This is a genomic window from Streptomyces sp. O3 (assembly GCF_054788135.1).
The window spans coordinates 1-54,915 of sequence record NZ_JBTVYK010000038.1 but is presented as its reverse complement, the minus strand read 5'-3'; the positions used below and the strand labels follow the sequence as shown (position 1 = coordinate 54,915).

The window sequence follows — 54,915 nt, the reverse complement described above, 5'->3', positions numbered from 1 at the left end:
GCAAGATCGAATGCCGCGGCATTGGTGAGGCCCATGGTCGTCGCGACTTGAGGCGCCGTGGCAGGGCACGTTCTGTCGGGTGTGGTAGTGGCTACGATCACAAGATCACAGTCGGCGCGGCCTGCGGATTCCAGGGCGGCACGTCCCGCCGCGGCAGCCAGCTCTGCTGTTGAAGTGTCAGCTGTGGCGATTCTGCGCCGCTCGATGCCAGTGCGTTCGAGGATCCATTCGTGCGATGTGTCGAGGTGCTCTGCGAGATCTTCATTCGTGACGACGCGTGATGGAAGGCAGGTGCCCAGGCCGACCATGACAGCACGGTTACCGGAGAGGTCGGGGTAGTTCATCAGAGTCCTTGGAGGTCGGCACTGACAGGTACGAGACGCGTCCCCGTGCGTCTGGCCAGCCGGGGTTACCGGGCCGCGGCAGGGCTTGATCGGCCCCCTCTCGCGCGTAGATCTGCGTGAGGATCTCGGGAATGGTCATGAAGACGAAGTCGGTGGTGATCAGTGGGCTGGGGAGGGGCGCGGTTGCGTTGGTGCCCATGGATCGATTGCCAAACGTCGCAAGTGGTCGCAGTGGCCGTGTGCCAGCATTGTGGGGGACGCAAAGTCGGCACACGGGATCACTACAGAGGTGGGGAGCGTGGTCACACGCCCAGCACGAGTACGCAGTTGGCGCCGCCAAAGCCCAGGGAGTTGCTTACGGCAACCTCAGGGTTCAAGGTCTCTTCCTTGTCGACGATCAGGTTGAGTCCGTTCAGCTGCGGATCCACTGCCGGGGTGTGCGCGGTCGGCGGGACCACTCCGGTGGCGAGGGTGCGGAGTGTGAGAACAGCTTCGATCGCCCCAGCTGCTCCCAGCGAATGTCCCAGTACGCCCTTGTTCGAGGTGACGGACGGTTGGTGGGGAAACATTCTCCGAATCAACTGTCCCTCGATGCGGTCGTTGTACGGAGTGGACGTTCCGTGAGCGTTGATGTGATCCACATTGGCAGGCACGAGGCGCGCGTCCTTGAGTGCCTCGAGCACGGCCGCCTCGGCGCCGGCACCGTCCGGGTGCGGTTGCACCGCGTGGTGGGCGTCGGTGGTGCATGCGTAGCCGAGGATGGAGCCCAGACTGGCCGCTCCGCGCTCGTCAGCTTCTTCCTTCCGCTCCATCACGACGGCTGCGGCTCCCTCGGAGAGCACGAAGCCCGATCGGTCTGCCGCGAAAGGGCGTGAGGCATCTACGGCGTGGCTGTCCGTCAGGGCCCCCATGGAGGCGAATCCCGCGGCAACCACGGGCACGACACCCGCGTCGGTTCCACAGGCGATGGCCACGTCGCACGTACCTGCACGTAGCAGGTCGCGGGCGACGCCGATTGCCACAGCTCCCGACGCGCAGGCCGCGACCACGGTGTGGCTGGGGCCCAGGATGTGGTGTCGGATCGCGATGGTTCCCGCAGCCATGTTGATGAGCGATCGCGGATGGAGATAGGGCGATACCGCATCGGGGCCGCGCTCCGACAAGCGGGTCTGCGCCGTGCTCATCGTCGTGGCGCCGCCCAGTCCGCATCCGACGACGACGCCGACACGGCGACCGTCCCAGGCTTGGGTGTCATGCCCCGACTCGGCTATCGCATGGTCGACGGCGACCAGTGCATAGCGCACGAAGGGGTCGAGGTTCGCGGTTCCCTTGCCCGGCAAAACGTCGTAGCCGAAGGCCGGCACCGACAGGTAGTGGCGCTCCGGTATGTCAGCAGACCTGGTCTTGGACGCAGTGAGGGACCGGCCTTCTCGGATGGCCTTCCAGGTTTCGTCGACGCCAGCACCGGCTGGGGTGACCATGCCGGTGCCAGTGACGACGACTTCGTCGAGCGCGGTCATGCCGGGTGCTTTTCACCCTGGACGGCGACGAGGTCGGTCAGACCAGAGACGGTCAAGCTTCCCATGCTGGCCTCTTCATCGCTGAGGTCCACGCCCGTCTCTTCCTTGACTCGCACGATGAGTTCCGCTACGGCCAGGGAGTCCAGATCGAGAGCGGCCAGGGTGGCGTCGTTGGCCACCTGGTCCGGGTCGGCCTCGAGGTCGTCGACAAGGATGCTGCTCAGGGTTGCGTGCAGGCTTTCGCTCATGCCAAAGGGTCCTTCCTGTGAGGGGTTATGGGGCTGCTGATGCCAGCCACGTGCTGCGCGATCGGCGGGGCTCACGCCGCGATCGGCTGAGCGTCGTCCGTAACACCCGTTGCGACGACGGGCTGGTGTATGCGCCCTTCAAGGAATTCACCGTTGAGGGGGCGCAGGTCCGTGACAGCGAAGGAGCGTCGCAGCCACCGGTCGGCACCGTCGTACTGCGGGGTGAATCCGGTGCGGCCGTGCACGGCCTGCCTGTTGTCCACGATGATGAGGTCGCCGGCCTGCAGAACCAGCCCCTTGAGCGACTGCATCATGGCCTGCTCAAGCCGGTCCAGCGCCCCCTGCGCACGAGGCGTCGTTGCCACCGTGCCGTGGAAGTCCACGCGCAGCTCCGGCGATTCCTCAGAGCCGGTGAGCACCGGGCCGGGGTCGGTCAGGACCTCGATCGAGCCGTCGTGGACGAACGAGGTGCTGAAGCGGGTCCGGAATTCCGGCTCCCGCAGGGTCGCGATCGTTTCTGCATCCAGGAGCGGCAGAGCGTCTCGGATTCCGCAGGTGACGGTGGCCGCGACGCCTTCGTGGTCTCCGCGGAGGCACGTCAGGCTCAGGAAATGCGGCGGGTTGGGGTGGAAGCCGTCTTCAGTGTGCAGCTCCAGCAGGACGGATCCGCTGTTCTCCTGCCGGTTCTCGGCGCCCTTCTTCGGGCACACGTCCTGAACCAGGTGGCCGCTCTTCTCATCGCTGTAGGAGAAGGAACGGCCCAGCACCGACATCACCATAAGTTGTGTGAGCGTAGCCACGGGGACGTCTGACCAGACCGGCTCGTCCTCCACCCGATCGGGTGTGGCCGGCAGGGATCCCACGGGAAGCCCACGCAGCAAAAGGGATCCGCTGGAGTTGCCGCTGTCGCGGAAGGAAATCAGCTCCTTGCGGACAGGGGTGGGAAGAGCCGCCGCGGCCAACTCCACGGCGCGCAGCAGATCGGTGTCGTGCAGCGAGCGTCTGGTGTACTCGGCAGCGAGGTGCAAGGCTGCCTGCTCAAGGTGCTCGGACTCCTCGGGGTTGAGCAGGATGCCCGCCGAACGTATGTCTGCGTAGCGGAAATCCTCCGTCATGCCTCTTTGCCTTTCAGTCTCTGCAAGCTGCCGCGGGTGAGCCTGCGGTAGGTGCGGTAGATCGGCGCGGGAGCGAAGCCGTTCCAGGCTTGCTCGGCAGGCAGGTAGGTCAGGAACCGGGCCCGCTCCACCTGACGGCTCAAGTCGTCGATCAGCCGGCGGACGCGCGGCATCGCAACGTGGTGGACGTCCACGGCTACCGTGCTGGGGAGCTTGCCGCCGTCCACAAGAACGTTCACCATATGGACGGCCAGGGCGCCGAACTGCGTGGCGGCTTCGGCCAGCTGAGGGACGCTGTAGTCGGGTGTGCTCAGACCGCGCCGCAGCTCGCGGTACATCTCCGCTGAGATGTACGACCGCGGTGCGATCCGGAAAATGACCTCCCACGTGCTCAGGTGCTTCTCGTCGCCTGGCACGAGTTGCCTGTTGAAGATGTGGCGGATCACCCGGTAGTCGAAGACCTGCGCGGCGAGCATGCCGGCCATGTCCCAGGCGGTTACCAAGGGCTTCCTCTGGCGGCACGCCTCCCCGTGCAGTGCGACCTTCGCTGCCAGACCGGATGCTGTGGTGACGTCGACGCCGTCGACGATGACATCGGCCTGCGCCACGAGCGTCTTCGCGTTCGCCGTGGTCACACCCTCGGCCTCGACCTCGACTTCGATGTGCGGGTTGATGGAGCGCAGTGCGCCGGCTGCGACTTCCGCCTTGTTGCGGCCCAGGTCGTCGACGGTGGCGTTCTGCCGGTTCAGGTTGTTGAGTTCGTACGTACCGACGTCGGCCAGTACGAAGTGCTGGTAGCCCATGCGTCCCAGCGGCCGGATGGTGGCTCCGCCGATGGATCCGCAGCCGGCTACAAGTAGACGGGCGTTTCGGATCTTGTCCTGGAGGTGCGCGGAGATCAGGCCGCAGTTGCGCTGAGTCAGGTTCCTGTAGAACGCATCAGGGTCCAGTTCCCGGGCCTGCTCGGGGGTACCGATATCCATGACAGTCATGTCGTGGTCTCCCTGAGCGACGTAAGCGATGCTCGGATCGAGCCAGCGTCATCCGAGGCCAGCACGTTCGACAGATACTCAAGAGTGGGGTGCAGCTCGCCGCTGTCCGTGAGGATGAACGGATACGAACGCTCGCGTTGGTTCCACATGGGCGCAAACAGATCGTCCGGGTCGGGCGCCAGGGCAGGAACGTCGAGGGTTCGTGTGTGGAACCCCAGCAGCTGCAGCTGGTGGACCGCGCCGTTCTTCTTTCCGTCGCCGACGATCGCTCCGCCAGGATGCTCGAGTATCTGAAGGCATGCGTGGGCCCAGCCCAGGTAGACCCACCACGGCACCGACGCTGCCGCTTGTGACCGGGACATGGCCCAGTCCCGCACCAGCCGCTTACCTTCGCCTACCGCTGCAGCCGGTGTCTTTGGCCCCAGGTAGTCGGCCAGGCGAAGGCCGTAGTCCCGTTCCACCACGAACGGACGGTGGTCGACGGCGCTGAGGAGGGTTCCGTCAGCGTCTCGTGTCACGGCCAGGGTTCCGTAGCCGCGAAGCCGACCAGACTCCCGCTCCACGACAAGGGTGTGGAAGTCATGAAGGGCCTGCTGGTCGTAGGGTTCGTGGTTCAGCCCCCTGGCTGCCACCGCTGCGGCGTCGGCCCATCCCCGGTGGAGGTACTGCAGAAGGCGGAACCGGTAGACGGCCTGCAGCAGTTCCTCCGGCAGCTGTGCTCCCCGCAATGTGAGGGTAAGCAGCCCTTGTGGGCTGACAGCGTGGAAGATCGGGTCTCCAGAGACCTTGGCTTCCAAGTTGGGCAGCCGGATCTCTGGATCACGCTGATCGGCAAAAGAGCTGTCCTGATCGGTCGCTGGAACCGTCATCGGATACCCGGGACGTCGAACAGCTCGTCGGTAATGACCAGGGCCAGGGCTTCGGGGGTGCCCTCGTAGATCCGGGGGCCGTAGGCGTCGCGCAGCACCCTGTCCATGCCATCGCCTCGCTGGAACGCCTGGGCGCCGATCAGTGCCATGGCGGCATCGGCATTGTCGATGGCGGCACGGTCCGCGACCATCTTGGCGACCGCCGGTTCATAGGCCGGGGTGGGAAGGATCGTGTCGGCCTTGGCGGCTGCGTCCAGGTACAGCGCCCGGGAGGCAGAAACGCGCGCGGTCATGTCGGCGAGCTTGCGTGCACTCATCTGGTGCTCGTAGAGCAGTCGGCCACCCTGCTTGCGCTCCCCACACCAGGCGACCGCCCGGTCAAGGGCGTGCCGGGCGATACCGGTGGCGACCGCAGCGCAGGTAACGCGTGTCAGGTTGCCGATAGCGACGTTGAGATCCCAGCCGCCGTGTTCGTCGCCGATCACGTTCTCCACAGGGACGCGGGCGTCGTTGAAGATCAGCTCACCTGCGGGTGCGGTGCGGTATCCGACCTTGTCGTGGATCTCCCCGCGGGTCACACCGTCCTGCTCGAGCTCGGTGACGAAGCAGGTCATGCCGGTAGAGCCGACCGATCCTTCGAGATTGGCCATGACGGTGGCGTAGGTGGCGACGGGGGCGTTGGTGATGTACCGCTTGGTGCCGTTGAGCAGGTACTCGCTGCCCGATCGGCGTGCACTCGTCATGTTCTGCGCACACGGGGCCTGCTGAGGAAGTACCAGGTCGGTGCCGTTGCGCTCCTCGGCTACGGCGTTGCATCCGAGGACGACTTCCTCTCCCAGGAAGGGGGTGAGGTAGCGGGCCTGCAGGTCGGGGTTTCCGCAGACCAACAGAGGGGTCTGGAAGAGTCCGGTGGCACCGAATATCAGTGCCATGCCGGGGTCTGCAGCGGCAAGCTCTTCCAGGACGAGGGCAAGTCCGAGCTGGCTGAGACCGAGGCCCCCCATCTCCCGCGGCAAGGGCATACGGGTGAGGCCGAGGGCCGCGCCCTTCATGACAGTTGCCCAGTCCACAGTGCCCTTCTCGATGCCGTCGCGCTGGGCGGCGCCGGGCGCGATCTCATCCCTGGCGAAGGCGACAACCTTGCGCAGCGCTTCAGCTTCGTGGCTCGCGAGCAACGGGTGGTCGGCAGGTGAGTGCTTGTAGGTCATGAATCTTCCTCGTCAGTGCTCGAGCTCGAAGGTGGCCAGGGCCTGCCCGAAGGCGAGGGTCTGCATGACGGGGCCGTGGCAGGAGAAGCGTCGGCCGGTGAGGGAACGCAGGAAGCTGCGGCGTCCCTGAGCGATGTCCAGCAGTTCTGGCCAGGCCATGCGAAGTACATGGGTGGGCTGTTGGTCCGTTTCCTCGCCCTGGGGGTCGAGTACGAACTCGACACTCGGTTCGGAGAGGACGAAGCGGACGGTCGCGCCGGCGTCGCTCCAGGCGGGTGCGACGCGGGCTGCTGCAGATAGAGCAGTTTTCACCTGTGTCGACGAAGTCGCCATGCCGATCCCTTCGATAGATGTTGTGAGCGAGATCGGTTTTATCTGACGAGACTTGTGAACTTCATCGTGACGAAGTTACGTTAGAATCAGCTGATTACCTCGAGGTAACCGACTACCGGGGGAAGTTGATGGATAGTCAGACCTGCCCTGCCCGCCTGATATTGAGCCGCGTCGGCGAGAGGTGGACGATGGCAGCGTGTCGACATATCGCGCTCGGCGTGGTCAAGTTCACAGACTTGAAGGCTTCACTGCCAGGCGTTTCGGCGAAGGTCCTCTCCGAGACACTGGTGCGACTCGAGCGCGACGGCCTCATCACCCGCATGATCGTCAGCGGTCGACCCCCGAGCGTGACCTATTCCCTAACCCCGCTGGGCAAGAGCCTGTTGGAGGCTGTGGGAACCATCGTCGACTGGTCGGCGGAGCATGCGGCGCTGATCGAGGATGCGCGGCGCGCCTACGACGAGCGACGTTTGGAAACCGACCCGGCCCGCCGCTCGATACTTACTGTGGCGCACTGACCGGCTTGTGCCACGGAAGACACATCGGGAGTGGATTTAGAGATTGTTTACTTTTATTGCGACCCCCTTACCCGTTTTTGAGGGAGATTTAACTTTTGATGCGCGCGTCGGGGCTTGGCGGAATCTTCTGCCAGGCCCCGACGCTTCCATTCTGATGAATGTCGAGGATTCAGTTCGGGTGCTGTCGGCTGGATGTGTACCGCGGAGGCAGTCCACCTCTTATGGGGAGGGCGACATCGCACGGAACATCGCGCAGCACTGAGGTGAGTTGCTGTGCAACCTGTCCCGCCGCCGCCAGCGCCTGGCGGTCTTCGGCGGTGAGGGTCTTCATCTGACTGAGCGTCATTTCTTCTTCTCCGTGGTGGAACCTCTAGCGGCCGGGGCGCTGCACGTGGTGCTCGGTAAGGCGTTGGTAGGCGCTTGCCAGGCTGATGACGCGCTCTTCGCCCCAGTAAGGGCCCACGATCGACATGGACAGGGGGAGGCCGTCCTGAGTGAACCCGATCGGCACCACTGCTACAGGGTGGCCGGTGACGCTCCAGGCTGTGGTGTGCATGGATCCCAAGTAGGTTGAGGGATCCAGCGGATGCATCTTGTCGAGCGCCGGGGCGCCGAGATGGCACGTGGGGGTCACCAGGAGGTCGACATGGTCGAAGACAGCTTCGACCTGGCGGGAGAGGGCGTCGCGAACGCGCTGGGCTCGCAGATAGTCCCGCGCGGAGATGGACTCGCCGGCAGAGAACACCCAGCGTGCACCGCGACCGTAGTGCTCCCATTGCTGCACCAGGGTGTCGTGGTGGATCTCATGGGCCTCCGTGAGCATAAGCACGTTGCCCACCACGTTGAGCAGCGGGTAGCCGGGAACTTGCACGGCAGACTGCTGCATTCCCAAGGTGCTGAGGTCCTTCAGCGCCTGAGCAAAGACGGCCGGCTGGGCGGGGTCGATGCCGGCGTCGGCGTAGTCGACCAGAGCGTCGGTGCCGATACGGAGCCCAGCCACGTCTGCATCCAGCGCCGCGACGTAGTCATCGACTGGTGCCTGTGCCGCGTAGGGATCCGTTGCATCCGGGCCCGCCATGACTTGGAGCAGGCGGACGCACAGGTCGATGGATCCGGCGATCGGCCCGACGGAGTCCAGGGAGGAGGCCAGCGGGTAAGTTCCGGTGGTCGGTACGCGTCCGCGGGTGGCCTTGAGCCCGGTCGTTCCGGTGTAGGCGGCGGGGATGCGCAGGCTTCCGGTGGTGTCCGTGGCGATCGCGGCGTCGAAGCAGCCGGCTATGACGCCGCTGCCGGAGCCTGAACTCGATCCGCCGGCCCACCTGTCCAGGGACCACGGGTTGCGGCTGATGGGTCCTGGGCCGGAGCCGTCTTGGACTCCGAGCGCGTACTCCATCGTGGCTGTCTTGCCGACCACCACGGCTCCCGCCTGCTTGAGGCGGGAAACCACCGTGGCTTCGGGCTGCTGGTGCGGCCACGGGGAAAGCGCCACGTCACTCTGCGCGGTGGTGGGAGCGGAGGATTCAAAGATGATGTCCTTCACGCCCAGGGTCACTCCGGTGAGAGGGCCGGTCTTGGGCTCCTCGCGGTGAGCACGAAGAGCTTGCTCGTGCAGGGGGGTGGTGAAGATGCCAAACTTCTCGTCTGCCTGGTTGGTTGCGTGCTGTGAGCGCGCGATGGCTTCTTCGACAGGGTCGAGCATGGGGGCGGTGTCGGTAGCAGAGGTCACGAGGGCTGCCTCTCAAGAGCTTGTGGCAGGCTGGGGGGTCCGGGTCAGGTGGCGCAGTCGCAGCGCGACGAGGAAGGCAAGTGCTGCACAGATCGTGAGGGCCAGGAAGCCGTGCCCGATGCCGGTGGAGGTCGCGTCCGCGGCAGATGCTCCCGCGCTGAGCTGGTTGTGGGTCGTGGTGGCCAGGATCGTGCCGACAGCGGCGATCCCCAGTGCCGCGCCCGTCTGGTTGAAGGTGTTCAGGAGCCCCGACCCAACGCCCGACTCCTGCAGGCGGACGTGGGACGAGCCGATCCCGTAGAGCGGCACGAAGCAGCTGGGCAGACCAGCGCCGATGACGGCCAGGGCAAGGACGGTCGCGGTGATGCTGGACGGCGCTGTGGCGAGCAGGCCGGCCCCGAGCAGTTGAGCGATGGTGCCCGCGATGTAGAGACCGGCCAGGCCGAGTGCACCCACCAGCTTGGGCACGACCAGGGCAACAAGCAGCGAGGCCAGCCCCATCGGGAGCAGGGCAAGGCCGGCCGTAAGGGCGCTCAGGTCATGGACTTGCTGGAAGTAGATGCTGGCCAGGTACGAGCTGCTGATCATCACAGCGGCTGCGAGCAGGAGTCCGATGCTGGACAGCCAGTACGTGGGCATGCGCAGCAAGCGCAGGGGCAGCAGGGGGTCGTCCTCGGACAGTTCCAGCTTGGTCAGCACAGCGAGCAGGACGACGGCCGCAACGATGCTGATCCATGCAGCACCCGTGGACACGCCGTCCTGGAGACGGACCAGCCCGTACGACAGACTGGCCAGACCTGCGGTGGCCAGGGCTGCGGTGGGCACGCGCAGAGGGCGTGCGTGCGTCGCGGACAGGGCCGGCAGGCTGCGCAGGGCACCGATGAACGCGGCCGCTCCGATCGGAATGTTGATCAGGAATGCCCAGCGCCAGTCGATGGCCGTCACCATGAGACCGCCCAGTACGACACCGATCGTCGCGCCCAGGACACCCAGACCGCTCCAGGCAGTCAGTGCAATCTTGCGCTGCTGCGGGAGCTGGTACACCGCCAACACGATCGACAGCGCGGCTGCCGACAGCAGCGCTGCACCCAGTCCCTGCAACACGCGTCCTGTCACCAGAAGTTCCTGGTTGCCGGCCAGGCCACACAGCACTGACGCGATGGTGAAGATCGTCAGCCCAGAGAGGAACGAGCGCCTCCTGCCCATGACGTCGGCGACGCGTCCACCAAACAGCAGCAGGCTGCCGTACATCAGCACATAGGCGCTGATCGTCCACTGCAGCGCCGAGGGGCTGGCGGGCAGCCGTGCCCCGATGGTGGGCAGCGCCACATTCACGACCGTCGAGTCCAGCATGACCATGAGCTGGGCCACGCCTACAACGGCCATCGGCGTCCAGGGGGCGGGCGCCCGAGTCTGTTCCGTCTCGTTCTCCGAGACCGTTTCAGTCATCAGTTCCTCCTTCGACAGAGGAAACTACATTCATGCGAATGAATAGACAACCGGGGGGTGCGCTCCTAGACTCAAGGGCGTGGAGAACTCCCTAAGCGGTCAGTGGCTGTCGTGGTTGCGCATCAGCGCGCGCATAAACCAAGCGCTCGAACGCGTCCTCTCCGACAAGTACGGGCTCTGCGTCAGCGCCTACGAGGTCATGGACGTGATGTGGCACGAACACGGATGGATCCGCTCGGGTGAGCTGAGCTCCCGCTCGTCGCGCAGCCAGCCGCAGGTCTCACGACTTCTGACGCAGATGGTCAACGCCGGGTACGTGGAACGTAAACCCTCCCCCGGCGATGGCCGCGGCTCCCAGGTCCAGCTCACAGCCTCCGGACGCGACCTGTTCCGCGAGGCCGGCGCCACAGTGGAGCAGATCCTGCGCGAGCTGACCGACGAGGACACCGAGGCACGCACGATCCTGGCCTCGCACCGCCTTGAACACGGCTGACAAGCCCCGTTACCGGGGTCAGGTCCTACCTGAAGCTTCCCCGTGATCTTGGACACTCGATCTTCATGCTGCGAGGTCGTGTTGGTGCCGCTGTCGGGCCTCGGCTGGGGTGAGGTAGCCGAAGACGCTGTGCTTGCGCAGTCGGCAGCGGTTGCAGAACGTCTCGATGAAGCCGAAGACCTCAGCTCGGGCGGTGGCCCGGTCGGGCCAGACGCGGGTGCCGATCTCTTCTTCGAGCAGGGCCCAGAAGCTCTCCGCAGCGGCATTGTCGAAGCAAGATCCGGTGCGCCCGCAGCTTTGCCGGAGGCCCAACTCGCTTATGCGGTGGCGGAAGCGGCTGCTGTGTATTCGCTGCCGCGGTCCGAATGCGCGATGCAGCCGAGCTGGAGACGACCGCGTCCGGCCGCCATCGTCAGCGCGTCGATGACGAGCCCGCGGCGTTCCGCGATCTCCCGGCAGATGCGCTCCTGGCGGTCGCCACCGGTCTGGTCGTCATCGTCGGCCTGGGATATGCGGCAGTAGATCGCCGCCGGCTCACCGGCGACGCTGGTGCTGGAGTTGCCCCTGGTGGGCTTGTTGCGCGACACGCGAATGAGCGTACGAACAAGGAGTCGGCTGGGTGACGGCCGCGCCCGAGCTGGTCACGGCGGTCCGCACCGCCAAGCAGTACCTGACGTTCGTCTCGGCGGGCCCGTTCCAGTACGCGGTCGCCGAGGCACTGCGCCTGCCGGAGAGCTACTTCACAGACGCCCGCGACACCCTGCGCGCCAAACGCGACATGCTCGCCGACGGCCTCACGGCAGCGGGCTTCGAGGTCTTCCGCCCTCAGGGCACCTACTTCATCACCACCGACATCACCGCACTCGGCGAAAAGGACGGCCTGACCTTCTGCCGCGCACTCCCCGAGCGGTGCGGCGTAGTCGCCGTACCCAACGCCGTCTTCTATGACGACCCCGAGGCGGGCCGCACCCAGGTCCGCTTCGCCTTCTGCAAGCGCGAGGACGTCCTGCGCGAGGCGGCGGCCCGCCTGCGGGGGCGGTGAGCGACGCCGCTGCTCAGTGTGTCAGCGAGGCGGCCAGCTGCAGTCTGGTCTTCAGCTGCTCTTTGGCCAGCGCCAGTACTTCCGCGTGCTTCTCTATCAGCTGCCGCTGATAGGCCGTCGTCACCGCGTAGTGCGTGCCGACCAGGTTGACCTGCTGTTTGCACCGTACGTCGGCCTTGGCCGCCGTGATCGCCCTGGGGCTGGAGAGTTCTGACCCGGCTATGCCCAGTTCCTTGGCCGCCTTCATGGGATCGGCGACCGTGTAACCCGCCTTCGCCATACATGCCGACCAGCGCTTGTTGACCGCGCGGACCCGAGAGTCTTCCCGCGTCTTCGACTCGGCCTCGCTCTTGAGGTTGAAGACGAAGAGGATGTCGACCTCGTTCGCCTTGCGCGCGTAGAGCTTGAGGAAGGACTCGCGGACACAGCCGCCCACCGGCACTCGCTCGCCGTTGAACGTCCGCTCGCTTCCCCCGCCCTTCTCCGCCTCCTCCTGGGTAGGGGGCAGGTCGGCCGGCTTCAGGTCCTTCTCGCCGCCGAGGGCCAGTTCCTCCGCCTGGCTCTGCGGCTTGGCCGGGGGCGCTTGCGCCGGAGCCTTCGCCACTGCGGGGTTCAGATAGCCGTACTGCGCGGCGACGTCAGGGTCCACCAGACCGAAAACACGCGCGTTCGCCCCACTCGTGGGCACGGGAGGCTGCTCGGGCGCCCGGTAGTCGAAGCCGAGCCGTGCCATGCACCGGCTGGTGAGGATGTTCTGGGCCTGAGTGAGCGTGTTCTGCTGCTCAGGCGTGGCCTCGTAGGCTTCCAGAGGGAAGCTCACGCCGGTGGTCTTGACCATGGTCGGCGTCGAGTCGATCTGCGGTTCGGCGCTCGCGTCGGCGCCGTCCTGGTCCGTGGCGGAGCAACCCGCCAGGGTCAGGACAGCGGCGACAGCGCATACGTGGCGTCGGTTCACTAGAAGATGACGAAGGAACTCGACGAGATCTTGTTCTTGAAGGTGGAGGACGCGTCACCGCTGTAGCCGGCCGGCAGTGATCCCCGAGTACCCTCTTGGTAGTGATCGGTCCAGTTGTAGTAGAGACCGAACTCGCCGGACTCAAGCTTGCCGTCAGCTGCCGCCGCTGCCGACCCCGCAGCGCCCAGGACGAAGCCGCCCAGCGCGATCGCCGTCACCGCGAGCGCCGAGGCGCGTCTCCCCGTTCGGCTGCCCTTCATGTCCCACCCCTTCGTTTGCATTCCGTAAAGATCTTGAGGTGGCGTACCTCATCATGTGGAAAACCCAAGGTCAACTGCCCCTGAGGACAGTTGACGTATCCGCCCCGGCGGCCCTACCGTCAGCCGCTCCAGCTGGCAGGCGCACACCCGACCTCTCTGCGGCGGGATCGGCCGGAGGGGGCGGAGCTTCGCGTCGCGTCTGGCTCGCCCCCCTCACGCACTTCGGAGTCTCCATGCCTGTTCGTCCTGCCGCGCCCGGATTCGCGGCGGTGGCGCTGCTCGCTTCCGTGCTCGTCACCGGCTGTTCCGGTGGCGGTTCCTCCGAGGCGAAGGAGGGGAAGTCCCCTCCCCCGAGTGCCGAGGACCAGGCCTTTTACAAGTGCATGGAGAAGAACGGCATCATCCTGGAGGAGCGCGACGACGTGCTCCGCGTGGACAAGGACAAGAACGACGCTGCCTCGCAGGCCGCCGCACAGGCGAAGTGCACGCACCTGAGCGCCGATCGCGATGCCGCTTCGGTCGCTCCGGCTCCCGAGGCCTTCGTGGCCGAGATGAAGAAGTTCAGTGCCTGTATACGCGAGAACGGCTTCCCCGACTATCCGGATCCTGATCCGAAAACAGCCGAGGTCGACTTGGGGGACGACGCGGACGAGTTGTACAAGTCGCCCGAGTTCATGGCCGCCGCCCAGAAGTGCTCTCCTTCCGATCCGGGCGGCGACATCGTCGGCGGCTGAACCACGTACGCCGCGATGCGACCAAGGACAGCGATGACGAAGACGCAGGACACCGGTGCCGGCAAGGATAGGGACGGGAACGGGAACGGGAACGGGAACCAGCTGAGCGTCCCGGAGTCAGCGAGTCCCGAGCCGGGGCCGAGCGGGATATCCGGCCGCCGCCGATGGGTGGCCTTCGTCGCCCTGGGCGCGGTGCTCGCCACCCTCGGGGGCCTGGGGGCGGCGCTGCTGGTGAAGTCGCCCGCGCAGGTGGCCGCGGAGGCCTCGGCGCCCCCGCCGGACGTACTCACCGCACCTGTAGAACACCGGGTGCTCCGGTCGTCGGTCATCACCCGCGGAGAAGTGGTGGCGGATCAGACGGTCGAGGTCGTTCCCCAAGCGCCCGCCGGTGAGGGCGCGGCACGACCGGTGATCACGAAGATCCCCGTGCGGCCCAGGGACACGGTGAAGGCCGGGCAGGTCCTGATGGAGGTGTCCGGGCGCCCCCTCCTCACCCTGAAGGGCGGCCTGCCCGTCTACCGCGACCTGCGTCCGGGCACCACGGGCGACGACGTGCGGCAGCTCCAGCGCGCGTTGCGGGACCTCGGTCACAAGACGGCGCCCGACGCGGCAGGCCGATTCGGTTCCGGCACGAAAGCCGCGCTCAACGCGTTCTACGAGTCCGTGGGTTACGAACCCGTGTCCGCGCACAACGGCGAGGGCGATCCGGTCGCGGACGCCCGGCGCCAGGTGACCGCCGCCGAACGCGCCCTGGAGGACGCCCAGGACGCACTCCCGTCGTCGGCCGAGCGGACTGCCACTGAGTCGTCGGCCACCGATCCGACCGCCACCGATCCGACCGCCACCGAGTCGGCCGCCACCGAGTCGGCCGACGACGGCGGAAGCCTGCGGAAGGCTGTGCGCCGGGCGCGAGACGACCTGGGCACCGCGCGGAAGAAGCTCACCGCCGCCGAGGCGGCGGCAGGGCCGATGCTGCCCGCGGCCGAGGTGGTGTTCTTGAAGAGTTTCCCGGCCCGAGTGCACTCGGTGGCCGCGAAGGTCGGCGGCGAGGCGACCGGCGCCGCGATGACACTGTCCGCCGGCGAGCTCGTCGTACGGGCGTACGTCCCCGAGCACCAGAAGAACCTCATCCAGCCGGGACGCGCGGCCGAGATCTACTCCGAGGTCACCGGAAAGTCCGCGAAGGGGAAGGTCACGTTCGTCTCCGACACGCGTTCCTCGCCCGGCACGCCGGCCGGGCAGGGGCAGGGGCAGGGCGGAGGGGCCGGTCAGGAAGCGACCGGCTGGCTCGTGGAGATCACCCCCGGCACACCGCTGGCGGCCGATCTGACGGGCCAGGACGTACGCGTCACCGTCATCGCGGCGTCGACGGACGGGAAGGTGCTGGTCGTGCCGATCACGGCGATCAGTTCCGGAACGGACGGACGGACCACCGTGACCGTGGTCCAGGCGGACGGCGACCGGCGCCGGGTGGAGATACGGCCGGGCACGGCGGGGGACGGCTTCGTGGCCGTCGCGCCGGTGGCGGGCGACGCGCTCACCAAGGGCGACCAGGTGATCACGGGCGTGTCCCGCGAGAGGAATTCCCCGTGACGGGAACTGTCGCCCATCAGACGACGCCCAAGCCGGTCATCGAGTTCCGCGGGACGGGACTGACCTACCCCGGACCGCCTCCCGTGGCCGCCCTGAAACCCTGTGACCTGGCCATCGCACAAGGCGAGTTCGTCGCGGTCGTCGGCCCGTCGGGGTCGGGGAAGTCCACGTTCCTCAACATCGCCGGCCTGTTGGACGCACCCACCGGCGGAACCTATCTGCTGGACGGCATCGACACCGGTACGCTCCGGGACGCCGACCGCACCGCGCTGCGCGGACGGCGCATCGGGTTCGTGTTCCAGTCCTTCCATCTGCTGCCCCAGCGCAGCGCGTTGGAGAACGTCACGCTCGCCCTGGTCTACAACGGCGCCCCCCGCCGGGAGCGGGCTGCCCGCGCACGTCAGGCGCTGAAGCAGGTGGGCCTCGGCCATCGCGTCGACGCCCTTCCCACCCGGCTGTCCGGCGGCGAGCGGCAGCGGGTGGCCATCGCACGGGCGCTGGTGACCCGGCCCTCCCTGCTGCTGTGCGACGAACCGACCGGAAACCTCGACACGGCGAACGCCGACTCGGTGCTGGCCCTGCTGGAGGAGCTGCACACGGGTGGCATGACAGTCCTGGTGATCACCCATGACCCGCTGGTCGCGGCCCGCGCCAAACGCACGGTGACGATCCGGGACGGAGTGCTCAGCGTGTCGGAGACAGTGACGACCGCGAAGGCGACAACGACGACGGCTGCGGCGACGGCAGAGGTGACCAGGTGAGGCGCGGGCGGCGTACGGGCTGTGTCCGGCCTTCCGTGTTCGCTTGGCGGGACGTGCTCTCCGAGTCCCTCGCCGGAATGCTCCAGCGTCCTGGGCGCTCCGCTCTGACCGCCCTCGGTACGGTCCTCGGCGTGGGCACGTTCGTGGCGATCCTCGGGCTGACAGCCACCACCTCGTCACAGATCGACACCCGGTTCAACGCCCTGAGCGCGACCGAGGTGACCGTCGAGGACGTCGCCCACGAGCAGGACGAGTTCGCCGGGCTCGCCTTTCCCGCAGACGCCGACGCGACGATCGAACGGCTGAACGGCGTCGAGTACGCGGGGGTGTACTGGCCGGTGAGGCTGGCGCCGGACGAGCCGGTACGCTCCTCCGCCATCGCCGGAAACGACGGTACTCAGGCCGCTGTCGACGTCGTGGCCGCCTCGCCCGGCGTGCTCGCCGCCGCGGGCGCCCGGCTGGCCGAGGGAAGGATCTACGACGTCTACGCCTCGGACCAGGCGGCGCCGGTGGCCGTCATCGGCGCGGGAGTCGCCGACCGGCTCGGCATCACCACCCTGGAAGCCCACCCGGCGATCTTCATTGGCAGCCAGCCGTTCACCGTCACCGGCATCGTCGCGGACACAGACCGGAAGTCCGACCTGCTGCTGTCGGTCGTCGTACCGCGCACCACGGCGGAACGGATCTGGGGCCAACCCACGGCCGGCGGCGCGAAGATGTTGGTCACGACCAAGCTTGGCGCGGCCCAGCAGATCGCCCACGAGGCCGCGACGGCGCTGCGCCCCGACCACCCTGAGTACTTCAAGGTCGTTCCACCGCCGGACCCGAAAATGCTGCGGGGCCAGGTCAGCGACGACCTGAACCGCCTGTTCCTCCTCCTGGCCGCCATCTGCCTCGTGATCGGCGCCGTGGGCATCGCCAACACCACCCTGGTCGCGGTCCTGGAGCGCACGGGAGAGATCGGCCTACGGCGGGCCCTGGGTGCGCGCGGACGCCACATCACCGTGCAGTTCCTCGCGGAATCCGGCGCACTCGGCACACTGGGCGGCCTCGTGGGCGCGTCCCTGGGCGTCCTGACCGTGGTGGCAGTCGCCGTAGTCCGCGACTGGACGCCGGTGATCCATCCAGTGACAGCGGCCGCGGCCCCGACCATCGGACTGCTCACGGGCCTCGTCGCGGGGCTCTACCCCGCCTGGCGCGCGGCACGGATCCAGCCAGCGGAAGCGTTGCGCCGCTGAGCCACGAGGGGAGATCAGGACACCGTCCAGCGATGTGACCAGCGCTTGAGGCTACTCGGTGTCAGGTCGGCGTCGCCTAGTGGACGGAGTGCTTCGCTGAGCTGGTCAGGGTCGGCGTTGATGCGGGCGGCCGCCCGCCAGTGGCGCCCCGGCCAGGGAAATGAGCGCATGAGCAGGGGGTCGGCTGGGTGACCGCCGCGCCCGAGCTGGTCACGGCGGGCCGCGCCCAAGTCCGCTTCGCGTTCTGCAAGCGGACCGATGCGGTGGGCGAAGCGATCAGCAGGCTGTCCAAGCTACGGAACCAGACCCACCGCCACCGCCCCTGAGAAGCCCGAAGGGCCCGAGAAAGCCCGAGAGGCCGAGAAGCCCTAGAGGCCGAGAAGCCCTAGAGGCCGAGAAGCCCTAGAGGCCCGCGGCGACGCCACCGTGCAGGGGGTCCGTACACGGTGGCGTCGTGCCCGTCTGTGCGCTCAGTTCCCGGCGGCCGGGAGGCGGTCGCGGACGCGGCGGGCGGCGGTCACCAGGTTCTCCAGCGAGGTCCGCACCTCGGGCCAGCCGCGGGTCTTCAGGCCGCAATCCGGGTTGACCCACAGGCGTTCGGCGGGGATGGCTTCAAGTCCCTTGTTCAGCAGGGTTGTCGCTTCCTCTATGTCGGGGACGCGCGGGGAGTGGATGTCGTAGACGCCGGGGCCTGCCTCGCGGGAGTAGCCGAAGGCGGCGAGTTCCCCGGCGACCTGCATATGGGAGCGTGCGGCCTCCAGGCTGATGACGTCGGCGTCGAGGTCGTCGATGGCCTGGACGATGTCGCCGAACTCGGCGTAGCACATGTGGGTGTGGATCTGGGTGTCCGGGCGCACGCCGCCGGTGGACAGCCGGAACGCCTCGGTGGCCCAGGCCAGATAGGCGGGGCGGTCGGCGGCGCGCAGCGGCAGGGTCTCGCGCAGCGCGGGCTCGTCGACCTGGATGACGGAGGCGCCCGACGCTTCGAGGCCGCTCACTTCGTCGCGCAGGGCGAGGGCGACCTGGCGGGCGGTGTCGGCGAGCGGCTGGTCGTCGCGGACGAAGGACCAGGCGAGCATGGTGACCGGCCCGGTGAGCATGCCCTTGACCGGGCGGTCGGTGAGGGACTGGGCGTACGTGGTCCAGCGCACCGTCATCGGCTCGGGCCGGGAGACATCGCCGGCGAGGATCGGCGGGCGGACGTAGCGGGTGCCGTAGGACTGGACCCAGCCGTGCTGGGTGGCGAGATAACCGGTGAGCTGTTCGGCGAAGTACTGGACCATGTCGTTGCGTTCCGGCTCGCCGTGCACGAGGACGTCGAGTCCGGCCTTCTCCTGGAAGGAGATCACTTCGCGTATCTCGGCCGCGATGCGTTCCTCGTATCCGGCGGTGTCGATGCGTCCGGCGCGCAGGTCGGCGCGGGCGGTGCGCAGTTCGCCGGTCTGCGGGAACGATCCGATCGTGGTCGTGGGCAGCGACGGCAGCCGGAGGTGGGCGCGTTGGGCGAGCGACCGCTCGGCGTACGGCTGGGAGCGGCGGGCGTCGGCGTCGGTGACGGCGGCGCACCGGGCCCGGACGGCCGGGTGGTTGACGATCGGGGATCCGGCGCGGGAGGCGCGGTCGGCGCGGTTGGCGGTGATCTCCGCGGTGATGGCGCCGGTGCCCTCGGCCAGGCCGCGGGCCAGGGTGACGATCTCGGCGGTCTTCTGGCGGGCGAAGGCGAGCCAGCGGGCGACCTGCCGGTCGATGCCGTGCTCCGCCGCCGCGTCCAGGGGGACGTGGAGCAGGGAGCAGGACGCGGCCACGTCGAGCCGGTCGGCGAGGCCGAGGAGGGTGGCCAGGGTGGACAGCGACTTCTCCAGGTCGTTGACCCACACGTTGCGGCCGTCGACGACGCCCGCGACGAGGCGCTTGCCGGGCAGGCCGCCGGCCGCGGCGAGGTCGTCGAGGTTGGCGGCGGCGGGACCGGTGAAGTCGAGGGCGAGCCCGTCGACGGGTGCGTCGGCCAGGACCGGCAGCGCCTCGCCGAGCCGGTCGAAGTACGAGGCGACCAGCAGCTTCGGCCGGTCGGTGAGCGCGCCGAGGTCGCGGTAGGCGCGGGCGGCGGCGTTCAGCTCGGCCGGGGTGCGGTCCTGGACCAGGGCGGGCTCGTCCAGCTGCACCCACCGCGCACCGGCCGCCCGCAGGTCGGCGAGCACCTGCGCGTACACCGGCAGCAGCCGGTCCAGCAGGGTCAGCGGCTGGAAGTCCGCCGCGACGCCGGGGGCGGGCTTGGCCAGCAGCAGATAGGTCACCGGACCCACGAGCACGGGGCGGGCGTCGAGGCCCAGGGTGAGGGCCTCGGTCAGCTCGGCGACCTGCTTGGTGGAGTCGGCCGTGAAGACGGTGTCGGGTCCGAGTTCGGGGACGAGATAGTGGTAGTTGGTGTCGAACCACTTGGTCATCTCCAGCGGCGCGACGTCCTGGGCGCCGCGCGCCATGGCGAAGTAGCCGTCCAGGGCGCTCGTCTCGACGGCGGCGCGATGGCGGGCGGGGATCGCGCCGAGCATGACGCTGGTGTCCAGCATGTGGTCGTAGTACGAGAAGTCGCCGGTCGGCACCTCGTGCAGTCCGGCGTCGGCGAGCTGCCGCCAGTTGGCCGCGCGCAGCCGGGACGCGGTCTGCCGGAGTCCGGCGGCGCTGACGCGGCCGTTCCAGTAGCCCTCGACCGCCTTCTTCAGTTCCCGGCCGGGGCCTTGGCGGGGGTAGCCGTACACGGTGGCGCGTGCTGCCGCGGCGGCGACTGTGCCGGTGGCTGTGGCTGTGGACTTGGCTGTCACGGAACTCTCCTTCGCGAGCTCTTGAGAGAGCGACCCCGGAGACGAGGCGAAGACGCGAAGGGACGACAGACCCGGCGGACCGGCGGACCGCAGCGCTCGTACCGCGCCCGCTTCCGCCTGTTTCCGTCTGCATGCGCCGACCCGCCCTCGAGGTCACCGAAACCTCCGCGCACGATCGGTCGCGCGCGGGCAGTGGCAGGTCTTCGGACTCGCGGGCACGCCTCGGGTACGTATGCGAGACGTACGAGGCTCCTACTGGCCGTCGCTTCCCAGACCCGGCCGGATCCAGTGCATGTGACGGCGGTCGTTCCCGCTCACCGCTGCGGGGCAGTCCCGGAATTCCACCGGGTTCCCTCTTACGACGCATCCCGTCTGGCGGACGGGGCGAACCAGCTGCACCTGGCAGCTTAGACGCTCAGCCGGGCTCGGGGGCCGTTTTCCGCTCAGGCGAACGACGATGAGCCCGGACGTGGGTGACCACGGCCGGGCTCATCGCCACGGGTACTCAGTACCCGCTCAGCGCACTCGCTGGTGCTCGCTCACTCCTCGTCGGGCTTCTCCGCCGAGTCGATCTCGTCGACCAGACCGAGGTGCTCGACCAGCCAGCGGTCGAACTCGATCGCGGCGCGCACCCAGCTGACCGTCGAGGAGACGAAGTGCTCCAGGCTGACGCCGGTGCCGATCAGCATCTGCGCCTCGCCGATCAGCCGGACGGTGGTGGGGCCGCCCTCCTCCTCGTGGGTGTGGCTGTAGACCTTGGGCCACAGGGTGCGGCGGTTCCAGTCGTCGATCGCGTCCAGGAGCTGTGCCTTGGACTCGATCGCGTGCGGACGGTCGTAGAACGTACGCACCGAGAAGACCTGCTGCTCGGCCTCGCCGCGGAACATGAAGTACGTGCGGAAGTTCTCCCACGGCGCCGCGAGGTCGCCCTCTTCGTCGACGACGTGCTTGAGCTCCATCTGATCCAGGAGCTGCTTGACCAGGTCCTGGTCCGGGACGACGGGGCCCGCCGGTCCTGAACCCTGCTGGGGGTCGGGCTGTGCCCCGAAATTCGGAATCGAGGACGGGTCGATGCTCACGTGCTTGGTCCCTTCGTACGGATTCCGCCATCCTCCCCCATGCCGGGCGGGGTCCCGCAACCCTGCGCGGGAAAGGTCGCCCGGTTTCAGCGCGAAGCCGAATGCTCCGGGCCCGCGCCGGACCGGACCGAGCCCCCGGCCGGACCGGACCGAGCCCCCGACCCGGCCGGGCCAAGCCCCCGACCCGGCCGGTCCGAGCTAGCCCTAGAGGGTCTTCTCCGTACCGCTGCTCGCCCCCGTCGCCGGGCCCACCAGCAGGCCGTCCCCGGCCACGTCCACCCGTACCGTGTCGCCGTCCGTGACCTCGCCCGCGAGGATCTCCCTGGCGAGCCGGTCGCCGACGGCGGTCTGGATCAGGCGCCGCAGCGGCCGCGCCCCGTACGCCGGATCGTTGCCCTCATCGGCCAGCCAGGCCAGCGCCGCCGGGGTGACGTCCAGCGTGAGCCGCCGCTCGGCCAGGCGCGCGGCGAGGCGGTTGATCTGGAGCTCCGCGATATGCGCCAGCTCGTCCGCGCCGAGCGCCGAGAACACCACGAGGTCGTCGAGCCGGTTCAGGAACTCCGGCTTGAACGACGCCCGCACGACCTCCAGGACCTGCCGCTTCTTCTCGTCGTCCGGCGTGAGCGGGTCCATCAGGTGCTGGCTGCCGAGGTTCGACGTCAGGATGAGGATGGTGTTGCGGAAGTCGACCGTCCGCCCCTGCCCGTCGGTCAGCCGCCCGTCGTCCAGCACCTGGAGCAGGATGTCGAAGACCTCCGGGTGCGCCTTCTCGACCTCGTCGAGGAGGACGACGCTGTACGGGCGGCGGCGTACCGCCTCGGTGAGCTGGCCGCCCTCCTCGTACCCGACATAGCCGGGCGGCGCGCCGACCAGCCGGGCGACGCTGTGCTTCTCGCCGTACTCGCTCATGTCGATGCGGACCATGGCCCGCTCGTCGTCGAAGAGGAAGTCCGCGAGCGCCTTGGCCAGCTCGGTCTTGCCGACGCCGGTCGGGCCCAGGAAGAGGAAGGACCCGGTCGGCCGGTCCGGGTCGGCGATCCCGGCGCGGGTGCGCCGTACGGCGTCGGACACCGCCTGCACGGCCTCGCGCTGCCCGATGAGGCGCTTGCCGAGCTCCTGCTCCATGCGCAGCAGCTTCTGCGTCTCGCCTTCGAGCAGCCGCCCGGCCGGAATCCCGGTCCAGGACCCGACCACGTCGGCGATGTCGTCCGGCCCGACCTCGTCCTTGACCATGGTGTCCTTGGCGGCCTCCTCCTCGGCGGCCGCGGCCTCCTCCAGCTCGCGCTCCAGGCCCGGAATCTGGCCGTAGAGCAGCTTCGACGCGGTGTCGAAGTCGCCGTCGCGCTGGGCGCGCTCGGCCTGCCCGCGCAGCTCGTCCAGCTGTTCCTTCAGCTCGCCGACGCGGTTGAGCGAGGTCTTCTCCTTCTCCCAGCGCGCGGTGAGCCCCCGCAGCTCCTCCTCCTTGTCGGCGAGGTCGCGCCGCAGCTTCTCCAGGCGCTGCTTGCTGGCGTCGTCCGTCTCCTTGCCGATCGCCAGCTCCTCCATCTTCAGCCGGTCGACGGAGCGCTGCAGCTCGTCGATCTCCAGCGGCGAGGAGTCGATCTCCATACGGAGCCGGGACGCGGCCTCGTCGACCAGGTCGATGGCCTTGTCGGGCAGGAAGCGCGAGGTGATGTACCGGTCGGAGAGCGAGGCGGCGGCGACCAGGGCGCTGTCCGCGATCTGCACCTTGTGGTGCGCCTCGTACCGCCCCTTCAGCCCGCGCAGAATGGCGATGGAGTCCTCGACGGTCGGCTCGGCGACCAGTACCTGCTGGAAGCGGCGTTCCAGCGCGGGGTCCTTCTCGATCCGCTCGCGGTACTCGTCGAGCGTGGTGGCGCCGACCATGCGCAGCTCGCCGCGGGCGAGCATGGGCTTGAGCATGTTGCCCGCGTCCATGGCGGAGTCGCCGCCCGCTCCGGCCCCGACGACGGTGTGCAGCTCGTCGATGAACGTGACGACCTGCCCGTCGCTCTCCTTGATCTCGGAGAGCACGGTCTTCAGCCGCTCCTCGAACTCGCCGCGGTACTTGGCCCCGGCCACCATCGCGCCGAGGTCGAGCGAGACGAGCCGCTTGTCGCGCAGCGACTCCGGTACGTCGCCCTTCACGATCCGCTGGGCGAGTCCTTCGACGACGGCGGTCTTGCCGACGCCGGGCTCGCCGATCAGCACGGGGTTGTTCTTGGTCCTGCGGGACAGCACCTGCACCACGCGCCGGATCTCCTGGTCCCGCCCGATGACCGGGTCGAGCCTGCCCTCGCGCGCGGCGGCGGTGAGGTCGGTGCCGAACTTCTCCAGGGCCTTGTACTGCCCCTCCGGGTCGGGGGTGGTCACCCGGCGTCCTCCCCTGCTCTTCTCGAACGCGGCCAGCAGCTTCTTCGCGCTGGCTCCCTGCTCGGAGAGTACGTCCCCGGTCTGGCCGCCCTTGTCGGCGATGCCGATCAGCAGATGCTCGGTGGACAGGTACGCGTCCCCGAGCTCCTTCGCCCGCTGCCCGGCGTCCGCCAGGACGGCCAGCAGCTCGCGGTTGGGCTGCGGCGGTGCGACAGTGGAACCGGTCACGCTGGGCAGCGCGGCGAGCACGCGCTCGGCGCCGGACCGTACGGCGGCCTGGTCGGCCTCGACGGCGGCCAGCAGGTCGATGATGTTCTCGTTGTCCTGCCCTTCGAGCAGGGCGAGGAGCAGATGCGCGGGGGTCAGATCCGGGTGCCCCCCGGACACGGCCCGGCTGGTGGCCGCGTTGATCGCGTCCCGGCTCCGGTTCGTCAGCTCGGCGTCCACGTGCGGCTCTCCTCCTTACCGGGGGAGGGTTCGACTCCCTCCACCACGCCCGACTCTCCTGCCTCAACCAACATACACAAAGTTGAGCCTATTCCACTCAAGAGCGGGAGGCGTCGCACACAACGACAGCGGCGCCATCGTGGTTCAGGTCCACGATGGCGCCGCTGCGGGGGGTAGCGCCTGAGCGATCTACAACGACGGGGGAATCGCTTCAGGCGCTGCGGGGGGTGGCAGTGGTCAGGGGTTCGACTAGCTGGTGGTCACGCTGGTCAAGGTTCACGAAGATCATTCCGTACCGGATGGCGCAGCGCACGGGATGCGGCGCACCCCTGGGCCGCCGCTGGCAGCGGTACGCCCGGATCTCGTCGTCCTCGTCATCACGCGCGACGAGGACCGCTTGCCCGAGGAGGGTGACCATCATCGAGTCGCCAGGGCGAGGCAGGGCGGTGACGAGGTCGACGAAGTGCCACCCGGAACGGTAGGCGGTGGCCATCTCCCTGCGAAAGGAACGATCGTCGGGGGGTGTGGTCATGCGACTGGCTCCGTCCCTGTGCTCATGGCGGTCCCGCCCGGCATCACGTTCCACACGGGGTCCTTCATAGCTACCGGGGCGGCATCCCAGACCGGATCCGACGGTGCCGCAACGATGGCCGGGGCAGCGTTCCAGACTGGATCCATCGGCACCGCGACGCCCACAGCGGCCGCCGCGACGAAGGCGATAGCAAGCACCGAGCGAAGCGTTCTCTTGAACATGGGCGGCTTCGACCTCACTTGATTGTTTTTGCTCCCCCGCGTTCACGACAATGGCTCAGTCCTTGCGGTTTCACCACTGGCTACGTGCATCATGTTCCTGAAATTCAAGAGCCTGGGGGGTGTTCAAATGCGGACAGATAGGAATGATTCCGTACATCCGCATGGTCACCTGGAGCTGTGCGAGGAGGGGGCGAACCTCTACGCGAGGGCCCTGCGGCGAGGCCGAATAGCCAGGTCCGAGGCAGTTTCGACGCCCTGCCTCGCAGACCTCTCCCTACTGCACCCAGACCCGGATGACGCTGAGTGGCTTCGCCCGGTTCCCCCTACCGCCGCACTGGCTCAACTTCTGCTCCCCCTCGAGGAGGAGATACAGGAACGCCGACGGCAGACCATCGCCCTCAGCGGCGCTTTCGAGCCTTTCATGGCCATAAGCGCACAGAACCCCGCCACCACCCATGCCATCACCGTCCTTGAGGGACTCAGCCGCATCGACGACGCGCTGAGCCGCGCGACGGCCGAGTGCTCCGAGGAGCTGCTCACGCTCCAGCCCGGCGGCGGCCGAAGCCCGGACATCCTCACCACCGCCCTGAAGCGCGTACAGCCGCTCCTCGACCGGGGTGTGCGGATACGCACCCTCTACCAGCACACAGCCCGGCACAGCCAGGGCATCCAGGCCTACAAGGAGCAGGCGGGTTCCGAGCGGATGGAGATCCGCACGCTGGAACAGCTCATCGAGCGCCTGATCATCATCGACCACAAGATCGCGTACATCCCAGCCCGCGACGACCGTCAGGTCGCGCTTGAGCTACGCCATCCAGGCCTGGTCGCCTATCTGGTCACGGTCTTCGAGGACGCATGGGACCGAGCCCTTCCGCTGGACGAGCAGTTCCCCCGCACCCGCACCCCCGAAGGCATCACCAGCATCCAGCACTCCATCGCCCGGCTGCTGGTCGAGGGCCACGTCGACGACGCCATCGCTCGCCGCCTCGGCATGAACGTGCGCACCTGTCGCGCCCACATCGCCAAGCTCGCCGCCGCGCTCGGCAGCGGCAGCCGAACCCAACTCGGCTACCTCATCGCCCAGTCAGGAATCCTGAACCAACCCGAGTAGCCCCGAAGATCTGTCCGGCGGTACGTCCAAGCCCGACTGGACGATACGAACCCCCAGCTGTGCCCGCGTCGTACTTCCCAGAGCCTCCGCCAGCCTGGCGATGTGATGACGGCACGTACGCACGTTGATGCCGAGACGCCGCGCGACTTCGGCACCCGTATGGCCATCCGCCAAGAGCGCCGCGATGGCGTGCTCCCGACGGGTGACCCCCGCCACGCCAGCCCGCGCGGGTGGCTGCTCGTCCAAGGGCACACCCAGATGCCACAGGCGCTCGAAGACCACGGCGAGGAACTCGAGGAGTGCGGGCTGACGCACCTCCAGGGCGAGGGTGCGCTCGGCGTTGGCCGGGATGAACGCGACGGTCCGATCGTAGATCAGCATCCGCTCGGTGACTTCGTCAAGCGTGCGAATCTCGCTCTCCCGCCCCACCCCGCGCACCGCGTTCAGGTAGTGATGCAGGCCCTGGCCATGCCGTGCCACATGGGTGTACAGCGACCGGATCCGTATGCCGCGCCGCTGCAGGTCCAGCGCCCTGGGCAACGCGGTCGTCAGATCCTTCTCAGGCCGGATCCCACCAGGCTGCACACTTAACAGCTCCGACTCACATACAGCGTTCGCCTCGTCCAGAGCTTCGTTGATGCGGGGTATCCCTTCCAGCACCCTGATCACGCCGCCCACCGGCTCCGGAGCCGCCGCCCCCTGCACCTCCGCGAAGCGGGCGAACGCGGCCGCGCCCGCCGCCGTACGGCGGTGAGCCTCGGCCAACTCCTCCTGGGCACCCCGCAGGAGCCGCGACATCACGGTGCCCGGACTCGTCGGCAACAGCCACTCCACATCGCCGCCCGGATCAGGGTGCAACAACCCCAGATCGACCAGGCACCACGCCTCCCCCGCCTCCCCACGCGACACCCGCCCCGCGCGCAGCGCCCGCGCGTACACCCGCTCCGCGTCCGCGCACAGCTCTTCCACCCCATGCCGATGAGACTCCCGCTCCCCCACCACGCCTCACACCCCCCGAGCCGCGATGGCGGGCACCCCGACCGAACGGGGGAAGTCAGCCGAGGTGCCGGTACCCACGATGCACGGCCGCACCCCGCCCCACCACCGCCATGTTGCGACATGTCCCAAACAGGGCCCCAGAACAACCACCCCCAACCTCACCCATTGTGGAAGGTTCGGGACACGGAGTCACTCCGCGCGCGGCCCCTGGACGCCCCGAACCGCCCAGGCGTCGACCTCACGCCACCTTCAGGGGGTGGTGCGGACCGGTGATCGCCTCGGTGATGGCGAAGCCCTTCGCAAGGCCCTCGGGAATGGTCACCTCCGTGTCGTACGGCACGCGGTGCACGCCGAACCAGGTCGCCTCCTCAGGGACGCGGCTCGCCATCCAGATCTTCCCCTTCAGCACGCTGGCTCACGCAGCCCTCACAGGGAACTTCGTCCATGTCTTCCCGAGTACGCCGCAACTGGGCACCGTGATCCTGGAACAGCCCTCAGGCCCCCGTTACCTGGGCACCCAGACCCATCTTCAGCAGTACAGCGCGCTGTTCGACCGGCTCTCCGAGAACGCCCTCGAACTCGTCAACGTATCGTTGGCCCCTGAAGCACACTCGGCGAAGGACTCGCTGGCTCTCATCCAGCACCTTCTCTACACGCTGTAGGAGGCCCGGATGCCCGACCTGAACTGGCAGAAGTCATCGTTCAGCGGCGGCCCGCAGGGGGAGTGTGCCTTCGTAGCCATCACGCCCGACGGAACCATCCACCTCCGCGAGAGCGACACCCCGACCACCATCCTGACGACCACGCCCGGCCCCCTCGCCGCCCTCCTGCGTTCCCTCACCGACGACGCCGACTGAGCGGCCCGCGAGACAGCAGCAGCGGCCGGAGCAACCGACGCGCACGCCGGGCACGAATAGACCAGGCAGACATCGCATCACGGTCCAATAGTCGACCGCGATCACAAGGAACCGAAGGCCACCCATGAACGACTCGGCATCGATACCGGCTCACACTCCGACTTCCCTCCATGACGACCGGTTCGGGGATATCCGCGTCCAGCTCGATGTTCGGGAAGGACTGCTGGTCGTCGAGGGAGAGCGGATCCCGCGTGTCACGCTGCGTCGCGACCCCGACGCCGAGGTCGACGAGCAGGTGGCCATCGGTACGCGGGAGGGCGGGCGGCTCAGCCTGAGCGTCGACGGCGTCGCGGCGGTCCTGAAGCCCGCCAAGGGCCGGATCTCGCGGCGGTCGTACCGCGTCGACGTGGAGTACGGCGGGGCCAGGTACCGGCTCATGCCGGACTCGGTGCCCAGCAGTCGGCTGACCCGAGACGGGACGTACCTCGGGGATCTCCTGTCCGACGGGGACGGTCGGGTGATCGCCGAGTGGCGCGAGGCTCATGCCGATTCCAGTGACGGTGCCGGTGCCGGTGCCGGTGCCGATGACGTACGGCCTGTCGACGCGGCCCTCGGCTACGCGCTGGCCGCCGCGTTCGGCACCGGCGGCCAGCCCTGGTGGATGACGGCGGCCGACGCGGTGAGTTCGGCACTGCCGTAAGCGCACGGGCACGCCGAACGCCAGAGCGCACGAGCACGGGAACGCGCGCGCCGAACGCCAGCTGCACACGGACACAGGCGGGTGCGCGGCGCACGCGCGACGCTCACGCGCAACGCGCACGCGTGAGCGGGGCCGGGAGAGCACAGCTCTCCCGGCCCCGCGAGCCAGCGGCTACAACGAACGCGCTACTCGCCGCGCCCCGGCCGCCACACCACCAGCGCGCTCGTCTGGTGCGCCTCCTGGTACGGGACCAGGTCGCGCCGGTACGACGCGTGCACCTGCGCCTCGCGCTGCCGCATCGCCGCCGCCGCGCCCTCCACCGCCGCGGAGAGCTCCGCGACGCGGGACTGGAGCGCGGCGACCTGGTTCTCCAGCTCGATGATGCGCTTGATGCCCGCCAGGTTGATGCCCTCGTCCTGCGACAACTGCTGGACGGTGCGCAGCAGTTCGATGTCGCGGGCCGAGTACCGGCGGCCCCGCCCGGCCGTGCGGTCCGGGGAGACCAGACCCAGGCGGTCGTACTGCCGCAGGGTCTGCGGGTGCAGACCCGACAGCTGGGCGGCCACCGAGATCACGTACACCGGTGTCTCGTCCGTGAGTTGATACGGGTTACGTCGGCGGCCGTCCATCGCGTCATGCTCCCTTCGCGGCCTGGAACAGTTCTGCCCGCGGGTCGTCCTCCGCGGTCGCCTCGCGGTAGGCCTCCAGAGCTTCCTGCGCCTTCACGCTGAGCTGCGTCGGCACCGCCACCTCGACGGTGACCAGCAGGTCGCCCCGAGTGCCGTCCTTGCGGACCGCGCCCTTGCCGCGGGCCCGCATCGTACGGCCGTTGGGCGTGCCGGGGGGCAGTTTCAGGGTGACCGGGGGCCCGCCGAGCGTCGGCACCTTCACCTCGCCGCCGAGCGCCGCCTCCGGGTAGGAGACCGGCACCGTGACGGTGAGGTTGTCGCCCTTGCGGCCGAAGACCGGGTGGGCGTCGACATGGACGACCACATACAGGTCACCGGCCGGGCCGCCCCGCTCGCCGGGCGCGCCCTTGCCGCGCAGCCGGATGCGCTGCCCGTCCGAGACGCCCGCCGGGATGCGGACCTGCATGGTCCGCGACGACTTCGCGCGGCCCGAGCCCTTGCACACCTCGCAGGGGTCCTGGGCGATCAGCCCGCGCCCCTTGCAGTCCACGCACGGGTCGGTGAGCGAGAAGCCGCCGCCGCCGCCGCGCGAGACCTGCCCGGTGCCGACGCAGGTCGGGCACACGCGGGGCGTGCCGTTCTTGTCGCCGGTGCCGGAGCACGCCTTGCAGGGCTGCTGGGACGACATCCGCAGCGGGACCGTCGCACCGTCCACGGCCTCGGTGAAGCTGAGCGTCACCTCGGACTCGACGTCCTGGCCGCGGCGCGGCTGGGTACGGGTACCCGCGCCCGCGCCGCCCCGGTTGAACAGTCCGCCGAACACGTCCCCGAGGCCGCCGCCGAAGCCGCCCGCGCCGCCCGCACCGCCGCCGGAGGTCCCTCCGCCCGGCCCGCCGCCTCCGAAGAGGTCGCTCAGGTCGAAGTTGAAGTTGCCGCCCGCGCCGGGTCCGGGTCGGTAGCCGCCGTTCCCGAAGAGGGTGCGCGCCTCGTCGTACTCCTTGCGCTTCTTGGGGTCGCCGAGTACGTCGTTCGCCTCGGAGACCTCCTTGAAGCGCTCCTCGGCCTTGGCGTTGCCCTTGTTGGCGTCCGGGTGGTTCTCGCGGGCGAGCTTGCGGTACGCCTTCTTGATCTCGGCTTCGGTGGCGTCCTTGGGGACGCCGAGAACCTTGTAGTAGTCCTTCTCGATGAAGTCCTTGGTACTCATCCCCGACGTCCCTCCTCTCCTGCGGTCACTGCCTCGTTCGTCGCGTCAGCCCTCGTCCGGGCCACCGCTCTCCTTCTCCTGCGCCGTCGGCTCGGCCGTCTCCTCGGATGCGGAGGCGCCCTCGCCCTTGACGGTCTGCGCGCCGGGCTGCGGCTCGGCGACGGCCACCCGCGCGGGGCGGATGGTGCGCTCGCCGATGCGATACCCAGGCTGCAGGATCGCGACGCAGGTCGTCTCGGTGACGTCCGGCGCGTACGAGTGCATCAGGGCCTCGTGGATCGTCGGGTCGAAGGGCTCGCCCTCCTTGCCGAACTGCTGCAGACCCATCTTGGCGACGACGGTCTCCAGCGACTCGGCCACCGACTTGAAGCCGCCGACCAGCTCGCCGTGCTCACGGGCGCGGCCGATGTCGTCGAGCGTCGGCAGGAGCTCGGTCAGCAGGTTCGCGCTGGCGATCTCCTTGACGGTGACCCGGTCGCGCTCCACGCGACGCCGGTAGTTCTGGTACTCGGCCTGGAGCCGCTGGAGGTCCGCGGTGCGCTCGTTGAGCGCGGTGCGTACCTGGTCCAGCTGGGCCGTCAGGCCCGTGGCCTGTGCGCTTGCGTCCCCGGCCGGGGCCGCGGCCTCCTCCTCCGGGGCGGAGGAGGAGGCGGCGGCCTTCGGCTCGGCGTCGTCGACCGCGTCGCCGGAGGGGACGTCGGGCTGCTCGTCGAAGCCCGGAGTCTCCTCCGTCACGCGGCACCGCCCTTGGCGTCGCCCGGCTTCTCGTCGTCGACGATCTCGGCGTCCACGACGTCGTCGTCGGCCTTGGACTGGCCGGCGCCCGCCGCGCCCTCGGCGCCGGCCTCGCCGCCAGCGGCCGCCTGGGCGGCCTGCGCGTCGGCGTACATGGCCTGGCCGAGCTTCTGCGCGACGGCCTGGACCTTCTCGCTGGCCGTGCGGATCTCGGCGGAGTCCTCGCCCTTGAGCTTCTCCTTCAGCTCCGTGAGCGCCTCCTCAACCTCGGTCTTCACCTCGGCGGGGACCTTGTCCTCGTTGTCGGTGAGGAACTTCTCGGTCTGGTAGACGAGCTGCTCGCCCTGGTTGCGGGACTCCGCGGCCTCGCGGCGCTTGGTGTCCTCCTCGGCGTACTGCTCGGCCTCCTGGCGCATCCGGTCGACCTCGTCCTTCGGCAGCGAGGAGCCGCCGGTGACGGTCATCTTCTGCTCCTTGCCCGTGCCCAGGTCCTTCGCGGTCACGTGCATGATGCCGTTGGCGTCGATGTCGAAGGCGACCTCGATCTGCGGGACGCCGCGCGGGGCCGGGGGCAGACCGGTCAGCTCGAACATGCCGAGCTTCTTGTTGTACGCCGCGATCTCGCGCTCGCCCTGGTAGACCTGGATCTGCACGGACGGCTGGTTGTCCTCGGCCGTCGTGAAGATCTCCGACCGCTTGGTCGGGATGGTCGTGTTGCGCTCGATGAGCTTGGTCATGATGCCGCCCTTGGTCTCGATGCCGAGGGACAGCGGGGTGACGTCGAGCAGCAGGACGTCCTTGACCTCGCCCTTGAGGACACCGGCCTGGAGGGCCGCGCCGATGGCGACGACCTCGTCCGGGTTGACGCCCTTGTTGGCCTCCTTGCCGCCGGTCAGCTCCTTGACGAGCTCGGCGACGGCGGGCATACGGGTCGAGCCGCCGACGAGGACGACGTGGTCGATCTCCGAGAGCTCGATGCCCGCGTCCTTGATGACGTTGTGGAACGGGTTCTTGCAGCGCTCAAGGAGGTCGCTGGTCAGCTGCTGGAACTGGGCGCGGGTGAGCTTCTCGTCCAGGTGCAGCGGGCCCTCGGCGGACGCCGTGATGTAGGGCAGGTTGATGTTCGTCTCGGTGGACGAGGACAGCTCGATCTTGGCCTTCTCGGCGGCCTCACGCAGGCGCTGGAGCGCCATCTTGTCCTTGGAGAGGTCGACGCCGTGGCCGTTGTTGAACTGCTTCACCAGGTAGTCGACGACGCGCTGGTCCCAGTCGTCACCACCGAGGTGGTTGTCGCCGTTGGTGGCCTTCACCTCGACGACGCCGTCGCCGATCTCAAGCAGCGAGACGTCGAAGGTGCCGCCGCCGAGGTCGAAGACCAGAATGGTCTGGTCGTCCTTGTCCAGGCCGTACGCCAGGGCGGCCGCGGTCGGCTCGTTGACGATCCGCAGGACGTTCAGACCCGCGATCTCACCGGCCTCCTTGGTGGCCTGGCGCTCGGAGTCGTTGAAGTACGCGGGGACGGTGATGACCGCGTCGGTGACCTTCTCGCCCAGGTACGACTCGGCGTCGCGCTTGAGCTTCTGCAGGATGAAGGCGCTCATCTGCTGCGGGTTGAAGGTCTTGTCGTCGAGGTCGATCTTCCAGTCGGTGCCCATGTGACGCTTGACCGACCGGACGGTCCTGTCGACGTTGGTGACCGCCTGGCGCTTGGCCACCTCGCCGACGAGCACCTCGCCGTTCTTCGCGAAGGCGACGACGGACGGCGTGGTCCTGGCGCCCTCGGCGTTGGTGATGACGGTGGGCTCACCGCCCTCCAGAACGCTGACGACAGAGTTCGTCGTGCCCAGGTCGATGCCGACCGCACGTGCCATTTCAATTCCTCCAGTGAACTTGAGCGGATCTGACTCAAGGATGCACGACACCCCGCCCGACGTCAACAGACCTGAGTCAGCCCGACTCAACTTTTATCCCGCCCTTACGGGCAAGTGTGAGGCGGAGGGGGCTCAGGAGCCGGGCGCGCGAGGCCGGTGGGCACGGCGGGGCCGGTGGGCATGGCGGGGCCTACGGGAACGGCGGGGGTCCCGTACGTTCCCGTACCCGAGTTAGCGCACCCAGTCCTTCAAAGGCTCGGTGTCGAGGGTGACGCCCACAGGGTCGGGCAGGTCGACGGTGCGGCCGAAGGGGCGACGGGCGAGGTTGGCGTAAGTGCCGCCGTCGGGGTCGGTGTAGACGAGGACCTCGCAGGTGTCCCGGTCAATCAACAGGTAGACGGGGATGCCGGTCTGGGCGTAGGCGGACGGCTTCTCCTCGCGGTCGCGCTTGTCGGTGTCGTTGTCGTACGACGTGACCCCGACGACCATCACGACCTGACCGGGGTCCGCCCACTCGCCCTGCCCCGCGAACGCCCCCTTCGGGGCGAGAGCCCCGTCGGGCTTGGCGTGGCCCTTGCGGTAGCGCTCGACCCGCAGGCCGCGCTCAGGGTAGAGCCACAGGTCGGGGCGTTGCTGCATGCAGCGCTCCATCAGCCACCGGATGATCTCGTCACGGTCGCCGTCCGGCACCGCTTTGACTCCCAGCCTGCCGTGGATGAACTCCATCCGGACGCCTTCGCGCTCGGCGGCGGCGGCGATGCGCTCAAACTCCTCGGCCAGCATCTGCGGCCGGTCCTCGACAACGGTCACCACACACCTCCCCCACCTCAGTCTAGGCCGCTGAGTGCCTGCCCAGGCCACGGCTGAGGCGGTAGCCTCCGCCGCAGCCCGGCTGTCCACGGCCTGGCGGGGCCGAGGGGCAGGGGCGGGGCAGTGGGGTACTTCGCGGGGTTGGCCGCCTTCGCGGTATGCGCCGTGGGCGCGATGATCGCCGCCGTCGGGACGATCGCGATGGCGCTTCCGGGCCGCCCCCAACCCTGGCCGGTGCACCTGCTGCGCCGCGCCGCGTGGCTGACCGCCTACGCGGCCGTGGCCGCCTACTCCATCGGAGCCGCCACTGTCGGCGCTTCCGAGCTGGACTACAACAACCCGGCCCCGGCCTGCTACGACGGCTTCGACAAGGACACGGTCCAGGGTCTCTCCCACCACCGGTCCTCTTACCTGCCACTGCGCTTCGACTGCATCCGCGACGACGGCACCCACTACCCCAGCGACCCCGGCTACGCGTGGATCAACCTGACAACCCTGCTCCTGGCACTCTCCAGCGCGGTACTCCTCACCGGCGCGTCTCACCTGGCCGAGCGCGAGCGAAGGCTGCCCGGGCGGCCAGAGTGACGCGGGTGTCAGGCCGTGGCGAACCGCAGTTCGGGCCGCTCCCATGTGACGTTCGGCGGTGACGGCGCGACCGTCCCCACCCGCTCTGCGCCCAGCCGTCGGTAGAACGCCTCGGCCGAGGGATGAGCGACCACCCGGACGTGCGCCAGGCCGGCCTCCCTGGCCTGGCCGATCATGTGCCCGACGAGGAGTCGCCCGATGCCCCGCCCCTGCGCGTCGTCCGCGACGAACGCCAGGTCCAACTCCGGCGGCTCCAACGTCAGCGCGTAGAAGCCCAGCAGCCCCCCGGCCTCCGCGTCCACGGCCACGAAGACCCGGTGTCTGGCGATGTATTCGGCGGTGACCCGGTAGCCAGCGATGATCGAGGCGTATTCACCCCGGTACGCGCCGGACGCGTGCATCAGGGCGGTAAGCCCCTCCGCGTCCCGCGCGGCAGCTTGCTTGATCACAGTGGATTGCATCCGCCGCAGTATAGGGGCGGTCACGGGCAGCGGTCATTACATCGGGTGGGAGCCGAGGTTGACCTCAACTCTGGTTGAGGCCCTAGGTTCGGGCACGCCGATGTCGACGTACCGGAGAGGAACCGCCATGAGGACGCTGGCACTGGGAAGGACGCCCTCCAGAGTGACGGAGGTGCTGGCCACACTGCGCGCGGACGGCTTCGACGCGGAGGGAGTGAGCACCGACGACGACGCCCGGAAGCTGCTGGAGACCGAGGAGTTCGGCGTACTGATCATCGGTGGCGGCGTGGGACCGGAGTCCCGCGCGGCGATCAAGGAGTTCGCGGCGAGGCACCGGGTGCGACGGGTGATCGACGGCGCGCTGACGGAGCCGTTCGACGCCTACGTACGGCGGGAGTTCGAGCCCCTCATCCGGGAGGCCGCCGCCGAAGACTGACGGCCCACCGCGTACCGCCGCGTACCGCCCTCACGCTGGAGGGGGCGGTACGCGGCGAACGTGCGCGCACGCCACGCTGATCACCCTGGCGAGTGAAGTGCGGTGTGACTAACGGGCTTTGGCTTGCGGTGGGCATATTTGGCGGCCATAGAGTCACCCACGTGGCGCACAGCCACACATCAGCCACGTACAGCGATGGGTGCCCCCGCAGTGCTAGCAACACTCGGGGGCGCGTCATCAGGAGCGAGACCTCCAGATGCGAATTCACCGTAGCGCGCCGACGCGCGCCTTCACCACCTTCACCAACGCTCTTCTCCGTGACCGGAGCATCTCCTGGTGCGCGGCGGGCGTACTGATGTACCTCATCAGCCTCCCCAACGGGGCCCAGCCGACCGTCCGTTCGCTCGCGCTCCAGCGCAAGGAAGGGCGGCACCGGATCGCCCAGGCCCTGCGTGAGCTGGAGGAATCCCGGTATCTGCGGCGGCGGGTGACCAAGGATCCCGAGACGGGGTGCTTCTCCACGGAGTACGAGGTGTTCGACGCCCCGTACGACGACGCCACCCCATCCGGTGAAAGCCGGGGAGGCCGAAACCTGGCCTCCGGTGAGCGCGGCCCCGGCGTGTCGGGCACTCAACCCAAGGTTGTAAAGACCAGGTTGAAAGAACCTCCCTCCCCGCCCGCCGCGACGGCGAGCGCGCCGGAACCGGCCACGCCCCCGGAACCGGCGGGTCCCCCGGAATCACCGGAGCCGCCCGCGCCAACGGAGCCGCCTGCCGCACCCGAGCCGACGGAGCCGACGGCCCAACCCTCCTCCGCAGCCGCCCGGTTGCTGGCATCCCTCGGGCGCGAGGAGCCACGGCTCTCCCTCGGTGCGGCCGAAGTCGTGCGGCTGGCGCCGCTGGTGGACCAGTGGTTCGCCGTGGGGGCGAGCGCGGGGCGCGTACGGGCCACGCTGAGCGGCGGGCTGCCCGCGCGGGTGCACTCCGCGCCTGCGCTGATCGCGAACCGGCTGCGGCGGAAGCTGCCCGCGCCGACGGCACCGCCGCCCGCGCCACGACTGCGGGCCGAGTGCGAGGAGTGCGGGGTGCCGCTCACCGCGCCCGGCCGCTGTCGCGGCTGCGCCCCGCGCCCGACACCAGGCGCGGGGCCGGGCGCGGGGCCGGGCGCGGGGCCGGAACGTACGCCCCAAGCGGCCGTGGGCGGCTTCGTGGAGGCCGCGCTGCGCGGCGGCGCCGCCGTCCGGGCGGCGCTGCGGGGCGCACCCGCCCCGGCCTGCCCCGCCCCCGCCTGACCCGTCCTGCCCCGCCCCGCCTGACCTGCGGGACCCCAAGACTCCCGGCCCGAACCCGGACCGGGTACCCCTAAGAGAGAGGTCGTCATGACCATCTTGCTAGAGCCGCCCGAGACGGTATACCGGCGGTATACTTTCGTCATGGCTGACACCACCGTCAAGGTCGACCCCGCCGTCCGGGACCGCCTCATGGTCCTCGCCCGCGAGCGCGGAATGACCATGCGCGACCTGATCGCCGACCTGGCCGGAGCGACTCCCACCAGGGAGGAACTCCAGAAGCGATACGAGGAGACCAAGGCGTACTGCGAGACGCACTTCGGTGTGACGCTGACCGACGACGACCACGACAGGGCCGAGAAGGTCTGGCAGGACTTGGAGGCCGGTCGGCCCGTGGACAGCCTGTGAGCGGCTCAACGGCAGTGGTCTACGACGAGACCGCCCTGCTCGCGCTCGGGTCGGGCAACCAACTGGCCTCGCAGTTCATGGCCAACACGGAGCACGGCCCGACCCGGCACGTCTACGTCCCGGCCCTCAGCCTGCTGGGGGCCGACAGCCTGCGTAAGGGGCTGGCGGAACATGTCGGGGCACTGCCCGCCGCCGAGATCGTCGAACTCGACTTCTCAGGTGTGGCGGCGGTCGGCGCGCTGATGCGGGACGGCGTCGAGTGGCGGCTCGGCCACGCGGTGCACCTGTCCCGCCCGACGCCGGACTGGCCGGACGGTCGGCCGGTGGTCACCACCACGCCGGAGCTGTACGCGGACATGCCGCTCGTCCGCACCATCCGCCTGCCCGAGCAGCGGTGAGCGCGGGCGCGTCCCCGCCGAGCCGTCGGCTTCGGCCGAGCCGTCAGCTTCGCGGGGGCGCGCCCGAGACGGTGTACGAGGGTGCGGCGGCCTCGGGGTCGTCGCCATACGCCTGCCCCTCCGCCTGCCCCTCCGCCCGGCCCTCCGCCTGATCCTCCGGCCGGTCCCCCTTCTGAGCGTCCGCCGCCTGGGCGTCCGCCTCGTCGTCCGTCTGGTCCTCCGCCTGGTCGTCCTTGAACAGGACGAGGTCGCAGGTGAGGAGTTGGCCGGACTCGGGGTGCGTGTGGCCGGGGACGACGGATGTCAGGGTGAGGCCGAGGGCCTGTTGGGCGTAGGTGAGCGTGTCGTGGAAGAGGAGCGCGTGCTCGTGCAGCGGACCGAGGGCGGGCCCCAGCGACGTACCGGACTGGAGGCCGACGCACTCGGTGACGTACTCGCCCAGGCCACGCAGTACGGGGGCTTCCTGGCCCGGTACGTCCACCTTGAGGAAGACGCGCTCTCCGGGCGCGACGACGTCCTCCCACAGCGCGTCCAGGCGCTGCTCCCCGGTCGGCTGCTCGCCGTGCGGGTCGCCCAGCTCGTACGGCAGCACGGACCAGAACTCGTCGTCGGCGGCCGCGCGGTGCAGCAGCGCGCGCGGGCGGCCGAGCGGCTCGAAGGAGACGATGCGGCCGTGGTAGCCGCCGCGTCGCAGCTGTGCGCCGTATCCGCCGGTGTCCGCGCCGACGTCGAGCACCAGGTCGACGGCGTACCGGTGCAGCAGCTGGACGAGCTGCGGCCCCGGCCAGCAGCGTGGTGGGCGTACGCGCGCGTGGCCGGAATGCGCGCCGCCGCCGACGCCGACGCGGTGGGTCAGCTCGCGCGCCCTGTCGAGGAGTGTCATACCCGTACGGCTCCCTTTCCTGCGGCCCAGACGAACCGGGGGTTGCCCCACAGCGCCCGGCGCGCCGTGGTCTCGCGCCACCGAGTGCCCGACCCCGTCTCCGCGACGCGCTCGAAGGCCGCGCCGACCGCGACGTACACGGCGGGGTGCGCGGCGGCGAGCCGGGCTGCCGCGTGGTGCTGCCGGGGGACGCTGACGCCGAGCCAGACGAGCTGCGCGCCGCTGTCCTTGATCCGCGCGAGCTGGGACCGCCGTTCCCCGGCGTCGAGCGCGCGGCGCGGCGCGGCCTCCGCGCCGACGATGCGGGTACGGGGGTACCGGGCCAGGAGCGCGGCGGTGAGCCGCCGCACGCTGTCGGGGCTCGCGCCCAGCAGGTAGTGGCGCAGGCCGACGGACTCGCCGACGCCGAACACGTCGAGCAGGAGGTCGGGCCCGTACAGGGGCTCGCGCGGGAGGCGGCGGTCACGGTGGACGAGCCGGTTCGCCCAGGCCACGGCGTGCCCGTCGGGGAGGTTCAGGACGGCGGAGCGCAGCAGTCCGCGCAGGCGGCGGTCGCGGTCCGCCAGGGCCAGCGTGTACGTGTCACACAGATGCACGTCGGCCGCGCTACCCCCGGCGGCCAGCCGGACCACCGCCGCCGCGGCCTCGGCTCGGGGTACGGCGGCGAGCGGCACCCCGGCGCAGATGACAGTCGCGGCGGCGACACCGGCTCCGGCGTCGGGCGTCCCGTCCACGGCGCGAGCGACCCCGTGCGCCGTGCGGGCGGCGTACGCGGGCGACGCGAGGCCGCGACGCGGACCGCCGTGGCTCGGGGTGTCCGGCACCGGCGCGTCCGGCCTCGGCGCGCCCGACTCCGCGCCGCCCCGCCGCACGCCGCTCCGCCTCACGGTGTTCCGCCCCGGTTCGGGCCAGGGCGCGGTCATCGGGCGTCCCCTGCCAGGTCGGCGGCGGACCGCGGCCCCTCGGCGCGGCGTCGCGCCCGGTTGCCGGGCAGCGGGAGAGGGAGCGGCAGCGGGAGCCGTACGCCGCTGGGTCTGGGAGCCGTACGGGCCGGAGGGGTCCGCCGGTCGGTACGAGCCGGACGGGCCGAGCGGGGGGCGGCGACGCGGCTCCAGGTGCTGGAGACCGGGTCCGCCGGGCGGGGCGGCCTGGGCGTACCCGACGGCCCCGGCGAGCCCGGACGCCCCGGCGGGCCCAGTGCCCGCGTCCTGACCGTACGGGGCGACCCGGCAGGCCCGGCAGGCCCGTACGCCGGGACGCTGAGCAGGCCGCCGACCGCCAGAAGCAGCCCGCCCGCCAGCGGCAGCACGGCGACCGGGCCGAGCGTGCCGCGGTGCACCAGCAGGCCCGTCACCGTACCGGCCGCCGCGACGACAGCGAGGACGACGGCCGCCCCCTGAGCGGTGAGCCCGAGACGACGCAGCCGGTGCGCACTGTGGTCGCCCCCGCCCTGCCTGGCATGACGACGGGACTGCGCGGACTGCGGGGACCGCACGGACTGCGAGGGCCGCACGGACTGCGGGGACCGCCGGGACAGCAGTACCAGCGCGGCGTCCGCGACAGCCACCGCGGCGAGTGCGAACAGCGCGGCCGCGCTGGACGTCGCCGGGTGCCCGACGTGCACCAGCACCGCGCCCGACGCGAGCAGGAAGCCCGCGAAGCGCGCCCCGCAGTCGCCGAGCGTGATCCGGGCCGGGTGCCAGTTGTGGACGAGGAAGCCGGTGAGCGCGGCGGCCAGCACGCTCAGGACCAGGGCCAGATCCCCCAGCCCTTCCGCGGCCGCGCAGAGCGCGAGCCCCAGCGCCGTGACGACCCCGACCACGCTCGCCACCCCGTCCGCGTGGTCGAGCCCGCTGAAGGCTCTGGTGACGAGGACGATCCAGACCACGGCGAGTACCGCGGCGACCGGCGGCAGACCGCTGCCGTACACCACCGCGACCGCGGCCGCCGCCTCGACGGCCAGCCGTGGCCGGGCGCGCAACGGGCGCAGATCGTGGACGAGGCCCAGCAGGGCCACCGCGAGGGCGGCCACGAGCAGTGTCGTCAGGCCCGTGCCTGCGCCTGCTCCTGCTCCTGCTCCTGCTCCCACTCCTGCGCCCGGTCCCGCCCCGGCGGCCACACCACAGGCCAGCAGCGCGCCGACGACGACCGCGACGCCCCCGAGACGCGGGGTCGGCCGCGTGCTCGGCGCGTCCAGACCGCGCCCGCCGGTACGACGGGAACGACCAGAGCGACCGGAGCGACCGGAACGATCGGCGGCGTGGTCGACGACCCCGGCCCGCAGGGCGACCCTGCGGACCAGTCCAGTAAGTACGGCAGTGAGCAGCAGCGCGCCGAGCGCGGCCGCGGTCCCATAAAGCACGGTGACAAACTAGACGCAAATATCCCAATATGTGGTGAATAACACGATCCGAATCATCCACATCATTCGTACGTGACAGGGCGCGCGGCAAGGCGACCCTCAGCGACGCAGATCACCGTCGTACTGGCTACAGTGCGGCGCAGGATGTGGGTACGCTCGGACGGTCTGGGTAAGTTACCGCTTAGTAGTAATTCCCTGAATCCGCCAGAGTCCCCCGGAATCCCCACCTCGCAGGCCCGAGGAGCCCTTACATGCAACTGGCTGCGATTGTTGTGTCGCTGACCCTGATGGTGGTCGGCTTTGCGCTGTTCGCCCGAGCTATCGCACAGATCTTCCGCTTCGTGATGCTCGGCCAGCCGGTACCGGCCGGCAGCCGGATCAACGACCCCTACCGGCGCACCGTGACGCTGGTGAAGGAGTTCCTCGGCCATACCCGCATGAACCGCTGGGGCATCGTCGGCGTCGCCCACTGGTTCGTCGCGATCGGCTTCTACACGCTGCTGCTGACGCTGGTCAACGCCACGGGCCAGCTGTTCAAGGCGGACTGGGTGCTGCCGATCATCGGGCACTGGCTGCCGTACGAGCTGTTCATCGAGGTCATCGGCACGATGACGGTGCTGGGCATCGCCGTGCTGATCGTGATCCGGCAGCTCTCGCGGCCTGGCGGGGCCGGGCGCAAGTCTCGTTTCTCCGGCTCGAACACGGGTCAGGCGTACTTCGTCGAGGCCGTCATCCTCACCATCGGCCTGGCGATCATGACCCTGCGCGGCCTGGAGGGCGCGTTCGCGGGCGTGGACCACTGGGAGCTCGCGTACGCATTCTCGTACCCGCTGGTGGCGGCGTTCTCCGAGCTGGACGTCTCGACCCTCCAGAACGTCACGTACCTGGTCGCGATGATCAAGATCTCGACGTCCTTCATCTGGATGATCACGGTCTCGCTCAAGACCGACATGGGCGTGGCCTGGCACCGCTTCCTCGGCTTCCCGAACATCTGGTTCAAGCGCGAGGCGGACGGCGGGACCGCGCTCGGCCAGCTCCAGCCGATGACCTCCGGCGGCAAGCCGATCGACTTCACCGATCCGGGCGAGGACGACGTCTTCGGCGTCTCGCAGGTCGAGCAGTTCTCCTGGAAGGGCCTGCTCGACTTCTCCACCTGCACCGAGTGCGGCCGCTGCCAGTCGCAGTGCCCGGCCTGGAACACGGGCAAGCCGCTGTCCCCGAAGCTGCTGATCATGTCGCTGCGCGACAACGCGCACGCCAAGGCCCCGTACCTGCTCGCGGGCGGCGGCAAGACGATGGAGGGCGACGAGAAGGCCAGCGAGGAGCAGCTCGCCGGAGTGCCCGCGGCCGCACTCGCGGAGGCCGAGCGCCCGCTGATCGGCACACTCGAAGAGAACGGCGTCATCGACCCGGACGTGCTGTGGTCCTGCACCACCTGCGGCGCGTGCGTGGAGCAGTGCCCGGTCGACATCGAGCACATCGACCACATCGTCGACATGCGCCGCTACCAGGTGATGATCGAGAGCTCCTTCCCGTCCGAGGCGGGCACGATGCTCAAGAACCTGGAGAAGAAGGGCAACCCCTGGGGCCTGGCCAAGAAGCAGCGCCTGGAGTGGACCAAGGAGGTCGACTTCGAGGTGCCGGTCGTCGGCAAGACGATCGAGGACCTCACCGAGGTCGAGTACCTGTACTGGGTCGGCTGCGCGGGCGCGCTGGAGGACCGGGCCAAGAAGACCACCAAGGCCTTCGCGGAGCTGCTGCACATGGCGGGCGTCAAGTTCGCCATCATGGGCGGCGACGAGAAGTGCACCGGTGACTCGGCCCGCCGCCTGGGCAACGAGCCGCTGTTCCAGGAACTCGGCATGGAGAACGTCGCCACGCTGAACACGGCCTTCGGCGAGGAGACGGACGACGAGGGCAACGTCACCGAGGAGTCGAAGAAGCCCAAGTCGGCCAAGAAGATCGTCGCGACCTGCCCGCACTGCCTCAACACGCTCGGCAACGAGTACCCGCAGCTCGGCGGCGACTACGAGGTCATCCACCACACCCAGCTGCTCCAGCACCTCATCGACGAGGGCAAGCTGATCCCGGTCACCCCGGTCGAGGGCCTCATCACGTACCACGACCCCTGCTATCTGGGCCGCCATAACAAGATCTACACGCCGCCGCGCGAGATCATGGACAAGGTCCCCGGCCTGCGCCAGCAGGAGATGCATCGGCACAAGGAGCGCGGCTTCTGCTGCGGCGCCGGCGGTGCGCGGATGTGGATGGAGGAGCGGATCGGCAAGCGCATCAACACCGAGCGCGTCGACGAGGCCCTGTCCCTCAACCCGGACATCGTCTCCACCGCCTGCCCGTTCTGCCTCGTCATGCTGACCGACTCCGTCAACGGCAAGAAGAACGAGGGCGCGGCCAAGGAGGCCCTCCAGGTCGTGGACGTCGCCCAGCTGCTCCTCGACTCGGTCAAGACGCCGGTCGACGAGCCCCCGACGGGCGAGGCGGAGGGCGCGGACGCACCCGAGCCGGAGCCGGTGAAGTAGGAGCCCGTGAAGTAGCGGACCGCGTAGTACGGCCCTGGGGCCCTGGGGCCCTGGGGCTAACCCCCCAGGGCTCCCCTAAGGGTTGTCACAGCTCGGCCGCAAACCCCCCGTATCGGGCCGCCTCTCACCCACCGCTCAGCCGGAGCGGGTACGTTCGTCGACGTGGCTGGATTCAGGATCGGACGCGGCCGGGACAACCGCTCACAGCAACGGCAACCGCAACCGCGCCCCCAACAACCCGCGCAGCGGCCGCCGTACGGACAGCAGCAGCCGTACGGCGGCCCCCACGCGCACCCCGACACGCACCCGCACTCGCATCCGCAGCAGGGTCAGCGGGGACGCCCAGGAGGCGGCGCCGGTCAGCAGTGGCCCCAGACCCCGCCCGGCCACGGGGGCGCGTACGGCGGCGGAGGCGCGTACGACCCGTACGCCCAGGGCCACACCCAAGGCCACGCCCCCGCCCCCGGCGAGCCGGAGTACTTCGGCGACCCGTACGCCCAGGGCCACGCAGCGGGCCACTCCGCGGGCCAAGCCGCGCCCCACGACCCGTACGCCACCAGCGACAACCCCGGCCACACCCAGGCGTTCTCGCTCGGCGGCGACCCGTACAGCCAAGGCGAGACCTACCGCGCCGGAGCCGCGACCGCACCCCCCGTGGGCCCGCGCCTGCACTGGAAGGAACTCCTCAGGGGCATCGTGCTGCGCCCCGGACCGACGTTCCTCCAGATGCGCGACCACACCCTGTGGGGCCCGGCGCTCACCGTCACCTTCCTCTACGGCCTGCTGGCCGTGTTCGGCTTCGACGAGGCCCGCGAGGACGCGATCACGGCCACCCTCGCCACCAGCGTCCCGATCGTCCTGACCACCAGCGTCGCGATCGTCCTCAGCTTCCTCGTACTGGGCGTGGTCACCCACACCCTGGCCCGCCAGCTGGGGGGCGACGGCGCGTGGCAGCCCACCGTCGGCCTCTCCATGCTGATCGCCTCGCTCACGGACGCGCCGCGCCTGCTGTTCGCGATGTTCCTGGGCGGCGACGCCTCGCTGGTGCAGATGCTCGGCTGGGCGACCTGGATCGGGGCTGGCGCGCTGCTCACGATGATGGTCGGCAAGTCCCACGACCTGCCGTGGCCGAAGGCCCTGGCGGCCTCCGCGATCCAGCTGATCGCTCTGCTCTCCATCATCAAGCTGGGCACGTTCTGAACGAAGTGAGGGCCGGACCCCACAGGGATCCGGCCCTCACTCCACTCACGCACGCCAGGCGCTCAAGCGCTCAAGCGCTCAAGAAGCCCCTCAGGCGTCCGGGCCGACCCTCAGGCGTCCAGAACCTGCCCAGCCCGCCGCACCACCGGCGGCTCCACACTCCAGGGAAAGTTCACCCAGTCGTCGGTGCGCTTCCAGACGTACTCGCACTTCACCAGCGAGTGCGGCTTCTCGTAGATCACGGCGCTGCGCACCTCGGCCACATGGTCGAGGCAGAAGTCGTGCACCAGCTTCAGCGTCTTGCCGGTGTCGGCGACGTCGTCGGCGATCAGCACTTTCTTGTGGGAGAAGTCGATCGCGTTCGGCACGGGCGCGAGCATGACCGGCATCTCCAGCGTGGTCCCCACGCCGGTGTAGAACTCGACGTTCACCAGATGGATGTTCTTGCAGTCCAGGGCGTACGCGAGCCCACCGGCGACGAACACCCCGCCCCGCGCGATGCTCAGCACGACGTCCGGCTCGTACCCGTCGTCGGCGATCGTCTGCGCCAGCTCACGGACGGCGTGCCCGAAGCCGTCGTAGGTCAGATTCTCCCGCACGCCACTACTCACAACGCCTCACACTCACAACCGCTCACACTCACACCTGAGTCCGATGGAACTGAAGATACGACCGCGAGGCCGTCGGCCCGCGCTGCCCCTGGTACCGGGACCCGTACCGGTCGCTCCCGTACGGGAACTCGGCCGGTGACGACAGACGGAACATACACAGCTGGCCGATCTTCATCCCCGGCCACAGCTTGATCGGGAGTGTCGCGAGGTTCGACAGTTCGAGCGTCACATGCCCGGAGAACCCCGGATCGATGAACCCGGCGGTCGAGTGCGTCACCAGACCCAGCCGCCCCAGGCTCGACTTCCCCTCCAACCGGCTGGCCAGGTCGTCGGGCAGCGAGATGACCTCGTACGTCGAGGCGAGCACGAACTCACCCGGATGCAGGATGAACGGCTCGTCCCCCTCGGGCTCGACCATCCTGGTCAGGTCGGCCTGCTCGACGGCGGGGTCGATGTGCGGGTAGCGGTGGTTCTCGAACACCCGGAAGTAGCGGTCGAGCCGCACGTCGATACTCGAGGGCTGCACCATGGACGCGTCGTACGGATCGATCCGCACGCGCCCGGCGTCGATCTCGGCCCGGATGTCTTTGTCAGAGAGAAGCACGCCCCGAGGATACGCAGAGCGCGCGGGCCCGCCGCAATCCGACTCCGCGACGGCCCCACGCGCTCTGCGTACCTCTCTGCCTCTACCGCTGCCGCTGCTCAGCGACGCACCCGCTCCACCGGCACCGCGTGCCGGAGCCGGGCACAGCGCGGACAGCGGAGCAGCCGCCCAGGCCCGATGCGCTCGGCCCCGAGCTGCTGCATCGGAAACGAAGCGGTGCTGAAGACGTGCCCCTCGGCACAACGGACGACGGTGCGCTCCATCAAGTCCTTGAGTCCCTTCCCCACAACCAGTGAGTCACTGACGACGAAAGCTCACATTACGGGATGAAAGGGACGTCACTCCAGGCGGCACTCCAGACACCGCCCCCAACGCCGCTCCGGCACCGCCCCAGCGACACTCGGCCGCACACAGTACGCCCCAACTCCCGCACCCCGCAGCCCGTTCCGCAGCCCGCGCCGTGACCCCGCCCGCCGCCCGGACACCGCGAAGGCCCCGCGGCAGATACACCGGGGGCCTTGAATGAGGTATCGTATCCGCACGATGCGGCGAGCACTCCTCGCCATCGTGCGGGTGTAGTTTAATGGTAGAACATGAGCTTCCCAAGCTCAGAGCGCGAGTTCGATTCTCGTCACCCGCTCCAAGGCGAAGGCCCAGGTCAGCGACCTGGGCCTTACTTGTCGTCTAGACCATTTCCGGAGCGTCGCACCACTACACCCCCGCCAAGGGTCACCAACAGCGACACCGAGCAACGTAGTCGAACTAGCGCTCGCCCCGCGCGGACACGCAGGGCCTCCCAAAGGGAACTACGGGCTGGCCGGTGTCCACCGGCCAGCCCGTCGACGAGTCGGTTCACTGCGCGTTGGTCTGAGCAGGTTTACGGAGGAACAGCGCGGCAGCGATCACTCCGCCTAGCGCAATGGCGGCGTTCACCGCGACGGCGACCTTCAGCCCGTCGAGAACGCCCGCGGTACCGGCTCCGGTGATACTGGCAGCCGCGATGGCACTCATGATGGGCGTGCCCATCGTGATACCGACCTGCTGCGTCATGGTCGCCAGACCGGTGGCGAGGCCCTGCTCGTGGTCGGGCAGGCCGGTGGTGGCGGTGACCATGAACCCGACGATGACGAGCATGTTTCCCACACCGCCGGCGAAGGTGGCCACCAGCAGCAACCACATCCAGGACCGGTCGTCCCCGAGCCCCAGGAGCGCGGCGGTCGCCACGGTCTGCAGCAGGCCGCCGACAATCAGCGTCGACTTGGTGCCGATCCGCCCGATGAACCGCGGGGCGATCGAACCACCGATAACCGTTCCAACACCCAGCACACCGAACGACAGACCGGCGGCGAGTGGAGAGAAACCCAGCACCTTCTGCAGATAGAGGGTCATCAGGAACACCAGCGAGGTTTCCGTCAGAAACGCGATCAGACCAGCAATATTTCCCCAGGCCACGGTCCGCCGACCCAACACACTCAGCGGCACCAGCGGAGCGGCCGCCTTGCGCTCGACGGCATAGAAGACGATCAGCAACACCACGCCCGCGGCTAGCGACAGCAGTGCGGTAGACGAGGTCCAACCATGTTCACCGGCCTGGGTGAGGCCGAAGACGATCGCCAGCAGACCGAGCGTGACACTGACGGCGCCAGGGAGGTCCAGCTTCGGACGCTCGTCCAGACGCGACTCCTTGACCACAACAACCGCGGCAACCAGCACGACTGCTGCCACCGGCACATTGATGAAGAAGGCCCACCGCCAAGACAGCAGATCCGTCAGCAGACCGCCGAGGATGGCACCGGTGGTGAAACCCGCAGACATAAGGGCCCCATTCAGCCCCAACGCCTTATCTCGCAAAGGACCTTCGGGGAAGGATGTCGTCAGCAGCGAAAGCCCGGCCGGCGTCACCGCCGCGGTCGCCAAGCCCTGGAATACCCGTGCCACGATAAGCAGTTCCGGGGACCTAGCCAGGCCGCCCACCAGCGAGGCCAAACCAAGGACGACGAGGCCGCCCAGGAACAGGCGCCTGCGGCCAAAGAGATCCGCGATGCGCCCGAAGAGCAGCGTGAAACCGGCCGCACACAGGGCGAAAGACGTTGCGATCCACTGGAGATTCGCCAGATTGAACCCCAGACCCTCCCCGATGACCGGCAGCGCCACATTCAGGATGGAGAAGTCCACGGCCAGCATGAACTGCGCCGCCAGCAGCACCACCAACACCAGCCGGAGACGGGGTGTCAGGCGTGTCGGAGGCAGTTCCCCATCGGGTTTCGCCTCTGTTGCATCAGTGACCGTCATGAGGGGGTCGTACCTTTCTCTCGCGCACAAGTCGTTGCGGAGAAAGCCTCACTGGAACGCAGGAGCGCAACCAGAACCCACTCTTGACCAGCACCACGCAGGGTAGTCACCACAGGACCACCCTCACGGGCGACGCGGACTGGCGGCGGCGGGCATCATAGAGTCATAGCTGCCGACCCGAGGGGCACCGATGGGCACATCGTCCGAGCTGGGGGACTTCCTCAGGAACCGACGCGCCGACCTGCGCCCGGAAGACGCCGGTCTCACCGCACACACCGCTCGCCGACGCGTCCCCGGCCTACGTCGTGAGGAATTGGCCATGCTCGCCGGCGTCAGCGTCACCCACTACACACGGCTCGAGCAAGGGCGAGCCACCAGCGTCTCGGACTCCATCCTCGGCGCCATCGCCCGTGCGCTCCAGCTCACCGACGACGAGACCGCCCACCTCAAGGACCTCGCCCGGCCCGCCACCACCCAGCGTGTACCGACGGAGCGAGCACAGTACGCCAGCAGGTCGGCCCGACAGCTTCTGTCGGCGATGTCAGAAGTGCCCGCCCTTGTCCTGGACCGCCGGAACGACATTCTCGCCTGGAACCAGCTCGGCCATGCGCTCCTCGCCGGACATCTGGACCGCAGCGCCCCGGACACACCCGGAACCCGCCCGAATCTCACGCAACTTCTCTTCCTCGACGAGCACTTCCGAACCCTTTACTCCGACTGGAACGAGGAGGCCCAGCTCGCCGTCGCCTCGCTGCGCCTGGCGGCCGGACGCCACCCCGATGACCGGCGGCTCGCCGAGCTCATCGGGCAGCTCGCCATGCAGAGCCCCGAATTCGCCTCCCGGTGGGCGCGGCACCCCGTCCGCACGTGCACCTCCGGCGTCAAGCACTTTCGCCACCCCGTGGTCGGCGTCATGGAGCTCGCCTTCGAGAACCTGCACATCCCCGGCAACTCGGGGCAGCGCATGATCGCCTACAGCGCCGAGTCCCGTACCCCGTCCGAAGCAGCACTGCGACTCCTCGCCAGCTGTGCAGCAGCCGAGTTGGACCAACCGGAGAAACGTTGGCAACCGTTGCCCCGGACACCCTCCGCACCTGAGCACGCGGCACCGGCTCCGGCCGCACGCCAGAACGAGCTGAGGGCTACGGGGTAGGGCGCGACACAGACGCACAGAGCGATGTTCTCGGTCCGGCGGTCAGTGGGGCGTGCTGGCCGTCGAAGACCAGGTGCTCATACACCTCGTCCGTCACCACGATCAGGTCTCGCTCGACTGCCAGTTCGGCGATGGCCGTCAGCTCCCTGGTCAGTACCATGCCCGTCGGGTTGTGCGGGGAATTGAAGGGCACGATCAGGCGCAGGCGACAAGCGGCGAGGGGGGCGACTGGGCTTCGCTCGGGACGAGGAAGTCGCGGGTTCAAGGCCGCAGCCCCAGACGTACGGGAGCCAGCCGAGTCGCCGCCCCCCTCTCACTAGCCGCGCGCACCACTACCGCACCAGTAGCCACGGTCCATAGCGGCTAAGTAAGGCCACCGTCGCGCCCACCCCCGTCATGCCGTTTCCCCCTCTAACTCCCGCCTGACCTGCGAAGACCCTCCGGCGGATCATGGGATTCCCAAGCTCAGAGCGCGAGTTCGATTCTCGTCACCCGCTCCACAGTTCAGCCCCAGGTCAGAGACTTGGGGCTTTCTTGTTGCCTAGACCAATTTCAAGGCATCGCACCACTAGTGCGAACGGCCAGGAAGTCGCGCACAGTTTCGAGAGGCCGGCAAGGGGCGTGCGCCGGATGGCACTGACGAGGTGCTGGCGATAGCTGCGTCAACCCAGACCTTGCGGATGCCGGGGTGGTCGGCGGTGACCTGGTCGAGCAGCTGGGTGCCGACGGCTACGAGGCCGCCCTGGCCGCTGACGACGTTGGGTGCGGCTCCACACTCGTCCCCGAAGAGCCCTTTCGCGGTTCTTGGGCAGGTGTGAGGCTGGGCCCGAGTCGGCGCTCAAGCCGCACCCGCCGCCGCGCTCTTCCTCGCACCGCCCCCCAGCCCCTGTGCTGGCTGCCACCCCGCCACCAGCTCGAGCAGGCCGGGAAAGCGTGCGTTGAGGTCGTCGATCCGTACCTGGCTGCGGCGCTCCAGGCCGTACTGACGCTGGCGGGTGACACCCGCGTCCCGCAGGACACGGAAGTGATGGGTGAGCGAGGACTTCGGCCGGTCCAGGCCGAACCAACTGCAGGAGTGGTCGAAGTCCTCGGAGTCGAGCAGGAGTCTGCGGACGATGCCCATGCGCAGCGGGTCGCTCAGCGCCGCCATCACGACTTCCAGACGCAGCTCTTCGACCGCGGGTTCGGGGAGGGGCGTGGGCAGATCGGCGGGGGCGGGCGGGACGTTGAACCTGGTCATCGACATCTCCCTATAACGCATCTCCTATGTACGAGTTTAATCGTACTAGAGGTAGGTTCGAGTCGACTCGTAATGGAGACCACCAGGGGAGACGCAGTGACGGATGTACAAGCCGCGCCGCAGCGGCCGAAGAGTGCGGAGAGCGGCGCGAGCAGCGCGGCGACGGCCCCCCGGTGGTGGGTCTGGTTGGCGGCCTGGCCCGTCACGGCCGTGTTCATCCTGTCCAACGCGGCGACCCCGCTGTATGTGCTCTGGCAGCGCGACATCGGTTTCTCCAAGGGCATGCTGACCGTGATCTTCGCCTGGTACATCGTGGGGCTGATCGGTTCTCTGCTGGTGTCGGGCGTGGTCTCCGACCGGGTGGGGCGCAAGCCCGTACTGCTGCCCGCCCTCGCGCTCGCCACGGTGGCCTGCGTGGTCTTCGCAACCGCGTCGTCGGTGGTCGCTCTGGTCATCGCCAGGCTGCTCACCGGTATCGCGGTCGGAGCGGCGGTCTCCGCCGGCATGGCCGCGGTCTCGGATGTGGCGGGCCCTGGCCGTAAGAGGCTGGGCGCCCTGCTGGCGTCGTGCGCCATGGTCCTGGGCGCGGGACTCGGCCCGCTCCTTGCCGGTGTGCTCTCCGAGACGATGCCCGCGCCGACCGTGACGGTCTTCGTGGTGGAGGTCGCGCTCCTCGCCGCCGCGCTCCTGGTCGTCCTGCGCATGCCGCTGCCGGCCAAGCCCCGCGTCACCAAGGGCGGCGAGCCCGCCCGGAAGGCCTCATGGGTCCGGGTTCCGGGCGTGCCGCGCGGTAACGGCAGTCAACTCCTCCTCGGCATCGCCGTGTTCGCCCCCGGCATCACCTCGACGTCCTTTGTGCTCTCCCTCGGTCCGTCCCTGCTCTCCGGGCTGCTCGGCACCACCAGCCGTATCGTCGCCGGGGCAATGGCCTTCGTGATGTTCCTGGCGGCCACCGGGGTGCAGTTCGCGGTGCAGAAGCTGCGGGTGCGCACCATCCTCGCCGCCGGTGCGGTGAGTACGACGGTCAGCATGGTCTCCCTGATGGCCGCCGTGCACACCGCGTCGGTCGTGCTGCTCCTCGCCTCCGCGGTGCTCGCAGGGGCGGGCCAGGGCATGGGCCAGCTCGGCGGCCTCTCGCTGCTGAACGCCTCGGTCCCCTCGGAGCGCCTGGCCGAGGCCAACGCGGCGCTCAATGTGGGCGGTTACGTGCCGGCCGGAATTCTCCCGGTCGTGGCCGGGTTCCTGAGTGACGCGGTCGGCCTGACCACCGGATCGACGATCTTCGGCGTGGTCCTGGTGACCCTGGCGGTCTGCGGCGGTCTGGTGACGCTGGCCCGCCGTCGGCAGATTCCCGACCCCGCGTAGACCCGTCCGCTCCCGAACGTCCGGCTGTGCACCGCGAGTTGAACCCGCGGTGCACAGCCGCACGCGGGTCCCCCCTCTGGCGTACCGCCCCCATGCGGCTCAGCGGCTGATGGCCGCGAAGAGCGGATCCCGCACCTCCCGCCACCGTTCAACGATGTCGGCCCGGCGCTCGAGCACATCGGAGATGTGCTGCATACCGAAGAAGCCGGCCACCAGAGCGCGGGCCGTGGCCGCCGGGTCGGTGCCCGCCTTGACCTGCCCCTCGTCGAGGGCGGCCGACAGGAGCTCGGTGAGCAGCTCGGTCCAGTCGACATACGGCAGCGGAAGTTCGGCGTCGATGTGCGGGCGCTCCAGCTGAAGCCGGGCACCGGCCTGGACGATGACGTCGTCGCGGAAGGCGAGCGCGGCGCGGTTGAGCATCTCAGCCGCGGTGTCCAGCGGAGTCAGCCCCTCGGCCTGGATCTCCTCCAGGAGCGTCGGCCACTTGGCATAGAGGTGCTCGACTACAGCGACGGCCAGCGCTTCCTTGGTGGGGAAGTGGAAATAGACAGCCCCCTTGGTCATCTCGACCCGCTCCGCCACATCCTTCACCGAGGTGTGGCGGAAGCCGTTGGCCGCGAAGAGTTCGGCGGCGGCGGTCAGCACCAGGGACTTGGTGCGGGCGGCGCGGTCCTGCTTGGGCGTCGGCCCCCGTCGCCCGGCGAACCGCTTCGCCGTGAACGCGGATCTGCCCTCTCCTTGCGCGGCCGGGCTGTTCGACATCGTTTCCTGCCTCTCTCGGTCCTTCGCTCTCAGCTCCTGGTGTGTGGAGGGGTGGCTTCGAGCAACCGTTGCAATATACCTTCCTGCAGGTATATTTTTGCGTCGAGGCAGAACTTGGTCAAGGAAGGCCGTTGCGCCCGGCGCCGGCTTTGCCTTGGGGGAGGGAAGTACATGCACAGCACCACTGTTTCCTCGACCGCTCCTCGGCACCGCAGAGCAGCCATTCCGGCAGTTCCCGGGGTTGAACTCTCCTTCGACGCCCTCGTGCCACGGGCCGCCGTACACAAGGCGGCCCAGTCCGAGGTCCTGTTAACGGACGCCAGGCCGCTGGGGGACGACCGCTTCGCCATCGCGGCCCGCTGGCCGCGCGACCACTTCCTCTACCATCGCGGCTCGGGAGCGCCCAGCGATCCGTACCTCTTGGTCGAAACCGTGCGCCAGGCGACGATCCACCTCTCGCACCGGTTCTACGGCGTCCCCGAGGAACACCCCTTCGTTCTGCGCGACCTCGACTTCGACCTCGACCGCCCGCTGCCGCCCCGGGGAGGCTCCCCGCTTCCGGTTGTCCTCGACGCCGTCTGTGTCCGGACCACCGACAACCCGCGGCGCTTCGGCATGCGGCTTGAAGTGACTGCCTATGCGGGCGGTCTGCGCATCGGCCGGGCCTCGCTGCACTGGGAGGCCATGGCGCCCCGGCGCTACGAAATCGTCCGTTGCCGCAATATCCCTGCTGGAACGGGGAGTTACGCGGGTAGGCAGGCCGGTGACGTGATGCCGCTGCCGCCGATGGCGGTAGGACACCGCAGCGACCGTGACGTACTGCTCGGATGGGAGCCGGACGGTGTCCGGGGCCCAGGGCCGTCCTGGCGGCTGCGGCTGAACCGCGACCATCCGGTCCTGTTCGACCACCAGTCGGACCACGTCCCCGGCATGGTTCTCCTCGAGGCGTTCCGCCAGACCGCCCTGGCCGGGGCGCCGCGCGTGACCGACCCCGCCCCCCGCCTGTGGTCGCTCACGACAGTGAGCGCCACGTTCACCGCCTTCGGCGAACTGGGCCTCCCCGTCACCCTCTGCGCACGCGCCGCCGCCCGCGAGGGGGGCGGCGAGTCCTCCGGCATGGAGGTCACGGCGCTACAGGAGGGCAGGACGCTGGCATCCGCTGTCCTGCGTGGCAGGCTGACCCGCCCCGCGCACCGGGGCTTCGAGCGAGGCGCAGCATGCTGATCACCGCCCCGTCCACGACCGCGACACCCTCCATGGCGCCGTCGGCGCTGCCCGAGGCGTCGGTACTGCCCGAGGCGTCGGCAGCGCTCGCCAGACTCGCGCGGCGCGACACGGCGCTCGTGGAAGAGCGCCGCAAACTCACCGACGACCTGGCCGCCGCCATCACGGAAGCGGGCTTCGCCCGCCACTTCGTGCCCCGCCGCTGGGGCGGCGCCGCGGGCGACTTCACCTCGCTGCTCGACGCCTCGGCATGCGTCGCGGAAGCCTGTGCGTCGACCGCGTGGTGCGCCACCCTGTACGCGTCCCACGCGCGCCTGGCCGGCTACCTGCCGGAACAGGCGCAGCACGACCTCTGGGCCCGCACCCCCGACGTGCGCATCGCCGCGTCGGTCGTACCGCCCCAGGGCGAGGCGACCACCCGCCGGGACGGCTGGTCACTCTCCGGGCGCTGGTCCTTCGCAAGCGGGCTCGAGCACGCGGACTGGGTGCTCCTCGCCAGCTGGACGGGGCCCGGCGCGGGCCCTGAACAGCGCGGCGCGGACCGCGAACACCGGATCTTCGCCGTACCGCGCACGAGGCTCACCGCCGTGGACACCTGGCACACCCTGGGCCTGCGGGGCACCGGCAGCAACTCGGTCCAGGCCGATGACGTATACGTACCAGCTCATCGCACCATGCTCCTCACGGATCTGCTCCCTCCGCTGCCTGGCGGCGCGCCCTGTCACACGGTGCCGTTCCCGATGGTCGCCGGGCTGCTGTTCGCGGCCCCGATCCTGGGCGCGGCCCGCGGGGCTCTGTCCGCCTGGACCGCCGAGATGACGGAACGTCAGTGGTACGGCGGCCAGGAAGTGCGGCAGTCCCCGAAGGTCCAGCAGGCCCTGACACGTTGCTCGGGCGAGATCCAGGCGGCACAGCTACTCCTGGAGCAGGCCGCGCACCGCGCCGACCGGGAGCCGCCAAATCCCCTGAACGTTCCGGAGAATCAGCGGAACGCGGCCATGGCGGCCGAGCTTTGCGCCGGGGCCGTCGACCGGCTCTTCCGCACACAGGGAGTGCGGGCCCAGTCGGAGGGCGACCCGATCCAGCGGCGCTGGCGCGATGTCACCGCCGCGGCCGGGCACGCCACTCTGGGCTTCGAGCTCGCGGCAGCGGCGTACTCCAAAGCGGCGTTCGACCGCGCGGAAGGCGTACGGGCATGACGACCGCTACTCCCCTTACCTCAGTGGACGCGGGCACGGCGAACGCGGGCACGACGGACGCGGGCACGACGGACGCGGGCACGACGGACGCGGGCACGACGGACGCGGGCACGACGGAC

At 69.3% G+C, this 54,915-nt stretch carries 56 protein-coding genes, 1 tRNA gene, 3 pseudogenes and 1 riboswitch (1 of these 61 only partly in view); of the genes and pseudogenes, 24 read left to right on the top strand and 36 right to left on the bottom strand.

The annotated features are described in order from the left end of the window. The 8 genes from ACX6XY_RS20030 to ACX6XY_RS19995 form a co-directional block, all read right to left on the bottom strand. Nucleotides 1–344: the beginning of a beta-ketoacyl-ACP synthase III gene (locus ACX6XY_RS20030; RefSeq protein WP_460332445.1), read on the bottom strand. It extends 646 nt beyond the left edge of the window; 344 of the gene's 990 nt are visible here — the first part of the coding sequence; the start codon lies at nt 342–344; its stop codon lies beyond the left edge, outside the window. A gap of 302 nt (nt 345–646) precedes the next feature. Beyond that, nucleotides 647–1,864, bottom strand: coding sequence for a beta-ketoacyl-[acyl-carrier-protein] synthase family protein (locus ACX6XY_RS20025; RefSeq protein ID WP_460332443.1), 1,218 nt, complete (start codon nt 1,862–1,864; stop codon nt 647–649). Beyond that, nucleotides 1,861–2,112 carry an acyl carrier protein gene (locus ACX6XY_RS20020; RefSeq protein WP_460332441.1) on the bottom strand — a complete coding sequence of 84 codons (252 nt, stop codon included), beginning with the start codon at nt 2,110–2,112 and terminating at the stop codon, nt 1,861–1,863. Before ACX6XY_RS20020 ends, ACX6XY_RS20025 begins: the two co-directional genes overlap by 4 nt. Nucleotides 2,113–2,183: 71 nt before the next feature. After that, the gene (locus ACX6XY_RS20015; protein WP_460332439.1) at nt 2,184–3,227 is read right to left on the bottom strand and encodes a TauD/TfdA family dioxygenase; all 1,044 of its coding nucleotides are present in this window, start codon (nt 3,225–3,227) and stop codon (nt 2,184–2,186) included. Continuing rightward, nucleotides 3,224–4,219, bottom strand: coding sequence for a ThiF family adenylyltransferase (locus ACX6XY_RS20010; protein WP_460332437.1), 996 nt, complete (start codon nt 4,217–4,219; stop codon nt 3,224–3,226). The genes ACX6XY_RS20015 and ACX6XY_RS20010 overlap by 4 nt, the downstream gene beginning before the upstream one ends. After that, nucleotides 4,216–5,088: a hypothetical protein gene (locus ACX6XY_RS20005; RefSeq protein ID WP_460332435.1), complete on the bottom strand. Its 873-nt coding sequence runs from the start codon at nt 5,086–5,088 to the stop codon at nt 4,216–4,218. The genes ACX6XY_RS20010 and ACX6XY_RS20005 overlap by 4 nt, the downstream gene beginning before the upstream one ends. Continuing rightward, on the bottom strand, nt 5,085–6,296 hold the full coding sequence (locus tag ACX6XY_RS20000; RefSeq protein WP_460332433.1) for an acyl-CoA dehydrogenase family protein: 1,212 nt from the start codon (nt 6,294–6,296) through the stop codon (nt 5,085–5,087). The genes ACX6XY_RS20005 and ACX6XY_RS20000 overlap by 4 nt, the downstream gene beginning before the upstream one ends. 12 nt (nt 6,297–6,308) lie before the next feature. Then, complete coding sequence (locus ACX6XY_RS19995) at nt 6,309–6,629, bottom strand: hypothetical protein (RefSeq protein ID WP_460332431.1); 321 nt, start codon at nt 6,627–6,629, stop codon at nt 6,309–6,311. A 128-nt stretch (nt 6,630–6,757) separates the two neighbouring features. Between ACX6XY_RS19995 and ACX6XY_RS19990 the strand changes: the two genes are divergently transcribed. Further along, nucleotides 6,758–7,147: a winged helix-turn-helix transcriptional regulator gene (locus ACX6XY_RS19990; RefSeq protein WP_460332429.1), complete on the top strand. Its 390-nt coding sequence runs from the start codon at nt 6,758–6,760 to the stop codon at nt 7,145–7,147. A 370-nt stretch (nt 7,148–7,517) separates the two neighbouring features. Here the strand turns inward: ACX6XY_RS19990 and ACX6XY_RS19985 are convergent, their stop codons facing one another. Together ACX6XY_RS19985 and ACX6XY_RS19980 are read right to left on the bottom strand one after the other, a co-directional pair. Further along, on the bottom strand, nt 7,518–8,846 hold the full coding sequence (locus tag ACX6XY_RS19985) for an amidase (protein ID WP_460332427.1): 1,329 nt from the start codon (nt 8,844–8,846) through the stop codon (nt 7,518–7,520). A gap of 39 nt (nt 8,847–8,885) precedes the next feature. Then, nucleotides 8,886–10,322 (bottom strand): MFS transporter, encoded by a 1,437-nt coding sequence (locus ACX6XY_RS19980; protein ID WP_460332425.1) that lies wholly within the window; start codon nt 10,320–10,322, stop codon nt 8,886–8,888. 79 nt (nt 10,323–10,401) lie between these two features. Here ACX6XY_RS19980 and ACX6XY_RS19975 point away from each other — a divergent pair, with 79 nt between their 5' ends. Beyond that, a complete protein-coding gene (locus ACX6XY_RS19975) occupies nt 10,402–10,815 on the top strand; it encodes a MarR family winged helix-turn-helix transcriptional regulator (protein WP_460332423.1) in 414 nt (137 codons plus the stop codon). Nucleotides 10,816–10,878: 63 nt separating this feature from the next. On the opposite strand, the gene ACX6XY_RS19970 is transcribed toward ACX6XY_RS19975, so the two are convergent. Both ACX6XY_RS19970 and ACX6XY_RS19965 read right to left on the bottom strand, forming a co-directional pair. Continuing rightward, a complete protein-coding gene (locus ACX6XY_RS19970) occupies nt 10,879–11,127 on the bottom strand; it encodes a hypothetical protein (protein WP_460332421.1) in 249 nt (82 codons plus the stop codon). A gap of 5 nt (nt 11,128–11,132) precedes the next feature. Beyond that, entirely contained in the window at nt 11,133–11,402 is a 270-nt protein-coding gene (locus tag ACX6XY_RS19965) for a hypothetical protein (protein ID WP_460332419.1), read from the bottom strand. A 23-nt stretch (nt 11,403–11,425) separates the two neighbouring features. Here ACX6XY_RS19965 and ACX6XY_RS19960 point away from each other — a divergent pair. Further along, nucleotides 11,426–11,857: pseudogene (locus ACX6XY_RS19960) on the top strand (aminotransferase class I/II-fold pyridoxal phosphate-dependent enzyme); the annotation flags it as partial. A 13-nt stretch (nt 11,858–11,870) separates the two neighbouring features. Here ACX6XY_RS19960 and ACX6XY_RS19955 read toward each other — a convergent pair. Both ACX6XY_RS19955 and ACX6XY_RS19950 read right to left on the bottom strand, forming a co-directional pair. After that, a complete protein-coding gene (locus ACX6XY_RS19955) occupies nt 11,871–12,812 on the bottom strand; it encodes a hypothetical protein (protein WP_460332417.1) in 942 nt (313 codons plus the stop codon). Next, on the bottom strand, nt 12,812–13,072 hold the full coding sequence (locus ACX6XY_RS19950) for a hypothetical protein (protein ID WP_460332415.1): 261 nt from the start codon (nt 13,070–13,072) through the stop codon (nt 12,812–12,814). The genes ACX6XY_RS19955 and ACX6XY_RS19950 overlap by 1 nt, the downstream gene beginning before the upstream one ends. A gap of 269 nt (nt 13,073–13,341) precedes the next feature. Here ACX6XY_RS19950 and ACX6XY_RS19945 point away from each other — a divergent pair, with 269 nt between their 5' ends. The 5 genes from ACX6XY_RS19945 (at nt 13,342) to ACX6XY_RS19925 (ending at nt 17,724) form a co-directional block, all read left to right on the top strand. Continuing rightward, nucleotides 13,342–13,806 (top strand): hypothetical protein, encoded by a 465-nt coding sequence (locus ACX6XY_RS19945; RefSeq protein ID WP_460332413.1) that lies wholly within the window; start codon nt 13,342–13,344, stop codon nt 13,804–13,806. Between the two features lie 33 nt (nt 13,807–13,839). Next, entirely contained in the window at nt 13,840–15,399 is a 1,560-nt protein-coding gene (locus ACX6XY_RS19940; protein WP_460332411.1) for a peptidoglycan-binding protein, read from the top strand. Continuing rightward, the gene (locus ACX6XY_RS19935; protein ID WP_460332409.1) at nt 15,396–16,160 is read left to right on the top strand and encodes an ABC transporter ATP-binding protein; all 765 of its coding nucleotides are present in this window, start codon (nt 15,396–15,398) and stop codon (nt 16,158–16,160) included. The genes ACX6XY_RS19940 and ACX6XY_RS19935 overlap by 4 nt, the downstream gene beginning before the upstream one ends. Next, a complete protein-coding gene (locus tag ACX6XY_RS19930; protein WP_460332407.1) occupies nt 16,157–17,398 on the top strand; it encodes an ABC transporter permease in 1,242 nt (413 codons plus the stop codon). The genes ACX6XY_RS19935 and ACX6XY_RS19930 overlap by 4 nt, the downstream gene beginning before the upstream one ends. 188 nt (nt 17,399–17,586) lie before the next feature. Continuing rightward, nucleotides 17,587–17,724 (top strand): hypothetical protein, encoded by a 138-nt coding sequence (locus ACX6XY_RS19925; RefSeq protein WP_460332405.1) that lies wholly within the window; start codon nt 17,587–17,589, stop codon nt 17,722–17,724. Between the two features lie 144 nt (nt 17,725–17,868). On the opposite strand, the gene metE is transcribed toward ACX6XY_RS19925, so the two are convergent. The 4 genes from metE to ACX6XY_RS19905 form a co-directional block, all read right to left on the bottom strand. Next, on the bottom strand, nt 17,869–20,217 hold the full coding sequence (metE, locus tag ACX6XY_RS19920; RefSeq protein ID WP_460332403.1) for a 5-methyltetrahydropteroyltriglutamate--homocysteine S-methyltransferase: 2,349 nt from the start codon (nt 20,215–20,217) through the stop codon (nt 17,869–17,871). Between the two features lie 177 nt (nt 20,218–20,394). Next, a riboswitch (cobalamin riboswitch) is annotated at nt 20,395–20,627 on the bottom strand. A 129-nt stretch (nt 20,628–20,756) separates the two neighbouring features. After that, nucleotides 20,757–21,296, bottom strand: coding sequence for a type III secretion system chaperone family protein (locus ACX6XY_RS19915; protein WP_460332401.1), 540 nt, complete (start codon nt 21,294–21,296; stop codon nt 20,757–20,759). A 204-nt stretch (nt 21,297–21,500) separates the two neighbouring features. Next, the gene (clpB, locus tag ACX6XY_RS19910) at nt 21,501–24,116 is read right to left on the bottom strand and encodes an ATP-dependent chaperone ClpB (RefSeq protein WP_460332399.1); all 2,616 of its coding nucleotides are present in this window, start codon (nt 24,114–24,116) and stop codon (nt 21,501–21,503) included. Nucleotides 24,117–24,327: 211 nt separating this feature from the next. Further along, entirely contained in the window at nt 24,328–24,648 is a 321-nt protein-coding gene (locus tag ACX6XY_RS19905; protein ID WP_460332397.1) for a (2Fe-2S)-binding protein, read from the bottom strand. A gap of 348 nt (nt 24,649–24,996) precedes the next feature. On the opposite strand from ACX6XY_RS19905, the gene ACX6XY_RS19900 reads away from it, so the two are divergent. After that, on the top strand, nt 24,997–25,980 hold the full coding sequence (locus tag ACX6XY_RS19900) for a helix-turn-helix transcriptional regulator (RefSeq protein WP_460332396.1): 984 nt from the start codon (nt 24,997–24,999) through the stop codon (nt 25,978–25,980). On the opposite strand, the gene ACX6XY_RS19895 is transcribed toward ACX6XY_RS19900, so the two are convergent. Then, entirely contained in the window at nt 25,954–26,949 is a 996-nt protein-coding gene (locus ACX6XY_RS19895; RefSeq protein WP_460332394.1) for a helix-turn-helix transcriptional regulator, read from the bottom strand. The genes ACX6XY_RS19900 and ACX6XY_RS19895 overlap by 27 nt on opposite strands. A gap of 268 nt (nt 26,950–27,217) precedes the next feature. Then, nucleotides 27,218–27,367, bottom strand: coding sequence for a hypothetical protein (locus tag ACX6XY_RS19890; RefSeq protein WP_460332482.1), 150 nt, complete (start codon nt 27,365–27,367; stop codon nt 27,218–27,220). Between ACX6XY_RS19890 and ACX6XY_RS19885 the strand changes: the two genes are divergently transcribed. The 3 genes from ACX6XY_RS19885 (at nt 27,306) to ACX6XY_RS19875 (ending at nt 28,536) form a co-directional block, all read left to right on the top strand. Next, a complete protein-coding gene (locus tag ACX6XY_RS19885) occupies nt 27,306–27,641 on the top strand; it encodes a Scr1 family TA system antitoxin-like transcriptional regulator (RefSeq protein WP_460332476.1) in 336 nt (111 codons plus the stop codon). The two genes, ACX6XY_RS19890 and ACX6XY_RS19885, sit on opposite strands and share 62 nt — an antisense overlap. A gap of 9 nt (nt 27,642–27,650) precedes the next feature. Continuing rightward, entirely contained in the window at nt 27,651–27,836 is a 186-nt protein-coding gene (locus ACX6XY_RS19880) for a DUF397 domain-containing protein (protein ID WP_460332392.1), read from the top strand. A 124-nt stretch (nt 27,837–27,960) separates the two neighbouring features. Continuing rightward, the gene (locus ACX6XY_RS19875) at nt 27,961–28,536 is read left to right on the top strand and encodes a hypothetical protein (RefSeq protein WP_460332390.1); all 576 of its coding nucleotides are present in this window, start codon (nt 27,961–27,963) and stop codon (nt 28,534–28,536) included. A 185-nt stretch (nt 28,537–28,721) separates the two neighbouring features. Here the strand turns inward: ACX6XY_RS19875 and ACX6XY_RS19870 are convergent, their stop codons facing one another. The 5 genes from ACX6XY_RS19870 to ACX6XY_RS19850 form a co-directional block, all read right to left on the bottom strand. Then, nucleotides 28,722–29,165 carry a heat shock protein transcriptional repressor HspR gene (locus tag ACX6XY_RS19870; protein WP_460332388.1) on the bottom strand — a complete coding sequence of 148 codons (444 nt, stop codon included), beginning with the start codon at nt 29,163–29,165 and terminating at the stop codon, nt 28,722–28,724. Between the two features lie 4 nt (nt 29,166–29,169). Continuing rightward, complete coding sequence (gene dnaJ, locus ACX6XY_RS19865) at nt 29,170–30,369, bottom strand: molecular chaperone DnaJ (protein ID WP_460332386.1); 1,200 nt, start codon at nt 30,367–30,369, stop codon at nt 29,170–29,172. 45 nt (nt 30,370–30,414) lie between these two features. Continuing rightward, nucleotides 30,415–31,104, bottom strand: a complete 690-nt coding sequence (grpE, locus tag ACX6XY_RS19860; RefSeq protein WP_460332384.1) for a nucleotide exchange factor GrpE — start codon at nt 31,102–31,104, stop codon at nt 30,415–30,417. Continuing rightward, nucleotides 31,101–32,975 carry a molecular chaperone DnaK gene (gene dnaK / locus ACX6XY_RS19855; protein ID WP_460332382.1) on the bottom strand — a complete coding sequence of 625 codons (1,875 nt, stop codon included), beginning with the start codon at nt 32,973–32,975 and terminating at the stop codon, nt 31,101–31,103. Before dnaK ends, grpE begins: the two co-directional genes overlap by 4 nt. A gap of 231 nt (nt 32,976–33,206) precedes the next feature. Further along, entirely contained in the window at nt 33,207–33,758 is a 552-nt protein-coding gene (locus ACX6XY_RS19850) for a Uma2 family endonuclease (protein WP_460332474.1), read from the bottom strand. 150 nt (nt 33,759–33,908) lie between these two features. Between ACX6XY_RS19850 and ACX6XY_RS19845 the strand changes: the two genes are divergently transcribed. After that, nucleotides 33,909–34,370 carry a hypothetical protein gene (locus tag ACX6XY_RS19845; RefSeq protein ID WP_460332381.1) on the top strand — a complete coding sequence of 154 codons (462 nt, stop codon included), beginning with the start codon at nt 33,909–33,911 and terminating at the stop codon, nt 34,368–34,370. An 8-nt stretch (nt 34,371–34,378) separates the two neighbouring features. Here ACX6XY_RS19845 and ACX6XY_RS19840 read toward each other — a convergent pair whose 3' ends face one another. Beyond that, nucleotides 34,379–34,831, bottom strand: a complete 453-nt coding sequence (locus ACX6XY_RS19840; protein WP_460332379.1) for a GNAT family N-acetyltransferase — start codon at nt 34,829–34,831, stop codon at nt 34,379–34,381. Between the two features lie 127 nt (nt 34,832–34,958). On the opposite strand from ACX6XY_RS19840, the gene ACX6XY_RS19835 reads away from it, so the two are divergent. From ACX6XY_RS19835 to ACX6XY_RS19820, 4 genes are all read left to right on the top strand, one after another. Then, nucleotides 34,959–35,267, top strand: coding sequence for a hypothetical protein (locus ACX6XY_RS19835; RefSeq protein ID WP_460332377.1), 309 nt, complete (start codon nt 34,959–34,961; stop codon nt 35,265–35,267). 256 nt (nt 35,268–35,523) lie between these two features. Then, the gene (locus tag ACX6XY_RS19830; RefSeq protein ID WP_460332375.1) at nt 35,524–36,558 is read left to right on the top strand and encodes a hypothetical protein; all 1,035 of its coding nucleotides are present in this window, start codon (nt 35,524–35,526) and stop codon (nt 36,556–36,558) included. A gap of 141 nt (nt 36,559–36,699) precedes the next feature. Beyond that, the gene (locus ACX6XY_RS19825; protein ID WP_460332373.1) at nt 36,700–36,963 is read left to right on the top strand and encodes a hypothetical protein; all 264 of its coding nucleotides are present in this window, start codon (nt 36,700–36,702) and stop codon (nt 36,961–36,963) included. After that, nucleotides 36,960–37,361: a PIN domain-containing protein gene (locus ACX6XY_RS19820; protein ID WP_460332371.1), complete on the top strand. Its 402-nt coding sequence runs from the start codon at nt 36,960–36,962 to the stop codon at nt 37,359–37,361. The genes ACX6XY_RS19825 and ACX6XY_RS19820 overlap by 4 nt, the downstream gene beginning before the upstream one ends. Nucleotides 37,362–37,404: 43 nt before the next feature. On the opposite strand, the gene ACX6XY_RS19815 is transcribed toward ACX6XY_RS19820, so the two are convergent. The 3 genes from ACX6XY_RS19815 to ACX6XY_RS19805 are packed head-to-tail and all read right to left on the bottom strand — an operon-like array spanning nt 37,405 to nt 40,606. Next, nucleotides 37,405–38,244 carry an FkbM family methyltransferase gene (locus ACX6XY_RS19815; RefSeq protein ID WP_460332369.1) on the bottom strand — a complete coding sequence of 280 codons (840 nt, stop codon included), beginning with the start codon at nt 38,242–38,244 and terminating at the stop codon, nt 37,405–37,407. Further along, nucleotides 38,241–39,167, bottom strand: coding sequence for a WecB/TagA/CpsF family glycosyltransferase (locus tag ACX6XY_RS19810; RefSeq protein WP_460332367.1), 927 nt, complete (start codon nt 39,165–39,167; stop codon nt 38,241–38,243). The genes ACX6XY_RS19815 and ACX6XY_RS19810 overlap by 4 nt, the downstream gene beginning before the upstream one ends. After that, on the bottom strand, nt 39,164–40,606 hold the full coding sequence (locus tag ACX6XY_RS19805) for an MraY family glycosyltransferase (protein WP_460332365.1): 1,443 nt from the start codon (nt 40,604–40,606) through the stop codon (nt 39,164–39,166). Before ACX6XY_RS19805 ends, ACX6XY_RS19810 begins: the two co-directional genes overlap by 4 nt. A 251-nt stretch (nt 40,607–40,857) precedes the next feature. Here ACX6XY_RS19805 and ACX6XY_RS19800 point away from each other — a divergent pair, with 251 nt between their 5' ends. Both ACX6XY_RS19800 and ACX6XY_RS19795 read left to right on the top strand, forming a co-directional pair. Then, nucleotides 40,858–43,146 (top strand): (Fe-S)-binding protein, encoded by a 2,289-nt coding sequence (locus ACX6XY_RS19800; RefSeq protein WP_460332363.1) that lies wholly within the window; start codon nt 40,858–40,860, stop codon nt 43,144–43,146. Between the two features lie 162 nt (nt 43,147–43,308). After that, nucleotides 43,309–44,346, top strand: a complete 1,038-nt coding sequence (locus tag ACX6XY_RS19795; RefSeq protein ID WP_460332361.1) for a Yip1 family protein — start codon at nt 43,309–43,311, stop codon at nt 44,344–44,346. A 110-nt stretch (nt 44,347–44,456) separates the two neighbouring features. Here the strand turns inward: ACX6XY_RS19795 and ACX6XY_RS19790 are convergent, their stop codons facing one another. Then, nucleotides 44,457–44,957, bottom strand: coding sequence for a phosphoribosyltransferase (locus ACX6XY_RS19790; protein ID WP_460332359.1), 501 nt, complete (start codon nt 44,955–44,957; stop codon nt 44,457–44,459). Between the two features lie 28 nt (nt 44,958–44,985). Continuing rightward, nucleotides 44,986–45,561, bottom strand: a complete 576-nt coding sequence (gene dcd, locus ACX6XY_RS19785; protein ID WP_460332357.1) for a dCTP deaminase — start codon at nt 45,559–45,561, stop codon at nt 44,986–44,988. Between the two features lie 569 nt (nt 45,562–46,130). Here dcd and ACX6XY_RS19780 point away from each other — a divergent pair. Beyond that, nucleotides 46,131–46,204: transfer RNA gene (locus ACX6XY_RS19780), tRNA-Gly, on the top strand. 209 nt (nt 46,205–46,413) lie between these two features. On the opposite strand, the gene ACX6XY_RS19775 is transcribed toward ACX6XY_RS19780, so the two are convergent. Continuing rightward, entirely contained in the window at nt 46,414–47,853 is a 1,440-nt protein-coding gene (locus ACX6XY_RS19775; protein ID WP_460332355.1) for an MFS transporter, read from the bottom strand. Nucleotides 47,854–48,043: 190 nt separating this feature from the next. Between ACX6XY_RS19775 and ACX6XY_RS19770 the strand changes: the two genes are divergently transcribed. Next, on the top strand, nt 48,044–49,006 hold the full coding sequence (locus tag ACX6XY_RS19770) for a helix-turn-helix domain-containing protein (RefSeq protein ID WP_460332353.1): 963 nt from the start codon (nt 48,044–48,046) through the stop codon (nt 49,004–49,006). Here ACX6XY_RS19770 and ACX6XY_RS19765 read toward each other — a convergent pair. The 3 genes and pseudogenes from ACX6XY_RS19765 to ACX6XY_RS19755 form a co-directional block, all read right to left on the bottom strand. Then, nucleotides 48,996–49,190 (bottom strand): annotated as a pseudogene (locus tag ACX6XY_RS19765) (aminotransferase class I/II-fold pyridoxal phosphate-dependent enzyme); the annotation flags it as partial. The gene ACX6XY_RS19770 and the pseudogene ACX6XY_RS19765 sit on opposite strands and share 11 nt — an antisense overlap. Before the next feature lie 454 nt (nt 49,191–49,644). After that, nucleotides 49,645–49,730 (bottom strand): annotated as a pseudogene (locus ACX6XY_RS19760) (IS5 family transposase); the annotation flags it as partial. A gap of 114 nt (nt 49,731–49,844) precedes the next feature. Then, nucleotides 49,845–50,246, bottom strand: a complete 402-nt coding sequence (locus ACX6XY_RS19755; protein WP_460332351.1) for an ArsR/SmtB family transcription factor — start codon at nt 50,244–50,246, stop codon at nt 49,845–49,847. Here ACX6XY_RS19755 and ACX6XY_RS19750 point away from each other — a divergent pair. Then, the gene (locus tag ACX6XY_RS19750; protein ID WP_460332472.1) at nt 50,211–51,611 is read left to right on the top strand and encodes an MFS transporter; all 1,401 of its coding nucleotides are present in this window, start codon (nt 50,211–50,213) and stop codon (nt 51,609–51,611) included. The genes ACX6XY_RS19755 and ACX6XY_RS19750 overlap by 36 nt on opposite strands. 99 nt (nt 51,612–51,710) lie before the next feature. On the opposite strand, the gene ACX6XY_RS19745 is transcribed toward ACX6XY_RS19750, so the two are convergent. Next, entirely contained in the window at nt 51,711–52,373 is a 663-nt protein-coding gene (locus ACX6XY_RS19745) for a ScbR family autoregulator-binding transcription factor (RefSeq protein ID WP_460332349.1), read from the bottom strand. A 264-nt stretch (nt 52,374–52,637) separates the two neighbouring features. Here ACX6XY_RS19745 and ACX6XY_RS19740 point away from each other — a divergent pair, with 264 nt between their 5' ends. Both ACX6XY_RS19740 and ACX6XY_RS19735 read left to right on the top strand, forming a co-directional pair. Next, the gene (locus tag ACX6XY_RS19740; RefSeq protein WP_460332347.1) at nt 52,638–53,597 is read left to right on the top strand and encodes a ScbA/BarX family gamma-butyrolactone biosynthesis protein; all 960 of its coding nucleotides are present in this window, start codon (nt 52,638–52,640) and stop codon (nt 53,595–53,597) included. Continuing rightward, nucleotides 53,591–54,796, top strand: a complete 1,206-nt coding sequence (locus tag ACX6XY_RS19735) for an acyl-CoA dehydrogenase family protein (RefSeq protein WP_460332345.1) — start codon at nt 53,591–53,593, stop codon at nt 54,794–54,796. Before ACX6XY_RS19740 ends, ACX6XY_RS19735 begins: the two co-directional genes overlap by 7 nt. Nucleotides 54,797–54,915 lie beyond the last annotated feature (119 nt).

Bases quoted from the DNA above. Each gene is read 5' to 3' on its own strand.
- ACX6XY_RS19980 (WP_460332425.1), bottom strand. From the start codon at position 10,322: ATGACTGAAACGGTCTCGGAGAACGAGACGGAACAGACTCGGGCGCCC.
- ACX6XY_RS19950 (WP_460332415.1), bottom strand. From the start codon at position 13,072: ATGAAGGGCAGCCGAACGGGGAGACGCGCCTCGGCGCTCGCGGTGACG.
- ACX6XY_RS19830 (WP_460332375.1), top strand. From the start codon at position 35,524: ATGCGAATTCACCGTAGCGCGCCGACGCGCGCCTTCACCACCTTCACC.
- ACX6XY_RS19890 (WP_460332482.1), bottom strand. From the start codon at position 27,367: ATGGCGAGCCGCGTCCCTGAGGAGGCGACCTGGTTCGGCGTGCACCGC.
- ACX6XY_RS19995 (WP_460332431.1), bottom strand. From the start codon at position 6,629: ATGGCGACTTCGTCGACACAGGTGAAAACTGCTCTATCTGCAGCAGCC.
- ACX6XY_RS19835 (WP_460332377.1), top strand. From the start codon at position 34,959: ATGAGGACGCTGGCACTGGGAAGGACGCCCTCCAGAGTGACGGAGGTG.
- ACX6XY_RS20010 (WP_460332437.1), bottom strand. From the start codon at position 4,219: ATGACTGTCATGGATATCGGTACCCCCGAGCAGGCCCGGGAACTGGAC.
- dnaK (WP_460332382.1), bottom strand. From the start codon at position 32,975: ATGGCACGTGCGGTCGGCATCGACCTGGGCACGACGAACTCTGTCGTC.
- ACX6XY_RS19880 (WP_460332392.1), top strand. From the start codon at position 27,651: ATGCCCGACCTGAACTGGCAGAAGTCATCGTTCAGCGGCGGCCCGCAG.
- ACX6XY_RS19755 (WP_460332351.1), bottom strand. From the start codon at position 50,246: ATGACCAGGTTCAACGTCCCGCCCGCCCCCGCCGATCTGCCCACGCCC.
- ACX6XY_RS19825 (WP_460332373.1), top strand. From the start codon at position 36,700: ATGGCTGACACCACCGTCAAGGTCGACCCCGCCGTCCGGGACCGCCTC.
- ACX6XY_RS20005 (WP_460332435.1), bottom strand. From the start codon at position 5,088: ATGACGGTTCCAGCGACCGATCAGGACAGCTCTTTTGCCGATCAGCGT.
- ACX6XY_RS20025 (WP_460332443.1), bottom strand. From the start codon at position 1,864: ATGACCGCGCTCGACGAAGTCGTCGTCACTGGCACCGGCATGGTCACC.
- ACX6XY_RS19770 (WP_460332353.1), top strand. From the start codon at position 48,044: ATGGGCACATCGTCCGAGCTGGGGGACTTCCTCAGGAACCGACGCGCC.
- ACX6XY_RS19985 (WP_460332427.1), bottom strand. From the start codon at position 8,846: ATGCTCGACCCTGTCGAAGAAGCCATCGCGCGCTCACAGCACGCAACC.
- dnaJ (WP_460332386.1), bottom strand. From the start codon at position 30,369: ATGAGTACCAAGGACTTCATCGAGAAGGACTACTACAAGGTTCTCGGC.
- ACX6XY_RS19850 (WP_460332474.1), bottom strand. From the start codon at position 33,758: ATGCTGGCCGAGGAGTTTGAGCGCATCGCCGCCGCCGCCGAGCGCGAA.
- ACX6XY_RS19940 (WP_460332411.1), top strand. From the start codon at position 13,840: ATGACGAAGACGCAGGACACCGGTGCCGGCAAGGATAGGGACGGGAAC.
- ACX6XY_RS19815 (WP_460332369.1), bottom strand. From the start codon at position 38,244: ATGACACTCCTCGACAGGGCGCGCGAGCTGACCCACCGCGTCGGCGTC.
- ACX6XY_RS19875 (WP_460332390.1), top strand. From the start codon at position 27,961: ATGAACGACTCGGCATCGATACCGGCTCACACTCCGACTTCCCTCCAT.
- ACX6XY_RS20015 (WP_460332439.1), bottom strand. From the start codon at position 3,227: ATGACGGAGGATTTCCGCTACGCAGACATACGTTCGGCGGGCATCCTG.
- ACX6XY_RS20000 (WP_460332433.1), bottom strand. From the start codon at position 6,296: ATGACCTACAAGCACTCACCTGCCGACCACCCGTTGCTCGCGAGCCAC.
- ACX6XY_RS19735 (WP_460332345.1), top strand. From the start codon at position 53,591: ATGCTGATCACCGCCCCGTCCACGACCGCGACACCCTCCATGGCGCCG.
- ACX6XY_RS19900 (WP_460332396.1), top strand. From the start codon at position 24,997: ATGCGGACAGATAGGAATGATTCCGTACATCCGCATGGTCACCTGGAG.
- ACX6XY_RS19870 (WP_460332388.1), bottom strand. From the start codon at position 29,165: ATGGACGGCCGCCGACGTAACCCGTATCAACTCACGGACGAGACACCG.
- ACX6XY_RS19800 (WP_460332363.1), top strand. From the start codon at position 40,858: ATGCAACTGGCTGCGATTGTTGTGTCGCTGACCCTGATGGTGGTCGGC.
- ACX6XY_RS19905 (WP_460332397.1), bottom strand. From the start codon at position 24,648: ATGACCACACCCCCCGACGATCGTTCCTTTCGCAGGGAGATGGCCACC.
- ACX6XY_RS19775 (WP_460332355.1), bottom strand. From the start codon at position 47,853: ATGACGGTCACTGATGCAACAGAGGCGAAACCCGATGGGGAACTGCCT.
- ACX6XY_RS20020 (WP_460332441.1), bottom strand. From the start codon at position 2,112: ATGAGCGAAAGCCTGCACGCAACCCTGAGCAGCATCCTTGTCGACGAC.
- ACX6XY_RS19745 (WP_460332349.1), bottom strand. From the start codon at position 52,373: ATGTCGAACAGCCCGGCCGCGCAAGGAGAGGGCAGATCCGCGTTCACG.
- ACX6XY_RS19990 (WP_460332429.1), top strand. From the start codon at position 6,758: ATGGATAGTCAGACCTGCCCTGCCCGCCTGATATTGAGCCGCGTCGGC.
- ACX6XY_RS19810 (WP_460332367.1), bottom strand. From the start codon at position 39,167: ATGACCGCGCCCTGGCCCGAACCGGGGCGGAACACCGTGAGGCGGAGC.
- ACX6XY_RS19840 (WP_460332379.1), bottom strand. From the start codon at position 34,831: ATGCAATCCACTGTGATCAAGCAAGCTGCCGCGCGGGACGCGGAGGGG.